The organism is Acinetobacter sp. ANC_7553 (assembly GCF_056779895.1).
This window is the reverse complement of record NZ_JBWYIV010000005.1, coordinates 1-57,671: the sequence shown is the minus strand read 5'-3', so window position 1 is coordinate 57,671 and position 57,671 is coordinate 1. Positions and strand designations below refer to the sequence as shown.

General features: G+C 38.3%; 54 protein-coding genes, 1 tRNA gene and 1 pseudogene (1 of these 56 running past the window's edge). 32 read left to right on the top strand and 24 right to left on the bottom strand.

Going from position 1 to position 57,671, the window contains the following annotated elements:
- Positions 1 to 451, top strand: the 3' portion of a protein-coding gene (carO, locus tag AC1M9I_RS05435; protein ID WP_035267210.1) for an ornithine uptake porin CarO. It extends 296 nt beyond the left edge of the window; 451 of the gene's 747 nt are visible here — the last part of the coding sequence; its start codon lies off the left edge, out of view; its stop codon occupies positions 449 to 451.
- 94 nt (positions 452 to 545) lie between these two features.
- On the opposite strand, the gene AC1M9I_RS05430 is transcribed toward carO, so the two are convergent.
- The 7 genes from AC1M9I_RS05430 to AC1M9I_RS05400 form a co-directional block, all read right to left on the bottom strand.
- Complete coding sequence (locus tag AC1M9I_RS05430; RefSeq protein ID WP_092767071.1) at positions 546 to 1,475, bottom strand: CysB family HTH-type transcriptional regulator; 930 nt, start codon at positions 1,473 to 1,475, stop codon at positions 546 to 548.
- A gap of 55 nt (positions 1,476 to 1,530) precedes the next feature.
- Positions 1,531 to 2,592, bottom strand: a complete 1,062-nt coding sequence (locus tag AC1M9I_RS05425) for a sulfate/molybdate ABC transporter ATP-binding protein (RefSeq protein WP_035267206.1) — start codon at positions 2,590 to 2,592, stop codon at positions 1,531 to 1,533.
- Between the two features lie 12 nt (positions 2,593 to 2,604).
- Complete coding sequence (gene cysW / locus AC1M9I_RS05420; protein WP_481610786.1) at positions 2,605 to 3,495, bottom strand: sulfate ABC transporter permease subunit CysW; 891 nt, start codon at positions 3,493 to 3,495, stop codon at positions 2,605 to 2,607.
- Positions 3,492 to 4,325 (bottom strand): sulfate ABC transporter permease subunit CysT, encoded by an 834-nt coding sequence (gene cysT / locus AC1M9I_RS05415; protein WP_035267202.1) that lies wholly within the window; start codon positions 4,323 to 4,325, stop codon positions 3,492 to 3,494. The genes cysW and cysT overlap by 4 nt, the downstream gene beginning before the upstream one ends.
- An 84-nt stretch (positions 4,326 to 4,409) precedes the next feature.
- Positions 4,410 to 5,015 (bottom strand): alpha/beta hydrolase, encoded by a 606-nt coding sequence (locus AC1M9I_RS05410; protein WP_481593452.1) that lies wholly within the window; start codon positions 5,013 to 5,015, stop codon positions 4,410 to 4,412.
- Positions 5,016 to 5,030: 15 nt separating this feature from the next.
- Positions 5,031 to 6,047 (bottom strand): sulfate ABC transporter substrate-binding protein, encoded by a 1,017-nt coding sequence (locus AC1M9I_RS05405; protein WP_481594686.1) that lies wholly within the window; start codon positions 6,045 to 6,047, stop codon positions 5,031 to 5,033.
- A 175-nt stretch (positions 6,048 to 6,222) separates the two neighbouring features.
- The gene (locus AC1M9I_RS05400) at positions 6,223 to 7,230 is read right to left on the bottom strand and encodes a sulfate ABC transporter substrate-binding protein (protein ID WP_481593450.1); all 1,008 of its coding nucleotides are present in this window, start codon (positions 7,228 to 7,230) and stop codon (positions 6,223 to 6,225) included.
- Between the two features lie 153 nt (positions 7,231 to 7,383).
- On the opposite strand from AC1M9I_RS05400, the gene pabC reads away from it, so the two are divergent.
- The 4 genes from pabC to AC1M9I_RS05380 all read left to right on the top strand — a co-directional run bounded on the left by pabC (position 7,384) and on the right by AC1M9I_RS05380 (position 10,367).
- Positions 7,384 to 8,193 (top strand): aminodeoxychorismate lyase, encoded by an 810-nt coding sequence (gene pabC / locus AC1M9I_RS05395; RefSeq protein ID WP_481594745.1) that lies wholly within the window; start codon positions 7,384 to 7,386, stop codon positions 8,191 to 8,193.
- Between the two features lie 5 nt (positions 8,194 to 8,198).
- Positions 8,199 to 9,248, top strand: coding sequence for an endolytic transglycosylase MltG (gene mltG / locus AC1M9I_RS05390; protein ID WP_481593449.1), 1,050 nt, complete (start codon positions 8,199 to 8,201; stop codon positions 9,246 to 9,248).
- Positions 9,249 to 9,262: 14 nt separating this feature from the next.
- Positions 9,263 to 9,886 (top strand): dTMP kinase, encoded by a 624-nt coding sequence (gene tmk, locus AC1M9I_RS05385; protein ID WP_035267194.1) that lies wholly within the window; start codon positions 9,263 to 9,265, stop codon positions 9,884 to 9,886.
- A gap of 61 nt (positions 9,887 to 9,947) precedes the next feature.
- On the top strand, positions 9,948 to 10,367 hold the full coding sequence (locus AC1M9I_RS05380; RefSeq protein ID WP_481593448.1) for a PaaI family thioesterase: 420 nt from the start codon (positions 9,948 to 9,950) through the stop codon (positions 10,365 to 10,367).
- 35 nt (positions 10,368 to 10,402) lie between these two features.
- On the opposite strand, the gene nadB is transcribed toward AC1M9I_RS05380, so the two are convergent.
- A complete protein-coding gene (nadB, locus tag AC1M9I_RS05375) occupies positions 10,403 to 12,034 on the bottom strand; it encodes an L-aspartate oxidase (protein WP_416224321.1) in 1,632 nt (543 codons plus the stop codon).
- Between the two features lie 233 nt (positions 12,035 to 12,267).
- Between nadB and AC1M9I_RS05370 the strand changes: the two genes are divergently transcribed.
- The 11 genes from AC1M9I_RS05370 to AC1M9I_RS05320 all read left to right on the top strand — a co-directional run bounded on the left by AC1M9I_RS05370 (position 12,268) and on the right by AC1M9I_RS05320 (position 21,524).
- Positions 12,268 to 13,653 (top strand): Do family serine endopeptidase, encoded by a 1,386-nt coding sequence (locus AC1M9I_RS05370; protein WP_481594685.1) that lies wholly within the window; start codon positions 12,268 to 12,270, stop codon positions 13,651 to 13,653.
- 112 nt (positions 13,654 to 13,765) lie between these two features.
- A complete protein-coding gene (locus AC1M9I_RS05365; RefSeq protein ID WP_481593447.1) occupies positions 13,766 to 14,227 on the top strand; it encodes an acyl-CoA thioesterase in 462 nt (153 codons plus the stop codon).
- Between the two features lie 163 nt (positions 14,228 to 14,390).
- Positions 14,391 to 16,208, top strand: coding sequence for a translation elongation factor 4 (gene lepA / locus AC1M9I_RS05360; RefSeq protein ID WP_481593446.1), 1,818 nt, complete (start codon positions 14,391 to 14,393; stop codon positions 16,206 to 16,208).
- A 16-nt stretch (positions 16,209 to 16,224) separates the two neighbouring features.
- Positions 16,225 to 17,079: a signal peptidase I gene (gene lepB / locus AC1M9I_RS05355; protein ID WP_035267182.1), complete on the top strand. Its 855-nt coding sequence runs from the start codon at positions 16,225 to 16,227 to the stop codon at positions 17,077 to 17,079.
- A gap of 25 nt (positions 17,080 to 17,104) precedes the next feature.
- Positions 17,105 to 17,479: a DUF4845 domain-containing protein gene (locus tag AC1M9I_RS05350; RefSeq protein ID WP_481594684.1), complete on the top strand. Its 375-nt coding sequence runs from the start codon at positions 17,105 to 17,107 to the stop codon at positions 17,477 to 17,479.
- On the top strand, positions 17,451 to 18,152 hold the full coding sequence (rnc, locus tag AC1M9I_RS05345) for a ribonuclease III (protein WP_035267179.1): 702 nt from the start codon (positions 17,451 to 17,453) through the stop codon (positions 18,150 to 18,152). The genes AC1M9I_RS05350 and rnc overlap by 29 nt, the downstream gene beginning before the upstream one ends.
- Positions 18,149 to 19,177 carry a GTPase Era gene (gene era / locus AC1M9I_RS05340; protein ID WP_481594683.1) on the top strand — a complete coding sequence of 343 codons (1,029 nt, stop codon included), beginning with the start codon at positions 18,149 to 18,151 and terminating at the stop codon, positions 19,175 to 19,177. The genes rnc and era overlap by 4 nt, the downstream gene beginning before the upstream one ends.
- Positions 19,178 to 19,203: 26 nt before the next feature.
- The gene (locus tag AC1M9I_RS05335; RefSeq protein ID WP_180028433.1) at positions 19,204 to 19,395 is read left to right on the top strand and encodes an NF038104 family lipoprotein; all 192 of its coding nucleotides are present in this window, start codon (positions 19,204 to 19,206) and stop codon (positions 19,393 to 19,395) included.
- Between the two features lie 12 nt (positions 19,396 to 19,407).
- The gene (recO, locus tag AC1M9I_RS05330) at positions 19,408 to 20,121 is read left to right on the top strand and encodes a DNA repair protein RecO (RefSeq protein WP_481594682.1); all 714 of its coding nucleotides are present in this window, start codon (positions 19,408 to 19,410) and stop codon (positions 20,119 to 20,121) included.
- 9 nt (positions 20,122 to 20,130) lie between these two features.
- Entirely contained in the window at positions 20,131 to 20,856 is a 726-nt protein-coding gene (gene pdxJ, locus AC1M9I_RS05325) for a pyridoxine 5'-phosphate synthase (RefSeq protein ID WP_035267175.1), read from the top strand.
- Positions 20,857 to 20,870: 14 nt separating this feature from the next.
- Positions 20,871 to 21,524 (top strand): MiaE family protein, encoded by a 654-nt coding sequence (locus AC1M9I_RS05320; RefSeq protein WP_035267174.1) that lies wholly within the window; start codon positions 20,871 to 20,873, stop codon positions 21,522 to 21,524.
- Positions 21,525 to 21,610: 86 nt separating this feature from the next.
- Here AC1M9I_RS05320 and AC1M9I_RS05315 read toward each other — a convergent pair.
- Positions 21,611 to 21,686: transfer RNA gene (locus AC1M9I_RS05315), tRNA-Asn, on the bottom strand.
- 239 nt (positions 21,687 to 21,925) lie between these two features.
- Between AC1M9I_RS05315 and AC1M9I_RS05310 the strand changes: the two genes are divergently transcribed.
- Complete coding sequence (locus AC1M9I_RS05310; protein ID WP_481594681.1) at positions 21,926 to 22,369, top strand: hypothetical protein; 444 nt, start codon at positions 21,926 to 21,928, stop codon at positions 22,367 to 22,369.
- A 505-nt stretch (positions 22,370 to 22,874) separates the two neighbouring features.
- On the opposite strand, the gene AC1M9I_RS05305 is transcribed toward AC1M9I_RS05310, so the two are convergent.
- On the bottom strand, positions 22,875 to 24,101 hold the full coding sequence (locus AC1M9I_RS05305) for a pyridoxal phosphate-dependent aminotransferase (protein ID WP_035265512.1): 1,227 nt from the start codon (positions 24,099 to 24,101) through the stop codon (positions 22,875 to 22,877).
- A gap of 215 nt (positions 24,102 to 24,316) precedes the next feature.
- Here AC1M9I_RS05305 and AC1M9I_RS05300 point away from each other — a divergent pair, with 215 nt between their 5' ends.
- Positions 24,317 to 24,499: a hypothetical protein gene (locus AC1M9I_RS05300; protein WP_179997905.1), complete on the top strand. Its 183-nt coding sequence runs from the start codon at positions 24,317 to 24,319 to the stop codon at positions 24,497 to 24,499.
- A gap of 42 nt (positions 24,500 to 24,541) precedes the next feature.
- Here AC1M9I_RS05300 and AC1M9I_RS05295 read toward each other — a convergent pair whose 3' ends face one another.
- From AC1M9I_RS05295 to AC1M9I_RS05280, 4 genes are all read right to left on the bottom strand, one after another.
- Complete coding sequence (locus tag AC1M9I_RS05295) at positions 24,542 to 27,436, bottom strand: calcium-binding protein (protein WP_481594680.1); 2,895 nt, start codon at positions 27,434 to 27,436, stop codon at positions 24,542 to 24,544.
- Between the two features lie 261 nt (positions 27,437 to 27,697).
- Positions 27,698 to 29,140, bottom strand: coding sequence for a sensor domain-containing diguanylate cyclase (locus AC1M9I_RS05290; RefSeq protein ID WP_481594679.1), 1,443 nt, complete (start codon positions 29,138 to 29,140; stop codon positions 27,698 to 27,700).
- Between the two features lie 145 nt (positions 29,141 to 29,285).
- Positions 29,286 to 30,701 carry a diguanylate cyclase gene (locus tag AC1M9I_RS05285; protein WP_481610785.1) on the bottom strand — a complete coding sequence of 472 codons (1,416 nt, stop codon included), beginning with the start codon at positions 30,699 to 30,701 and terminating at the stop codon, positions 29,286 to 29,288.
- Between the two features lie 76 nt (positions 30,702 to 30,777).
- A complete protein-coding gene (locus tag AC1M9I_RS05280) occupies positions 30,778 to 31,563 on the bottom strand; it encodes an A1S_2505 family phage non-structural protein (protein ID WP_481590310.1) in 786 nt (261 codons plus the stop codon).
- Positions 31,564 to 31,753: 190 nt separating this feature from the next.
- On the opposite strand from AC1M9I_RS05280, the gene uvrB reads away from it, so the two are divergent.
- From uvrB to AC1M9I_RS05245, 7 genes are all read left to right on the top strand, one after another.
- Positions 31,754 to 33,775: an excinuclease ABC subunit UvrB gene (uvrB, locus tag AC1M9I_RS05275; RefSeq protein WP_179997909.1), complete on the top strand. Its 2,022-nt coding sequence runs from the start codon at positions 31,754 to 31,756 to the stop codon at positions 33,773 to 33,775.
- A 122-nt stretch (positions 33,776 to 33,897) separates the two neighbouring features.
- The gene (locus AC1M9I_RS05270) at positions 33,898 to 34,500 is read left to right on the top strand and encodes a lipocalin family protein (RefSeq protein ID WP_035265500.1); all 603 of its coding nucleotides are present in this window, start codon (positions 33,898 to 33,900) and stop codon (positions 34,498 to 34,500) included.
- Between the two features lie 106 nt (positions 34,501 to 34,606).
- The gene (gene rarD, locus AC1M9I_RS05265; protein ID WP_481610784.1) at positions 34,607 to 35,551 is read left to right on the top strand and encodes an EamA family transporter RarD; all 945 of its coding nucleotides are present in this window, start codon (positions 34,607 to 34,609) and stop codon (positions 35,549 to 35,551) included.
- Between the two features lie 157 nt (positions 35,552 to 35,708).
- Positions 35,709 to 37,421 carry a hypothetical protein gene (locus tag AC1M9I_RS05260; RefSeq protein WP_481594676.1) on the top strand — a complete coding sequence of 571 codons (1,713 nt, stop codon included), beginning with the start codon at positions 35,709 to 35,711 and terminating at the stop codon, positions 37,419 to 37,421.
- A 245-nt stretch (positions 37,422 to 37,666) separates the two neighbouring features.
- A complete protein-coding gene (locus AC1M9I_RS05255) occupies positions 37,667 to 39,124 on the top strand; it encodes a glyceraldehyde-3-phosphate dehydrogenase (protein WP_180028420.1) in 1,458 nt (485 codons plus the stop codon).
- Between the two features lie 190 nt (positions 39,125 to 39,314).
- On the top strand, positions 39,315 to 40,073 hold the full coding sequence (locus AC1M9I_RS05250; protein ID WP_481593436.1) for an MFS transporter: 759 nt from the start codon (positions 39,315 to 39,317) through the stop codon (positions 40,071 to 40,073).
- A gap of 11 nt (positions 40,074 to 40,084) precedes the next feature.
- Positions 40,085 to 40,765, top strand: a complete 681-nt coding sequence (locus AC1M9I_RS05245) for a hypothetical protein (RefSeq protein WP_481593435.1) — start codon at positions 40,085 to 40,087, stop codon at positions 40,763 to 40,765.
- Positions 40,766 to 40,793: 28 nt separating this feature from the next.
- Here the strand turns inward: AC1M9I_RS05245 and AC1M9I_RS05240 are convergent, their stop codons facing one another.
- The gene (locus AC1M9I_RS05240) at positions 40,794 to 41,657 is read right to left on the bottom strand and encodes an SDR family oxidoreductase (protein ID WP_481593434.1); all 864 of its coding nucleotides are present in this window, start codon (positions 41,655 to 41,657) and stop codon (positions 40,794 to 40,796) included.
- Positions 41,658 to 41,774: 117 nt separating this feature from the next.
- On the opposite strand from AC1M9I_RS05240, the gene AC1M9I_RS05235 reads away from it, so the two are divergent.
- On the top strand, positions 41,775 to 42,149 hold the full coding sequence (locus AC1M9I_RS05235; RefSeq protein WP_481593495.1) for a winged helix-turn-helix transcriptional regulator: 375 nt from the start codon (positions 41,775 to 41,777) through the stop codon (positions 42,147 to 42,149).
- 55 nt (positions 42,150 to 42,204) lie between these two features.
- On the opposite strand, the gene AC1M9I_RS05230 is transcribed toward AC1M9I_RS05235, so the two are convergent.
- Complete coding sequence (locus tag AC1M9I_RS05230; protein ID WP_481610783.1) at positions 42,205 to 43,386, bottom strand: MFS transporter; 1,182 nt, start codon at positions 43,384 to 43,386, stop codon at positions 42,205 to 42,207.
- 257 nt (positions 43,387 to 43,643) lie between these two features.
- Here AC1M9I_RS05230 and cgtA point away from each other — a divergent pair, with 257 nt between their 5' ends.
- Together cgtA and proB are read left to right on the top strand one after the other, a co-directional pair.
- Positions 43,644 to 44,855, top strand: a complete 1,212-nt coding sequence (gene cgtA, locus AC1M9I_RS05225) for an Obg family GTPase CgtA (protein ID WP_092767039.1) — start codon at positions 43,644 to 43,646, stop codon at positions 44,853 to 44,855.
- A 28-nt stretch (positions 44,856 to 44,883) separates the two neighbouring features.
- Complete coding sequence (proB, locus tag AC1M9I_RS05220; RefSeq protein ID WP_035265485.1) at positions 44,884 to 46,017, top strand: glutamate 5-kinase; 1,134 nt, start codon at positions 44,884 to 44,886, stop codon at positions 46,015 to 46,017.
- 23 nt (positions 46,018 to 46,040) lie between these two features.
- Here the strand turns inward: proB and AC1M9I_RS05215 are convergent, their stop codons facing one another.
- Together AC1M9I_RS05215 and AC1M9I_RS05210 are read right to left on the bottom strand one after the other, a co-directional pair.
- A complete protein-coding gene (locus AC1M9I_RS05215) occupies positions 46,041 to 46,688 on the bottom strand; it encodes an HAD-IB family hydrolase (RefSeq protein ID WP_481610782.1) in 648 nt (215 codons plus the stop codon).
- A complete protein-coding gene (locus AC1M9I_RS05210) occupies positions 46,655 to 47,860 on the bottom strand; it encodes a DUF1615 domain-containing protein (RefSeq protein WP_481594672.1) in 1,206 nt (401 codons plus the stop codon). The genes AC1M9I_RS05215 and AC1M9I_RS05210 overlap by 34 nt, the downstream gene beginning before the upstream one ends.
- A 282-nt stretch (positions 47,861 to 48,142) precedes the next feature.
- Here AC1M9I_RS05210 and dusB point away from each other — a divergent pair, with 282 nt between their 5' ends.
- Positions 48,143 to 49,189: a tRNA dihydrouridine synthase DusB gene (gene dusB, locus AC1M9I_RS05205; RefSeq protein ID WP_481594671.1), complete on the top strand. Its 1,047-nt coding sequence runs from the start codon at positions 48,143 to 48,145 to the stop codon at positions 49,187 to 49,189.
- Between the two features lie 45 nt (positions 49,190 to 49,234).
- On the opposite strand, the gene AC1M9I_RS05200 is transcribed toward dusB, so the two are convergent.
- Both AC1M9I_RS05200 and AC1M9I_RS05195 read right to left on the bottom strand, forming a co-directional pair.
- Positions 49,235 to 49,435 carry a hypothetical protein gene (locus AC1M9I_RS05200; RefSeq protein ID WP_481594670.1) on the bottom strand — a complete coding sequence of 67 codons (201 nt, stop codon included), beginning with the start codon at positions 49,433 to 49,435 and terminating at the stop codon, positions 49,235 to 49,237.
- A gap of 73 nt (positions 49,436 to 49,508) precedes the next feature.
- A complete protein-coding gene (locus tag AC1M9I_RS05195; RefSeq protein ID WP_481610781.1) occupies positions 49,509 to 50,558 on the bottom strand; it encodes an NAD(P)H-dependent flavin oxidoreductase in 1,050 nt (349 codons plus the stop codon).
- Positions 50,559 to 50,736: 178 nt separating this feature from the next.
- Here AC1M9I_RS05195 and AC1M9I_RS05190 point away from each other — a divergent pair, with 178 nt between their 5' ends.
- From AC1M9I_RS05190 to AC1M9I_RS05180, 3 genes are all read left to right on the top strand, one after another.
- The gene (locus AC1M9I_RS05190) at positions 50,737 to 51,996 is read left to right on the top strand and encodes a putative DNA modification/repair radical SAM protein (protein WP_481610780.1); all 1,260 of its coding nucleotides are present in this window, start codon (positions 50,737 to 50,739) and stop codon (positions 51,994 to 51,996) included.
- The gene (locus AC1M9I_RS05185; RefSeq protein ID WP_481593427.1) at positions 51,997 to 52,776 is read left to right on the top strand and encodes a TIGR03915 family putative DNA repair protein; all 780 of its coding nucleotides are present in this window, start codon (positions 51,997 to 51,999) and stop codon (positions 52,774 to 52,776) included.
- A gap of 534 nt (positions 52,777 to 53,310) precedes the next feature.
- The gene (locus tag AC1M9I_RS05180) at positions 53,311 to 54,609 is read left to right on the top strand and encodes a dicarboxylate/amino acid:cation symporter (protein WP_481593426.1); all 1,299 of its coding nucleotides are present in this window, start codon (positions 53,311 to 53,313) and stop codon (positions 54,607 to 54,609) included.
- Between the two features lie 257 nt (positions 54,610 to 54,866).
- Here AC1M9I_RS05180 and AC1M9I_RS05175 read toward each other — a convergent pair whose 3' ends face one another.
- From AC1M9I_RS05175 to AC1M9I_RS05160, 4 genes and pseudogenes are all read right to left on the bottom strand, one after another.
- A complete protein-coding gene (locus AC1M9I_RS05175; RefSeq protein ID WP_481593425.1) occupies positions 54,867 to 56,078 on the bottom strand; it encodes a YeeE/YedE family protein in 1,212 nt (403 codons plus the stop codon).
- 131 nt (positions 56,079 to 56,209) lie between these two features.
- The gene (locus AC1M9I_RS05170; protein ID WP_035265394.1) at positions 56,210 to 56,911 is read right to left on the bottom strand and encodes a VIT1/CCC1 transporter family protein; all 702 of its coding nucleotides are present in this window, start codon (positions 56,909 to 56,911) and stop codon (positions 56,210 to 56,212) included.
- 149 nt (positions 56,912 to 57,060) lie between these two features.
- Positions 57,061 to 57,405, bottom strand: coding sequence for a hypothetical protein (locus AC1M9I_RS05165; RefSeq protein WP_035265393.1), 345 nt, complete (start codon positions 57,403 to 57,405; stop codon positions 57,061 to 57,063).
- A gap of 174 nt (positions 57,406 to 57,579) precedes the next feature.
- Positions 57,580 to 57,671, bottom strand: a pseudogene (locus tag AC1M9I_RS05160) (FAD-dependent oxidoreductase); the annotation flags it as partial.

The following is a 57,671-nucleotide window of genomic DNA, read 5'->3' as shown; positions in this document are numbered from 1 at the left end:
TGCTGAAATTCGTCCTTGGGGTGCGAGTGAAAATCCATGGGCTCAAGGTCTTTATATGGCTGCAGGTGTTGCATATATTGATAATGAGTATGAACTTGACCGTCGTGTTAAACCAGGAGAAGGCTTCAGCGTAAATAATACAGACTTTGTTGCTGGAACGAATGGCGCTCATATTCGTGGTAAACAAGAATACAAAAATGACTTTGCTCCATATGTAGGTTTTGGTTTTGCCCCTAAAATCAATAAAAACATTGGTGTATTTGGTGAAGTAGGTGCTTATTATTCTGGTAACCCAAAAGCTAATTTAGAATTAGTAAGTGGCGGTGCAGCAAACAATCCAACAGGTGGTTCACTAGTGGATAATATTGCTCGCGAAGAAGATAAAATTCGTAACGATGACAAATACGAATGGCTTCCAGTTGGTAAAGTGGGTGTGAGCTTCCACTGGTAAGATTCAATTAAAAAAACGAGCTTCGGCTCGTTTTTTTATGCAAGTTAATACAAATAATAAAGGCGCTATAGGCACCTTTATTATTTGTAGCTTATTAATCTTCAGGATAAGCCACACGTTTTAATGCTTTGATATCAGCACTAGGTGCACATAGCGAAATAAACTCGTAACCGTATCCACGTAACAAATGACCTTTACGTACAGCAATCCAAGTGGTATTCACCCCGAATAAATCAGTATCAATTTGTTTTAAGCGATGATCTCGTTCTGTATCGTAGGCTACATCGTTGACAATCCCGACACCCATACCTAATTCCACATAAGTTTTGATTACATCAGCATCAAGCGCAGACATCACTAAATCAACATCAAGTCCTGAGTCTTCAAAGGCTTTATCAATCTTTGAACGTCCCGTAAAACCACCGTGATAGGTAATAATCGGATACTCTGCCAAATGTTCTAAGCTAATCTCTCGCGCTGCTATTTGAGTAAGTGGATGACCTTGAGGCGTAATAATACTGTGTTTCCAGTTATAAAAAGGAACACTTGCTAAGTTTTCTTCAGTAGTCAGATTCTCAGTAGCAATACCAATATCTGCATCGCCTAAAAGTAACATTTCAGTGATTTCAGTTGGGCTTGCTTGTTGCAAAATCAAATGAACTTTCGGAAATAATTTTTTGAATGAATTTACAATTGGTGGTAATACATATCGCGCTTGAGTATGAGTGGTTGCGATGGTTAATGTACCTTCATCTACACGATTAAAATCATCGGCTAATCTTTTAATATTGTCTGCATCGACCAGCATTCGCTCCACAATACCGAGCAAAGCTTGACCTGGTTCAGTTAATCCTAATAAGCGTTTACCTTTTCGAATAAATAGTTGAACACCTAATTCATCTTCTAAATCTTTAATATGCTTACTTACGCCTGATTGAGACGTGTAAAGGGCAGCGGAAGCTTCCGTTAAATTAAAATTTTGTCTGACGGTTTCTCGAATAATTCTTAATTGTTGAAAGTTCATAGTCTTTGTTACCTTTAAAATGATGGGGCTAAATAAAAGCCCCATCTACACATTTTTATGCGTTTTCTTGTGCAAATAAGTGCAATGTATTAGTCGTTAACCAAACCGATTGATTTGGGCGGAATTGATGCAGTTTAGCTTCATCTGGAGTGAGTAAAATTTCGATAAGATTGCCATCTTGACCTTGAAGTTCGGCAACCACTTTTCCTGCAATCCAAACTTCACGTAAGAACGTTGCTTGAATTGCATTGTCTGTAGGTTGAGCATGAATTTGGAACTCATCTGGTCGAATGAAGGCAATCACTTTACCTTCAGGTGCATCTTTAGCTAAAGGCAGTTGAATGCGATCATTTCCGATCTGTACGATTCCCGCTTGATTATGACCTTCGAACTTATTGGCTTGACCTAAGAAGTCAAATACAAAAGGCGTTGCTGGTTTTTCATAAACTTCACGAGGCGAGCCAATTTGTTCAACATTACCTTTATTCATTACGATGATTTGATCTGCAACTTCAAGCGCTTCTTCTTGATCGTGGGTTACAAAAATCGAGGTGATGTGAAGTTCATCGTGTAAAGTTCTCAGCCAGCGACGTAACTCTTTACGAACTTTTGCATCAAGTGCACCAAATGGCTCATCCAGAAGTAGTACACGAGGTTCAACTGCAAGCGCACGTGCAAGCGCAATACGTTGACGCTGTCCACCTGACAATTGTGCTGGATAACGATCTGCTAAGAATCCTAATTGAACTAAATCAAGTAGTCGTGTAACTCGTTTTTTGATTTCAGATTCTGAAGGGCGTGTAGAACGTGGACGAACACGTAAACCAAAAGCAATATTGTCAAATACTGTCATATGACGGAATAAAGCATAATGTTGGAATACGAAGCCAACTTGACGTTCACGGACATGAACATTCGTTGAATCTTGACCTTCGAGGATCACTTGACCGCTGTCGGCAGATTCAAGACCAGCAATAATGCGAAGTAGAGTTGTTTTACCGCAGCCTGAAGGTCCTAATAATGCTACGAGTTGGCCATCAGGAAAATCTAGGGAGATATTGTTTAGTGCATGGAAAGCACCAAAGTGTTTTTCAATATTTTTAACTTGAATACTCATCGGATACTTCCTTTAAACTGTAGAATCTTCATTACGTTTGCTTAATTTCTCTTGGCGAATTTCGACCCATGTTTTAAGAATCAATGTCACAATCGCCAATAAAGCCAAGAGGGATGAAACAGCAAATGCTGCACTAAAGGTATATTCGTTGTAGAGAATCTCTACATGCAGTGGCAATGTATTGGTCTCTCCACGAATATGACCCGATACTACAGAGACTGCCCCGAATTCACCCATTGCACGTGCGTTACAAAGAATAACCCCGTATATCAAGCCCCATTTAATATTTGGAATCGTGATTTCCCAAAAAGTTTGCCAGCCTGAAGCTCCTAAAACGATTGCCGCTTCCTCTTCTTCTGTACCTTGAGCTTCCATCAGTGGAATGAGCTCACGCGCCACAAAAGGAACTGTAATAAAGATGGTTGCGAGAACAATTGCTGGAACGGCATATAGAATCTTAATGTCGTTATCCATCAGCCATCCGCCGAACCAACCTTGAGTACCAAACATCAATACCAACATCAAACCTGCGATTACAGGTGATACTGAGAAAGGCATATCAATAATCGTGGTTAATATGGATTTACCACGGAAATTAAATTTCGCAACAGACCAAGCCGCCGCCACACCAAATACTACGTTGAGCGGTACAGCAATTGCAGCTGTTAGTAAGGTGAGCTTTACAGCCGACAACGTGTCTGGATGAACTAAAGCTTGCGCATAAACGCCGATACCCTGTTTGAATGCTTCAACAAAAACTAAAATCAAAGGCAGGATTAAGCAACTGAGGAAGAAAATCATGGCAATGACAATGAGTGTATAACGAACCCAAGTCGGTTCTCGCGTCGCATCACGAGATTGCAATTTTTCAGCTAAAGCATTGCTATTTGTATTCAAACTCATTGTGCAGTTCTCCCTGTACGACGACTCGCCCATGCTTGTAACAAGTTAATCAAGAACAAGATAGCGAATGAAATAAGGAGCATGACAACGGCGATCGTCGTTGCACCTGCATAGTCATATTCTTCCAATCGAGAAATAATCATTAATGGCGCAATTTCAGTTTCGAAGGGTTGGTTACCTGCAATAAAGATAACTGAACCATATTCACCCACGCCACGGGCAAATGCGAGAGCAAATCCTGTGATTAAAGCAGGGAAAAGAATTGGTAAAATCACTTTGGTTACAATTTGCAGTCGATTTGCACCCAATGCTGAAGCTGCTTCTTCAAGTTCAGTCTCTAAGTCACTTAGTACAGGTTGTACTGTACGTACCACAAAAGGTAAGCCGATAAATATCAGCGCTAATGTAATCCCAATAGGGCTATAAGCGACTTTTATTCCTAAGGGTTCAAGATATTGACCAATCCAGCCTGTAGGTGCATATAAAGACGTTAATGCAATCCCAGCAACAGCAGTTGGTAACGCAAAGGGTAAATCAACCAATGCATCAACAATTCGTTTACCAGGAAAACTATAGCGCACGAGACACCAAGCGAGTAATAAGCCAAATACAACATTAATGAAGGCAGCAATGAGTGCAGCACTGAAACTTAGTTGTAATGATTTTAAGATACGCTCAGAACTTAAAATCTCCCATAAACCTTCCCAGCCAATACCTAAAGACTTAATAAATACAGCCGACAAGGGTATGAGCACAATTAAAGATAAATACGCTAGGGTAAAGCCTAGAGATAGACCAAATCCTGGCAGCACTCGGGATCGCTGCGACATGACTACTCCTCAAATGAGAGAAACAGCTTACCGAAATCAGTAAGCAATTGAATTGGAAAATTTATCAAGAATAAGTGGCGAACTTTAAATTGCAAATTTGTAATACAACTTGCCATTATCAATACTATTGATATAGTTCGACAGCTTTTCATGAATCAAAAAATCGAAGATCTCTGGAAATGGTCCAAATCCTGAATCAACATTAATATGACCGACTTGACCTAAGTTAATCGGTTTTACACCCCATGATTTTGCTAATTTTTTTGCATCCTCAAAACCTAACCACGGATCATTTTCACTGATGATCATTTTTGTGGGAACGCTAATCTTAATTTGATGAAAGTAAAAACTATAATCAGTCAAACTCAAACGAGCAAAACCATTCTCACCAAAACGACCTGGATTGGCTGGAGCAACTAAAACCAGTTGTTTAACCTTCTGTGCTATTTCTGGGTATTGATGCAAAGCAGCGACTGACGTTAAACAACCAAAACTATGTGCAACAATCTGGATGGGTGCATCAATCTGCGAAATTTTTTCTACAAAACGATTGATCCAATCTGAAAGTAAGGGAAAGTTCCAATCATCTTGTTGAACACGTGAGCATGGCATGACTTGACGTTGCAACCATGATTGCCAATGATTTTCATCACTTCCGCCGACGCCGGGTACAATGAGTGTATGTATCATGTCATGCTCCACTGATTATTTTTTTGTGTTATTGGCTTTGGTAATTTGGTCAAAAATACCATTATTCTCAAAATGAGCTTTTTGTACTTTCGCCCAGCCACCAAACTCTTGATCAATTGTGACCAATTTAAGTGGCTTAAATGTTGATGAATATTGTTTTAATACAGCTTGATTACGCGGACGATAGAAATTTTTCGCGGCAATATGTTGTCCCTTAGGTGAGTAAAGGAAATTCAAATAACCTTGCGCCAAATATTTATTGCCTGATTTTTCTGCATTTTTTTCAACGATCGCCACAGGTGGTTCAGCAAGTATAGAAAGTGTTGGCGTCACAATTTCAAATTTACCGGGTTGTTCACGCAGTGCTAAATGAGCTTCATTTTCCCAAGCAAGCAAAACATCGCCAATACCGCGTTCAGCAAAAGTTGTAGTTGAGCCACGAGCACCCGAATCTAAGACCTTGGTTTGTTTATAAATTTGTTGAACAAATTGTTGTGCTTTGGCGTCATTTCCACCTGGTTGGTGTTTAGCCCATGCCCAAGCCGCTAAATAATTCCAACGTGCACCACCTGAGGTCTTAGGGTTTGGCGTAATAATGTCCACACCCGGTTTTACTAAATCACCCCAGTCTTTAATATTTTTTGGATTTCCTTTTTTGACGAGGAAAACAATTGTGGAAGTGTAGGGTGTAGAATTATGTGGGAATTTCTTCTGCCAATCCTTTGGTAATAAATTGGTTTTTTCAGCAATCGCATCAATGTCAGCTGCAAGTGCTAGAGTCACAACATCTGCATTTAAACCATCAATGACTGCACGCGCTTGTTTACCTGAACCGCCATGTGACTGACGAAAGTTGACGTTTTGTCCAGTCCGAGATTTCCAATACGTACCAAATTCTTTATTTACTTCTACGTAGAGTTCACGAGTAGGATCGTAAGAGACGTTTAATAAATCTTTAGCGGAAGCGCTAAGCGAAGCAGCTGAAACAAAAGCTGCGATAACCCCAAGTTTTAATTTAGCTGAAAAGCGCATGGCAACCTCAAAAGAAAATATTCTGTTACATGGCGCTAGAATAAATCTAATCTTTATGCATAAAAAATAATTAAAAATGAATTTTATATGAAAAAAAAAGATTTAGGTGTGTCGTTAAAAAAATGCCGATCATGAATATGATCGGCAAGCCATAAGTTAAAGCTTAAATCTTAATTTATTTATTACTGTTTGCTTTGACAATTTGATCGAATATCCCGCCATTATCAAAATGTTGTTTTTGGACTTTTGTCCAACCTCCAAACTCTTTATCAATCGTGACCAATTTTAAAGGTTTAAATACGGATTGGTATTTTGAAAGTACCGTCGTATTTCGTGGTCGATAAAAGTTTTTGGCAGCAATGGTTTGACCAGCTGGAGAATACAGATAATTCAAATAGGCTTTTGCTACATTGAGGTTGCCATCTTTTTGCGCATTTTTCTCAACAATTGCTACAGGGGGCTCAGCAAGAATGGAAAGTGTTGGTGTAATGATTTCAAATTTTCCAGGTTGTTCACGAAGTGCTAAATGCGCTTCATTCTCCCAAGCCAGGAGTACATCTCCAATGCCACGCTCTGCAAAAGTTGTTGTGGCACCACGTGCACCAGAGTCTAGCACTTTAGTATTTTTATAAATTTGTCGTACAAATTCTTGTGCTTTAGCATCGTTACCGCCGGGTTGGTGTTTTGCCCAAGCCCATGCTGCTAAGTAATTCCAACGCGCACCACCTGACGTCTTAGGGTTTGGCGTAATAATTCCAACATCATTTTTAATCAAGTCTCCCCAGTCTTTGATCCCTTTGGGATTGCCTTTTTTGACTAAAAACACGATGGTTGAGGTATAGGGTGTAGAGTTCTGTGGGAATTTTTTCTGCCAGTCTTTTGGTAATAAATTGGTTTTTTCAGCAATCGCATCAATATCTGCTGCGAGTGCGAGAGTCACGACATCTGCATCTAGGCCATCAATGACCGCACGGGCTTGTTTACCAGATCCACCATGAGATTGTTTAAAATTCAATTCTTGACCAGTCTGCTTTTTCCAATATGCTCCAAACTCTTTATTAAAGTTGTCATAAAGTTCGCGAGTTGGATCATATGAAACATTTAAAAAATCTTTTGCGAGTGTGGAAACAGAAGTGACTGAAAGTAAAGCTGCAATGACCCCAATTTTAAAAGTACGCATCATTATTCCTATGTGTTTGTCATTTTTTGATGATTTGAGCATAGGGAAATTTTTTAAAATAAAAAAATAAGAAGAAATGAAAAAGTTATGATCAAAACAGCTATTCATTTTGTGAGTGACTTTTTACACTATGAGAAAGGAATGAGGTTGCTTGAAATGATCTGTTTAAAAAATGCCAAGCCAATGGATGCAATATCTATTTTGGATCGTGGCTTCCATTATGGGGATGGCTGTTTTACCACGGCAAGAATTCGAAATAATAAAATTGAATTATTTGAACGTCATTTAACAAGATTGAATACGGCCATTGAGCGATTGTCACTTCAAGCTAATCTTGACTATATTTCTGAGTCTATCCAGTATTTACAGCAAGAATATGAGCAATTAAACGGGACGATTAAAATTGTACTGAGTCGAGGCGAGGGGCAACGAGGATACAGTTTACCTCATCATTCAGCAGATCTTTGGTTGTATTATTATCCGCAAAACGTGACTGATCATCACTATGAAGTCATTGAGAGTGGTTTACTTGAGCGAGTAATGGGTTTAACTATGCCACAATTGGTGGGAATTAAATCACTGAATCGGTTAGAACAAGTGTTACTAAAGCAGGAAGCTGATGAGAAGGGTTTTCAAGAAGCCTTAGTTACAGATGTTCAAGGCTATATTGTTGAAGGAATCAGCAGTAACTGCTTTATACGATTGAATGATACGTGGATTTGTCCTGAACTTCGTTATAATGGCGTTCATGGGGTGATGCGTGCTGAAATTTTGGAGCGTATGAATCATTATGGTATAACGTTCCAAAAAAGAGTAATTGATTTGAATGAACTTCTTCACATTCAAAGTGTATTTTATTGTAATGCGCTCCACCCAATGAAAATCGCCTCTTGCCTTGATGATCGTCGATTAGATACACAAGCGTGTATTGATCTTTTTCACCACCTTCAACTTAATCAGATTTAAAGCTTATGTCCTCTCCTCAGAAATCAACAAAGAAAAAGAACAGCAAGACATCCTTTAAACCTAAAGCGCTTTTATTCATTATTGCAGGTCTAATGTTGCTTGCAACCATGATTCTATCTGCAAGTCTATGGAAGGATTATCCTGTAGAGGGTAAAAAGCAAATGCTCGCGATTAATCATGGTGATACTTACTCACAATTTATTGATCGTTTAGCTAAAAATAAGCAAGTTTCATTTCCCATTATTTTAAAGATTTATCAACGATTCATGATTCATGACAGCATGAAAGCTGGAGTCTATGAGGTCAAAGAGGGAATGAGTGTCCGTCAAGTTCTAGACATGATTTCAAATTCTGAAAATGCACAATTGAATCGAATTTTGGTCATTGAGGGTACAACATTTAAGCAGTTAAAAAATGCGCTTAAGAATGATGAATTGGTGACGAAAGAGCTGGTTCATTTGAGCGATGCAGAAATATTAAAGGAATTGAATATTCCATTTTCACATCCAGAAGGATTGTTTGCGCCAAATACTTATTTTTTTGCAAAGGGTGAAACAGATCGTAAAATTTTAACTGATTTGTATCAACATCAGATGAAGGCACTAGATAAAGCCTGGGAAAATCGAGCTTCTGATTTGCCGTATAAAAATAAATATGAAGCGCTCATCATGGCATCAATTATTGAGAAAGAAACCAATGTTGATCATGAGTTAGATAAAGTCTCGGGCGTATTCGTTCGTCGATTAAAAATTGGTATGCGTTTACAAACTGATCCAACCGTCATTTATGGTATGGGCGATCAATATACGGGCAACATTACCCGTAAAGATTTAAGAACGCCAACACCATATAACACGTATACGATTTACGGATTGCCACCAACACCGATCGCATTACCAAGTGATAAAGCGATCGAAGCGGCAATGCATCCAGATCATTCTGACTATATTTATTTTGTGGCGACTGGAAATGGAGGTCACAAATTCAGTACCAATCTAGATGACCATAATCGCGCTGTTCAAGAATATCTTGCTGTGATTCGATCTAAAAAATAAGGGGTAAAATAGACGTGTTTATTAGCTTTGAAGGCACAGAAGGTGTTGGTAAAACGACATTGATTCATAAAATTCGTGACTACTTCCTTGAGCAATCAAAGCAAGTTGTTCTAACTCGTGAACCAGGTGGTACTCCGCTCGCTGAGCAAATTCGTTCCGTACTTCTGACAGTGAATCATGAAGAAAGAATGAGTAATGATACTGAACTATTATTAATGTACGCAGCTCGAGCGCAACATTTGCAACAAGTCATAATGCCTGCACTTGAAAATAGTTCGATCGTGTTATGCGACCGTTTTTGTGATAGCAGTTTCGCGTATCAGTGTGCAGGTCGTGGGTTAAGCCGTGAAAAATTAGCGCTTTTAAACCAAAACTTTGTTCTAAAAATGCCTGACCTGACATTTTGGTTGGATGCTCCGACTGAACTCGGAATGCAACGAGCGCGTGCGCGTGGAGCATTGGATCGGTTTGAACAAGAAAAAGCAGCTTTTTTTGAAAAAGTACGCGCAGGATTTGCTGAATTACATCAGTTAGAGCCGAATCGTGTTAAGCGTATTGATGCAACACAAAGTCCTGAGCAAGTATTTAATGATGCAATTGAACGAATTAGTTCATGGAAAGCTGAGCATAAGTGCTAATTAAAAAAGCAAATATGATTTATATTGAGTCATTGTTTATGGAAAAACGATTAGACTCAATATGATCAGTAATAAAGAAGAAATACTCAAATTCCTAAAAACCGAATTTCCACAAAGTCTCCAAAAATGTGAAATAGTATCGGTAGAGCCACGTGGTGCTACAGTCATTTATCATGTTGATGAAAATGATTTAAGACCTGGAGGGACAGTTTCAGGTCCGACCATGATGACAGCTGCCGATTATGGGTTGTATATCGCAATACTGGGAGAAATTGGTATTGTAGGTCTTACAGTGACAACCAATATGAATATTAACTTTCTTAGAAAACCCAAAGGTGGTTGTGACATCAAGGGTGTTTGTAAATTAATGAAAGTTGGCAAAACTCTAGTTGTCGGAGAGGTTTACTTATACTCTGTTGGGGATGATGAGCCGATAGCTCACGTTACTGGGACTTACTCAATTCCGCCCAAAAGGGCATAAAAAAGCGAGTATGAACTCGCTTTTTTATGTTGAACTTAAACCTCAACTAAAGGTGTTTCCACTTCAAAATTTGGTGGGGTGAGTACAGTTTTTCGTAATTCTTGCGAAGGCTCAGGATAGTCCAAAGTGTAATGTAATCCGCGTGATTCTTTTCTTTGCATCGCACAACGAATAATCATCTCAGAAACGAGTACAAGGTTACGAAGCTCAATTAGATTTTTACTGACATGATAATCTTGATAATATTCGGTGATTTCATGTTTCAGCATTTCAACGCGATGTAATGCACGTTCTAAACGTTTGGTCGTTCGTACAATACCTACATAGTTCCACATGGTCTGACGTAACTCATCCCAGTTTTGCAAAATGACAACGTCTTCATCAGGATTCATGACTTGAGAAGCATCCCATTCAGGGACTTCATAGTGATCTATAATATTTTGATGTTGATCTTGAATATGCTTTGCTGCACTCATGCCATAAACAAAACATTCTAAAAGTGAGTTACTTGCCATACGGTTGGCGCCGTGTAAACCTGTATAAGACGTCTCACCAATCGCATATAGACCTTGAATGTCCGTTTGACTATGTTCATCGACTACGACACCACCACAGGTGTAGTGCGCTGCTGGCACAACTGGGATCATATCTTTGGTAATATCAATACCCAGCTCGAGTAGGCGAGCATACAAAGTGGGGAAGTGCTCTTTAATGAACTCAGGGGTTTTGTGGGTAATATCTAGCCATACATGTCGTATACCCAATCTTTTAATTTCGTAGTCGATAGCTCGAGCTACAATATCACGTGGTGCTAACTCTGCACGTTCATCGAAACGAAGCATGAAGCGTTCGCCGTCAGGTAAACGAAGATAAGCGCCTTCACCACGCATTGCTTCAGTAATTAAGAAGGAACGTGCTTGAGGGTGATATAAACAGGTTGGGTGGAATTGATTAAATTCCATATTGGCGACGCGGCATCCAGCACGATATGCCATTGCAATACCATCGCCTGTAGCGATATCAGGGTTAGAGGTATATAAATATGCTTTCATGGCACCGCCACATGCCAGTGCAGTAAATGGTGCTAAGAAAGTATGCACTTGCTCGGTTTGCTCATCTAAAGCATATAAGCCTAAAGCACGATTTTCCTGATTCAAATGCCCCAGCTTATGCGCTGTAATGAGGTCAATCGCAATGTAATTTTCAAAGATGTGAATATTGTTTTTTTCTTGTGCCCGTTCAACTAAAGTGGTTGAAATTGCTTTCCCTGTTGCATCTGCGGAATGAATAATGCGGCGCTGAGAATGCCCACCTTCACGTGTGAGATGCAAGTTATCTTCATCATCTAGTGTGAATTTAACACCTTGTTTCAGTAAAAAATCAACAGAGGGTTTTCCTCCTTCAACCGTGTGTTGAACAGCTTGTTTTTCACAGAGATAAGCACCTGCAATGAGCGTGTCATCAATATGTTGTTGAATAGAATCAGCCTCATCAAGAACAGCTGCAACGCCGCCTTGTGCATAATACGTGCTGGCATCTTTCAAATGAGATTTTGCTAACACTGCGATATTAAAATGATCAGGTAATGAGAGTGCTAGACTTAAACCCGCACCGCCACTGCCCACAATAATCACATCAAATTGATGCGCACTTGTATTTTTCGGCATTTCCATTCGCAAACTGAATTTTAAAAGTGCGTTAATATGGCTCTTTTTTAAAGCAAAATTCAAGAGTTTGATTGATCAAATTTTTTTTTATGCACTTGAACTATTAGTTTTTAATCATATTTTAAGTAAAGTATTGTTTTCTATTAATATAGAAACATTTATTTACGCACAGAGAATTTTGATTGTGCTAAAAATTATTTTATCCAAGAATCATAAATGAGAGTTCACTTAACATGAAAAATCGCGTTATAGCATCAGGACTTTTTGCTGCAGTATTTACTGCGGCAGTGCAAACTCAAGCGGCGGCTACTGTTGACTTTTCAAATCTTGTAGAGCGAGTAAGTCCGGGTGTCGTCAGCGTGAATGTTGTTAAGAAAATGACACAAGAAGAAATTCTTCAACAACAAGTACCTGAACTGCTGAAACGATTCTTCGGCAATCAAATTATTATTCCGCAGCGCCAAGCTCCTCAAGAGAAAACGGGTTTTGGGAGTGCATTTTTTATTAGCCGTGATGGTTACCTGATTACCAACCATCATGTTGTAGAAAATGCTTCACAAATCACCATCATGTTAAATGATCGTCGCGAGATTGATGCCAAAGTTATTGGTAGTGATGAACGTACTGATGTGGCATTACTGAAAGTTGAAGGTGCGAACTACCCAGCACTTTCGACTGGGAATATCGACCAATTAAGAGTTGGAGAACCTGTTCTTGCCATTGGCTCACCGTTTGGTTTTGAGTACTCGGCATCTGCGGGGATTGTCAGTGCCAAATCAAGAAATATGTTGGGTGAAACATCAGTTCCGTTTATTCAAACTGATGTCGCATTAAACCCTGGTAACTCTGGGGGACCATTGTTTAATCAACAAGGTCAAGTGATTGGTGTGAACTCTCGTATTTTCAGTGGTACTGGCGGATATATGGGATTGTCATTCTCCATTCCAATCGATGTGGCGATGGATGTGGCAGATCAATTAAAGAAAAATGGTAAAGTCAGTCGCTCATATCTTGGAGTTCATTTACAAGAGATTGATCGTAACCTTGCAGAAGCTTATAAGTTACCGAAACCTGAAGGTGCTTTAATCACAGAAATTGCGCCAAATTCCCCAGCAGAGCGCGCTGGCTTAAAGCAAAATGATATTATTTTGAAATACAACGGAACTGCAATTTCAAGAACGAGTGAGCTATTAAATTACTTAAATAGAACACAGCCAAATCAAAAAATTCAGTTAGAAATATTGCGTGATGAACGTGTACGTACGATTACAGCAACACTTGCATCAGCACCAGATGAAACACCAGCACAAGCGCAAAATGTAAGTGAAGCCAAAAAACGCGGACCTACACTAGGTGTTGCGATTCGCGAACTTGCACCTGTTGAAAAAACACGTCTTGGTGTTAAAGGTGGTGTCTACATTCAAGAGGTTGTACGCGGAGGTTTGGCGGCACAATCTCGAATTATGGCTGGTGATGTGATCACCTCGATTAATGGTAAGAATGTAAGTACAACACAAGATTTTGTGGAGGCGGTGGCTAATCTTAAAACCAATACCGTTGCACGAGTGGGTATCATCCGTGAAGGGCGAAATGCCATGATCGGATTAAGAATCAAGTAAACATGAATTGAATAAAGGGCCTTGCGATAGCAAGGTCTTTTTTATTTAACTCTAAAATTATATTAAACTCTTTTCGAATGTTGATGATGAATACGCAATACAAGGGAATATAGTGAGTACAATCTTTGACCTTAAAATAAAAGCAATAGCACAAGACATTGATATTTTAGGTCATGTGAATAATGTGGTGTATGTAAAATGGATGCAAGATGTTGCAACAGCACATATTGAACAACTGGGTTTAGGGGTTGAGCAATATCTAGAACTCAAACATGCCATGGTTGCAGTTGAGCATCACATGAATTACAGAAAGGCGTGTTTTGAAAATGATGAAATTATTTTAAGAACTTGGCTTAATGATTTGAATGCGATGTATTCATTTCGTCAGTACGCTTTTTTTAGACCTTCAGACCAATCATTATTATTTGTGGGAAATACCAAATGGGCCTGTGTAGAGATTGCAACAGGCAGACCCAAACGATTATCTCCAACATTTACTCAAGCTTATCAGCCTATTTCTGAGGTATTAAATCCTTTGGATTTCACTCAAGATTATTCTTTATCCGCTAACTAAAGAATTGCTTGAGTCGGTCGAATTAAATATTTCACCACATGGTGTTCATTATTATGAATACTTTGAAAAATCCATCTGCTATAATCGTCCGCAATTTGTTAAACAGCTTTTGCTATGTAGTTTTTATTTCATGCATAGCGCAATTTATTGTTCAAGGTAACCCATGGCGCAAGCTAAAAAATCCGTAAATATCAAAAATATACGTAACTTTTCGATTATTGCTCACATCGATCACGGGAAGTCGACATTAGCTGACCGTTTTATTCAGACCTGTGGTGGTTTGCAAGATCGCGAAATGCAAGCGCAAGTTCTAGACTCAATGGAGCTTGAGCGTGAGCGCGGGATTACCATTAAAGCGACGTCTGTGACGCTTTATTATACGCATCCAAATGGTGAAGAGTATCAACTCAACTTTATTGATACACCAGGGCACGTGGATTTCTCATATGAAGTATCACGTTCGCTTGCTGCTTGTGAAGGTGCGCTTTTAGTTGTCGATGCAGCTCAAGGTGTTGAAGCTCAATCAGTTGCAAACTGCTATACAGCAATTGAGCAAGGGCTTGAGGTTCTACCTGTACTCAATAAAATCGATTTGCCTCAAGCAGAACCTGAGCGTGTCATTCAAGAAATTGAAGACATTATCGGAATTGAAGCAACTGAAGCACCTACGTGTTCAGCTAAAACTGGATTAGGAATCGAAGGTGTTTTAGAAACACTTGTGAATACCATTCCTGCTCCGACGGGTGACCGTGAAGCGCCGCTTCAAGCTTTAATTATTGACTCATGGTTTGACAACTATTTAGGTGTTGTATCCTTAGTCCGTATCAAGCAAGGTCGCGTGCGTAAAGGCGATAAAATGTTGATGAAATCAACGGGTCAAACGCACATTATTACCTCTGTCGGTATTTTCAATCCTAAACATACAGAAACTGATATTTTAGAAGCAGGTGAAGTCGGCTTTGTGATTGCTGGTATCAAAGATATTTTTGGTGCGCCAGTCGGTGATACGATCACACTTGCAACTACGCCAGAAGTAGAAACTCTACCTGGATTCAAAAAAGTTAAACCGCAGGTATATGCAGGTTTATTCCCGATTGATGCAAGTGAATTTGAACCTTTCCGTGAAGCATTACAAAAACTGCAAATTAACGATTCAGCATTATTCTTTGAACCTGAAAGTTCTGATGCATTAGGATTTGGTTTCCGTTGCGGTTTCTTGGGTATGCTGCACATGGAGATTGTACAAGAGCGCTTAGAGCGTGAGTATGATCTAGACCTGATTTCATCAGCACCGACTGTGATTTACGAAGCTGTCATGAAGAGTGGCGAGACAGTTTATATCGACAGTCCATCAAAAATGCCAGATGGTTCGACGGTAGAAGACCTTCGTGAGCCGATCGCAGAATGTAATATCCTTGTGCCACAAGAATATCTTGGTAATGTAATGACGTTATGCGTTGAACGCCGTGGTGTTCAAAAAGACATGAAGTTTATGGCAAACCAAGTAGCCATTACATTTGAAATACCAATGGCTGAAGTCGTGATGGATTTCTTCGATAAATTAAAATCATGTTCACGTGGTTTTGCATCGTTAGATTATAACTTCGTCCGTTTTGAGTCTTCTTCTCTTGTAAAAGTAGATGTCTTGATCAATGGTGAAAAAGTCGATGCATTGGCAATGATTTGTCATCGTCAAGATGCGCGTCATCGTGGTATTGCACTTGTTGAAAAAATGAAAGATTTGATTCCACGTCAAATGTTTGATGTGGCGATTCAAGCTGCAATTGGTGCTCAAATTATCGCGCGTTCAACAGTAAAAGCAATGCGTAAGAACGTATTGGCGAAATGTTATGGTGGTGACGTTTCACGTAAGAAGAAACTTCTTGCGAAACAGAAAGAAGGTAAGAAACGTATGAAGCAGGTGGGTAGTGTAGAAATCCCACAAGAAGCTTTCTTAGCAGTGTTAAAAGTAGAGCGATAACAACAAGGAATATCCCATGGATTTTGATTTTAATCTCATTCTCGTACCTGCAACCCTGATCTTTTTTGGATTATGGTTGCTGGATAAATTGGTACTCAAACAAAGAGCAACCAAAGGAAAAGGGAATGAAAATTTCATTATCACATGGGCATATGATTTTTGGCCTGTACTTGCAGTTGTGTTAGTGCTGCGATCATTCTTCTTTGAACCTTATAATATCCCATCTGAATCCATGGTTCCGGCATTGGAAACGGGTGATTATATCTTGGTAAACAAATATCAATATGGTGTTCGTTTACCGATTAGCAACACCAAAGTGTTGAATGTCAATGAGCCTGAACGTGGTGATGTGGCGGTATTTAGATATCCACCAAACCCATCAATTAGCTATATTAAGCGTATTATTGGTTTACCTGGTGATCATATCGTTTTTGAGAATAATCAATTAACCATCAATGGTGAAAAAGTTGTAACGGAATCGGCTGAATTTAATCGTGAAAAAGATGTTTCAGACACGCCAAATTCAATTTATCATTATGAAACTTTAGGTGATCATAAGTATTTGGTTCGTAATTTGGAAGGTCAAAACCCGATTATTGCGCATTTCAATTATGCACAAACCAAACAAGATCTTCCTTATGTTGCCACTGCGAATGATCGCTTTGTGAGAACAAATGGTCAAAGCTGGGAAGTAACTGTTCCGAAAGGATATTACTTTGCCATGGGTGACAACCGTGATCAGAGTGCTGATAGTCGAATCTGGGGATTCGTACCTGAGGCAAATTTAACAGGACAAGCAATTTATGTATGGATGCATAAAGAAGCTGGTTTGAAATTGCCATCATTCAGTCGTAATGGTCAAATTCAGTAATCTTCAAATATATGGATAATAAAAAATGCGTAACACTCAACGTGGTGCATCGTATACAGCGATTTTATTAGGGGTAATTGTTGCGGCATTTGGACTTAAAGTGCTCGTAGCATTGTGGCAGCCTTATTGGGATGACCGACTAATCAATCAATTGATTGAAGAACAAGTTGCAATCAGCTCAAAGGCGACAACACCACAACAGTTTACTTCAACAATGGGGCAGAAGTTTAGCATGAACAATATCCGTGACATTGAGTTCAAAGATATTGCGACTGTCAAATCTAAACAAGGTTTACAAGTGACAAAGAAATATGAAGTAAGAAAGCCATTCTTATTTAATATTGATTTAGTCCTCACATTCGAGAAAAGTTTTGATCAAAGGTCAGTTCAAAGTAAGTGATTCTCGCTTACTGAGTCGCATCGGTTATCAGTTTAAGAAAATTGAATTACTTCAACTTGCGTTGACACACCGATCGGTTAGCCATAAACATAACTATGAACGCCTAGAGTTTCTAGGCGATTCATTGTTAGGTATGATTATTGCCAATTACCTTTATCATGCTTATCCACATGAAAACGAAGGTCGTCTGACGCGTATGCGAGCTACTTTGGTTCGACAAGAAGCGTTAGGCAAAATTGCAACAGATTTGAAACTTAGTCAGAGTTTAATACTCAGTACTGGTGAATTAAAATCTGGTGGTCATCATAGAGAGTCGATACTCGCTGACACAGTCGAAGCGATTATTGGTGCAATCTATACTGATAGCCAAGATTTAAAGTTGTTAGAATCAATTGTGTTGAAATGGTATGAACCTTATTTAGATCATATTGAACCAACAGATCAATTGAAAGATCCTAAGTCCCGTTTACAAGAGTATCTTCAAGCTCGTAAAAAACCTCTCCCAGTGTATGAGGTTGTTGATATTCAGGGTGATGCACCAAACCAACATTTTAAAGTGGAATGTATGGTTGAAGGCTTGCCAAAATGTATGGGTGAGGGTTCAAGTCGTCGTTTTGCTGAGCAAGCAGTAGCGGCGGAAATTTTAAAATTTTTGGAGCAAAAGTCTTCATGACTACTCATTCCGATCACATCGATGCTGATCACGAGTCGCAAGACAGCGGCAATGATTTAATCAATCAATTTTTTAGTTCTCAAGGTACTACAATTCCCTCAGACTACAAAAGTGGCTTTGTAGCAATTGTAGGTCGTCCGAATGTAGGTAAATCTACATTAATGAACCATATTTTGGGTCAGAAGCTTTCGATTACGTCTCGTAAGCCTCAAACAACTCGACACAAGATTGTGGGTATTGATACGCGTGAGAAATCTCAGGCAGTATTTGTTGACACCCCTGGAATGCATAAGAAAGAAGTCCGTGCTATCAATAAAATGATGAATCGTGCAGCTCATTCAGCCTTGCGTGATGTAAATCTTGTACTGTTTGTTGTAGACACTGACAAATGGACTCAAAATGATGAATTAGTCCTTGAGAAGCTCAAAAATGCCGAAATGCCTGTCATCTTGGTCATTAATAAATTGGACACATTTGAGAATAAAAATCAGGCATTACCTCTAATTCAAGAACGTACTAAATTAATGAATTTTGCTGAGATCGTTCCGGTATCGGCATTGCGTGGCGCTAACCTTGATCATCTTAGAGATACGATCGAAAAATACTTACCGTTTCAACCACCATTGTATGCACTAGATCAACTCACAGATCGTTCTGAACGCTTCTTAGCTTCTGAAATTATTCGTGAAAAAATCATGCGTCAACTGGGTGAAGAGCTTCCATATGATTTAACGGTTCAAATTGAATCGTTTAAAACAGAAGAAGCGACTTTAAATGAGAAAACTGGTCGTATGAAGTCTGCTTGTACCTATATTGATGCTACGATTTTTGTTGATCGCCCTGGGCAAAAAGCCATTGTCATCGGTGAAAAAGGATCAAAGTTGAAAAAAATTGGTATGGATGCACGTGCTGATATGGAAAAAATGTTCGAAGAAAAGATCATGCTCACCCTTTGGGTTAAAGTCAAAGGCGGTTGGTCTGATGATGAGCGTGCATTAAAAAGCCTAGGATATAGTGATATCTAAGGATTAAACGGTTATAGGAGCTGATGATGATGAAGATGGTTGCGATAATTGTATGTGCTTTGGTTTTACAAGGTTGCATTCATAAAGTTGTCACAGTTCCTGTAAAAGTTGCGTATAAAACCACCAAAGGAGTCGTCAAAGGTACTGCAGCAGTAGTTGGGGCTGTTATTCCCGATGGTGATGACGATGATGAAAAAGAACTAAAGAAAGATAAATAATAAGATTAGTCGATGCGAAATGAATTTTTGCATGGATACTTAATCCATCATCGAAAGTATCGAGAGCGGAGTCATATTGTCCATTTATTCACTGAAGAGTATGGACGAGTTGATGGCATACTAAGACAACCTCCACCACCGCAATATCAGCCTATCGCACTTCAAGCGACAGGAAAGTCTGAATTAAAAAATTTCACAAAATTAGAAATTGTTAATCATCCCATTTTTTTTCATGGTGATGCATTCTTTTCAGGATTTTATTTAAATGAAATCTTATTGAGATTATGCCCATTAGAAGAGGCAATGCCAGATACTTTTGCACAGTACCACAAGACATTAGAAAGTTTACAAAAATTAGCTCAACATTCAAATCCTAACGAATTCTTGAAGCAAATTCTTCGTCAATTTGAATACGTACTTCTAGAAGAGCTTGGTTATGCGATTGATTACTCGATAGATGCACACCAAAATGAAATTTTAACTTCACAAAAATATCAATTTCAATTAAATGAAGGATTCGTACCAGTTCATTATTTAAGCGCTGCTACACTGACAGGTGAGCAAATTCGCAGCATGATAAATTATGAAAATGGTACAGATTTCAACGCTGAACAGTTACAATTACTGAATAAATTATATCGTCAAATGATTACTTCATTATTGGGTGATCGCCCACTAAAAAGTCGTCAATTGTGGATTCAAAACGCTCAATCAAAATCAAATTAGGAAAATGTTATGGCTGCATTGCTTGGTGTGAACATTGATCATGTTGCAACTCTAAGACAGGCTCGAGGCACACGCTACCCGGATCCAGTACAGGCAGCACTAATTTGTGAAGAGGCAGGGGCCGAAGGCATTACATTACATTTACGTGAGGATCGTCGTCATATTCATGATGATGATGTCCGTCGCATGCGCCCTGTACTTAAAACACGCATGAACCTTGAAATGGCAGTGACAGATGAGATGGTGGCATTTGCTAAAGAAATAAAGCCGCATCACGTGTGTTTTGTGCCTGAAAAGCGTCAAGAAGTCACGACCGAAGGTGGCTTAGATGTTGTTGGTAATTTTGAGGCTGTTAAGTCTGCTACACAGGAATTAGCAGCGATTGGATGTGATGTATCGTTATTTATCGATGCTGATATTGAACAAATTGATGCTGCAATTGCCTGTGGTGCGCCAACTATTGAGATTCATACAGGTGCTTATGCAGATGCTGAAACAGAAGAAGCACAGCAGGTAGAGTTACAACGTATTATCCGTGGAACAGAGTACGCTGCTGCTAAAGGTTTGGTTGTAAATGCTGGGCATGGACTTAATCTTGACAATGTTGCTCCTATTGCAGCAATTCCTCAAATACATGAATTGAATATTGGACATTCTCTGATTGCCGATGCTGTTTTTAAAGGACTTACGCAAGCAGTTCAAGATATGAAAGCAGCAATCAAAGCTGCACGATAAGATTGATGAGTACTATGTCAAATATTGATTATGATGAATTAATGAAGCCTGTCATAGGCTTCCTTGGTTGCGAAACTCCACAAGCTTGGTTAGATGAGGCTGTAAATAATCTTGATATTTTGATGCAAGATCATGCGAACTGTGAAAAGAAAGCAGCCAGTACAGCCATGAATCTCATGTTTAGATACAGCTTTTTTGTAGATTTACAAGTTAAGCTCGCTCAATTAGTGCGTGAGGAAATGCTGCATTATGAGCAGGTTTTAGAGTTTATGAATAAGCGCGGGCAGCAATGGGTCGGTTTAAGTGCTGGGCGTTATGCGGGTGGCTTACGCAAAGAAATTCGGACGTATGAACCAGAAGCGCTAATTGATGTTTTAATTATTGGTGCGTTTGTGGAAGCACGCTCATGTGAACGTTTTTATGCATTAGCGCCCAGAGTCGATGAGGAATTAGGGCGCTATTATCGCTACTTACTAAAATCTGAATCACGCCATTACGAGGATTATTTGGCTCTAGCTCTGGATGTGGCTAAAACTGCGAAATTGAAAGATCCTGAGGAGGATATTCAAAGTCGTATAGAGCACATTCGTGAAGTTGAAAAGCAACTCATCTTAACACCTGATGAAACCTTCCGTTTTCACAGTGGAGTTCCAGCAAAAGCAGCTTAAAATATGGTTGAGAAAATCCTCCCAAGTGGGGGATTTTTTTTTCATAAAAAAAGCCCAAGTCTTAAATGCTTGGGCTTTTTAGTATTTGGCTCTCCAACCTGGGCTCGAACCAGGGACCTGCGGATTAACAGTCCGTCGCTCTACCGACTGAGCTATTGGAGAATCTGAATGCGATTATAAGGGGATTTAAGATTGGGTCAAGTGTAAATTGCCATACAATTGTCACTTTTGAGCCGCATGTTGTTTATTTGCTCAAATAAAATGTTTTTTTTAAATTTACTTGCCAATTTAGAATGAGCTTGTTAGATTTATTTAACAACAGAGCGCTTGAAACAGAGTTTTAAGCAGTGTGGATTTATACCAACTTGCCAGCACTAAATGGCTAAAATAGGAGAAAGCGAATGAATACGCTTACCATTTCTCAGATCTTTTCCAATCTTGAATTCTATAAACAAAATTACCTGTCTATCTTGAATTCGCCTAGTGCTTATTTTATTGAAGTAGAGGGCGCGGTAATTGATGTATTTCCTTTTAAAAAACATCATCTGGTTTTGGGTGAGCTATTACAGCTGTGGTTTTCTGAAAAATGGTCTGTTGATCACGATCAATCATGCACGCTTGAACAATATTTGGCAGCAAATGACTTAAAAGCTAACTTAAATAAAGTCTATATCTACTCCATAAAAGGGAATGCTATTCTTGGCACGAATAAATCGCTTGCTTGGTTAAATGAGTCGAATGCGGTGAGCGAGATTTTATTAAAGTCACCACTTAAATATTATGTTGAATGCCTAAGTTGTTCTCGTCCTTCAAAGCATTTGTTTAATAAACAGCTTACAGTTTAGGCAAAGTTTCACAAGTTAAATCTGAAATTGTTGAATGAATTGATTTTTTTTAAAATATAGTCCAAGTTAGCCTGTGTCATTTTATCTTCTTTAGTAGGGTGAATTGGTGTTTCTAGAACTTATTTTTCATTAATTAAATCCCATATTATGGTTACTTAGATCAGTTCCAACTTCTATATGATGGTGCAAAGCATATCTATAAATGGGATTTTTCAGTGATAAATATGATGTTTCAGATTGGGCTATCGATACTATGAATAGTGTATAAACCTTAATTTATCAGCGGGCTACTTAGACAACTGTTGGATCATGTTTGAGTTGCTTTTTAAAAAATTTCTGACTTTTATCCAATCCTAAAAGCACACTTTTTTCGCTTCAGTGAGCGAGCGTACTAAACAAAAGGTTTTATCTTGCGTATTGGGTTATGTAGGTGCATGAAGGGGTTTAGATTTAATCAAAAAAACCCGCGAAAATCGCGGGTTTTTGATCTGATTAATTTATCAGATTATTTTTCAGCTGCGATAGAAGCAATTGCTGCATCTACGCCTTCGATTGAGTCAGCTGCTTTTTTGATACGTGCAAGCGCATCAACCAATACTTCATCTGCTGTTGCATATGAAATACGCATATAACCGCCTAAACCGAATGCATCACCAGGAACAACCGCAACACCAGTTTCTTCCAATAACCATGCAGAGAATTCTGTGCAAGATTTTAAACCTTTTGCACGGATCAATGGACGAATGTTTGCATAAGCATAGAATGCACCGTCAGCAGGTAAGCATGTAATGCCTTTGATATCATTCAAGCCATTAACAACTAAATCATGACGGCGTTTGAAAGCTTCAATCATTGGTTTAAGTACATCTTGAGGACCATTCAATGCAGCTTCTGCCGCAACTTGCGAAATTGAAGTTGGGTTAGAAGTAGATTGTGATTGAATTTTCTTCATTGCGCCGATTAATTTAGCAGGACCTGCTGCATAGCCGATACGCCAACCTGTCATTGCATATGCTTTAGATACACCGTTGAGAACGATTACGCGATCGTAAAGATCTGGTGCAACTGTAGCAATGTTATAAAACTCGTCGTCCCAACGAATTGGTTCGTACATATCATCAGAAGCAACATATACTTCAGGATATTTACGAAGAACTTCAGCTAATGCTTCTAATTCTTCTTTGGTATAAATCATACCTGTTGGGTTAGAAGGGCTGTTTAAAACAACTAGGCGAGTTTTATCAGTAATTGCAGCTTCTAATTGAGCTGGTGTGATTTTGAAACGTTGTTCTTCACCACATTTAACAATAACTGGCACACCTTCTGCGATGATCACCATATCTGGATAGCTTACCCAGAATGGAGCAGGGATGATTACTTCATCGCCTTTATTTAACAATGCAAGCGCAAGGTTAAAGAATGATTGCTTACCGCCACAAGAAACGAGAATCTGGTTAGCAGCATAATCAAGGTTATTATCACGTTTTAATTTAGCGATAATTGCTTTTTTAAGACCTGGCGTACCGTCAACTGCGGTGTATTTAGTGAAACCGTTGTTAATCGCTGCAATTGCTGCATCTTTGATGTGTTGTGGTGTATCGAAATCCGGTTCACCTGCACCTAAACCAATAACGTTTTTACCAGCAGCTTTAAGTTCTGCAGCTTTATTGGTCACAGCAAGCGTTGGGGACGGTTTGATGGCATTGACACGATCAGAGAGACGTACGTCCACGGCAGTATTCCTTCTTATAGGGATTAAAAAATAAAAAGCACACTATCTTAGCTTAAATTGAATGTTTTAGTCGTCCAATATCTAGGCAAATTAGCAAAAAATCACGAAATTCACCGAATTTTAATGAAATGATACATATCCACATTAAACAACGTGGGTCGCATAAAAAAACAAATTTCCGTACAATAGCGTTAGATTGAAATGAGTAGTCTCAAATGAGTTCGGAAAATTCTCCCAAAAAGAAGCCTGTAGTGAATCTTCCATTTCCTATCAAGCAAGTGAATGACGCAAAGCAAGCTGATGAAGAAATCGAAGATTTACGTCCAAAGCCTCAGCGCTATGCTGATCGCACATGGATGCCGCCACGTGGTACACGTCGCTCAATGGGTAAAAGATAAAAAAATAGGTGCTTTAAGCACCTATTTTTTTGCGGTTAAGAATTACACGTAACTTAAGTTTTGATCTAGAGTCAGTAAGTTGAATGTAGAACCGTCTTTAAATACGATTGATTCAACTTGATGTGCTTCACCTTTTGCCCAATCTTTAATAGTGATTTGATCAGCAGAATCTTTAAGTTTGATGATACGATCATTCCCAGAGTCTTGAACGAGTAAATCATCAATTGAGATACCAGCACCAAATTGAATGGTATCTTGACCACCTTTTTCATAGATTGTATCTACTCCAAAGCCTTGATCAAAATAGTATGTCTCGTTACCAAGATCGCCATACAATTTGTCGTTACCAATACCACCATTTAAGATGTTAATTAGACCCCCGTTTGCGATTAAGGTGTCATCTCCAGCGAGGCCTTTTAATTCGTTATTTACGAATTTGCTACCTGTGATAATGTTGTCAGATTGGTTACCCGTACCACTTTGTTGAATTTCTGATCCAGCAATCAAAAGTTCTTTGATTGGATTGATCAGCGTAAGGTTTTCAACATTTTCGGTTAATTGATACTGATCTGCAGAACTAATGACAGTGTCTGTACCTTCATAGTTGTGTTCAAGTACGAAGTCATATTTTGATTGAACATAATAGGTATCGTCACCACGACCACCTACGAGGACATTGATGCCTTCACCACCTTTTAGAATGTCATTGCCCCAACCACCAAAGAGCAGATCATCACCTTTACCACCTACAAGCGTATCGTTGCCGACACCGCCTTTAATGATGTCATTACCATCTTTACCGTTTAAGGTACGTCCGAAAACAGAGTAAGTGCTGATAATGTTGGTATTAGGGTTAAATAAGTTTGTCGCTACTGCTACAGAGCCAGCCAAATCACCTGCATATGCATAAGCAAGTTGAGTCAATGTATTCACAAGTTGATCACGTGAAGAGAAGCCATCGTCAAGTACTTCACCTTTGATGAATTGTCCAACGAAGTTTAAGCCCTCAGTCACGATTTGATTCACAACATCAAAGATACTCGCACCAGCTTTTAAGTTCGCTTTAACCACATCACCTAATAGCTCTAAATACCAAGTAAACGGACGGCTATCACCACCATTCAATTGTGAAGTATCAACACCTAAATAGTGATCAAGAATACTTAATGGTGTGATGCCTGTCCAATCACCTAGCTCGCCACCCAAGTTTTCAAGAGCTTGCGATGCATCCATAAGTACCAATCCAAACTTACCATCAGAGCTTGGTAAATATCCTGCTGGAACAATAGTCTCGCCATCAGCATTTTTAACGCCATTCAAGAAATTGTCAGCTAAAGTTTTGATCAATACATTTGATGCTTGCCAGAATTGTTCATCCGTAATATAGATGCCTTTATCTGCAAGTGATTTACCTGTTCCTAAACGAACATATTGATAAAGGAAGTTCTGAGGATCAGCTGTTGCAACAGCTTCAGCAACTTTTAACCAGTTTTTAGTACCTTGATCCACTGCATCGTTTGATGCTAAATCTTCTTTGATCACGGTATAAATAGGGCGCCAGAAGTTTTTACCTTGTAAAGAACCAGTTGACATAAACTTGTTATATAGTTCTTGAACTTGTTTAAATGCAGATTCACTTACGCGGTAACTAAATTGATTGTCAATTTTGTAGAATTTAGGACGACCGTCATCTGATGGATTAGATTGATCTGGTTGTTTTGGTTGACCCCATTCTCGATCAAAATGTGAGTCTGAAGGTGGAAGAGTGGCACCAATATCCTTACCAATATTTACGATAATGTCTGAAATTTGATCGATAATCGCATCGCCGGCTTTATGAATTTCTTCAAAACCAGGAATGAATTTATCACCAACTTTAACCAATGGCGCAACGCTATCTAATAAATCATTCACGATGCCATCTTTGCCGATAATCAAATTTCCAACCAGCTCACTTGGAATTTTTAAAATTGAATCAAGGCTAAGTTCGCCATCTTTCCATTCATTTTTGTGGTGTGTATCTTTTGCTTCCACATTTGAGCCGAGGGCTTCACCAGCACCACTGAGTAAATTCGATGCTGCATCGATAATGCGGTCACCTAACTCATGAACAACTTCAAATGGTTTACCAAGTAGAGCATTACCTGCTAGGCCAATAGGTGAAGCCACATCTAAAACTGTATTGACTAAATTTGCTGTCGTGACTAAACCATTACCTAGTAACTGAGCTGGAATAGAAAGTACTGAGCTAAATTTGAAATCAGGAACATAATCGAAAATAGGTTCAAGTGTATTTTCAACTTGATTTGCAACTGTATTCACAATTGATTTTAGATTTTCAGTGGCTGATGGAAGCTCTTGAGACCATTCATTATCATAATGCGTATCTTTAGGTTCAATTGTCCCGCCAATCGCTGAGCCAATGTCATGAGCCACATCAGAGACAGCATCAATAATCGTATCACCTGCTTTATGAACAACATCAAAACCAGGGATAAGCGCATTTCCTGCAATAGCAATCGGTGCAGCAGCATCAAGAATATCATTGGCAATATTGGTTGCACCAATAATGGTGTTTCCAATTAAATCCTCAGGAAGGCTTAAAATATTATCTAAGCTGAGTTCTTTGTCTTCCCACTCATTTTTATGATGAGTGTCATTCGGTTCGATGGTTGCACCAAGTGCTTTACCCACTGAATTCACTGCATCTGAAGCTGCATCAATAATTTTATCACCAAGTTCGTGCACTGCTTCGAAAGGTTTGCCAAGTAAAGCATTACCTGCTAAACCAATAGGAGAAACTACATCAAGAACAGTATTCACAGCATTGGTAGCAGCGATTAGACCATTACCAACGAGTTGAGCTGGAATTGAGAGAACTGAACTTAATTTAAAGTTAGGTAAGTAATCGAATGATTTATAATTGAACAAAGCCATTGTTATAGTCTCTTATAAAAATAAAGTGTTTTTAATCATTGTTAGTGATTAAAGTGTGATTAAAATCACATTTTATTAGTTTAAAATCAATTGCTTTTGTTAGACAAGATCATAAATTTTTTGTCATAATTTAATGAAAAATATAGTAAAGGTTATATGAGAACTGAATAAGATTGATTTTTTTCAAAAAAAACACCAGTGCAATGACTAGTGTTTCAAGAGCAAATAAAATGTATGATCTAAAAATATAAATATTATAAACTATTGATTTTTATTGGATAAATATTTGTAGTATTGTCTCTTATGATCATACATGGATTGATCTGCACGCTTTAACATATCCTCAATTGTTTCATTCTCAAGGCTTGTAGCAAATCCCATTGATGCACTGATGATATGGTTAGAATAATATTGATTATCGATATTCAATAATTCTTGAATGGTCAAAATCGTCGACTGAACGGTAGTTTCATTTGCACCTTGCATCAGGATAACAAATTCATCACCTCCAATTCGAGAGGCTGTATAACTAGTATTGTGAATCGTTCTACTTAAGATGTTACCCATTCTGCGTAAAATCTCATCACCTGCATCATGACCAAATTGATCATTAATCGGTTTAAGGCCATTCATATCTAGAAAAATTGCAGAAACTGGGCGAATAAGTGCGCGTTCCAATCGATGGATTTCTTCAGTGTAGAACGAGCGATTTTTGAGTTTTGTTAAAACGTCGTGTTTACCTAAATATTCTAAATAGCTCTCAGCTTTTTTTCGCGCTGTAATGTCCGTTAGGGCAAGTTGTACAAGCCCCCAATCTTCTTCATAACCTGGAAACACAGTGAATTGAAGTAGAACATAGCGAATTGAACCATCCAAAGCATAGTTAATCGCTTCACGACTATGATGAATTTTCCCATTCCATAGTTCGATCAATTGTTCCTTAAAAGTTTGATGCATTTCTTTTGAGAAAACCTTTTTTAGATTTTGAAATAAATCAGATTTCGTCGATGCCTTGAATAAATCCAATGTTGCTTGGTTGACGTCTAGTAATACAATGTCTTCAATGCATTGTTGTACGAAATCTTGATGCACATCTAAAAAAGTTCTGAAATCATCAATACCAATTGATTTAAGATGATCGAGTCTTAATTTAATGCGACTAAAGTCTTCAACCCATAATGATGTGGGTGAATAACTAAATCTTGCTTCAGCTAATCGACGATTTTTCTCTTCTAAACGCCGAGCTTGCATATAACCACTAATATCTTCTGTAGTAAGCAAAATACGGTCTAAACTTTGTTCTGAACCAGGTAAAACGACAGCTCGCAGTTTTATGTCTAAGGGTTGACCACTCAAGGTGAAATTAGTGGTTGTACTTGTAAACTCTAATTCACCCTTCCAAAGTGCAACTAATTCCGCTACATGTGCATCAAACATTTGATGTTGGAAAATGGTGCTTAAATTTTGGGTGAGATGTTTAAGGCTTTGTGCTTCAAAAAGATCGAGTGTTTTTTGATTTACTTTAACAATCTTAATTTGATGTGCGCATAAAGTCACAAGATCTGGATTTTGCTGAAGATGTAAAGCTAAATCAGTAACCCCATCACTACGCCATTGGTTAAAGATGGTTTGAATGGCACTAAAATCTTCCAACCACATTGGGATAGGAGATAAATCAAAAATTGATGAATCAAGTATCTCCATAACTATCCTTGAACTTTTCTTTTAAAACAATAAATTGTGGATAATATAGCACTAAATTATTTTGATATAAAATTCAAATTTTTTATTATTTACGTGATTTAAGACACTTTTTTAAGCTAAGCTAACGTTGAGCTAAATCCTATGCTCAATTCGTTAGATTTTTATTTTGATAAAAATGATGCTTGTTAATGTACATGCATTTATCTGCACGGCGTAACATATCTTCCAAGGTTTCGCCTTTAAGTCTTGTGGCATGTCCGAGTGAAACGCTGATAGAAAGATGAGGGTGATCTAGATTATGTTGATGTATTTGAGTTTCAAGATCATGAACAAGGATTTTAACTTGCTCAACATCGGCATGAGGCATCAATAATACAAATTCATCGCCACCTATTCTAGAAATTGAAAAATCTTTTTTGTGAGTGACAAATTGAAGAATTTCGGCAAAGTTTTTTAGATACTGATCACCGACATCATGTCCGAACTGATCATTGATGATTTTTAAACCGTTCATGTCAATGTAAATACAAGACACCGGATAGAGATCAAGTTGCTCAATCCGTTCAATTTCTTCATTAAAATAAGTTCTGTTATGTAAATCAGTTAAAATGTCATGTTGACCCAAATAATGTAAGTGATTTTCTAATTTTTTTCGCTCAGTGATATCTGTAAGGGCGACTTGTATCACCGCCCAATCATCTAAATTATGTGGAAAAATATTTAACTGTTCTAAAACGAAGATTTGTTCTCCATTCGCGTTGTAGAAACTACTTTCTCGCTGTTGATATTCTTCATGATTCCACAATTGTAGTAACTGGCTTTTAAAATTTTCCAAACGTTTAATATCAAATAAATCATGAGAATGATGTAAAAATTGAGATTTATCTTTCACAGCAAAAAGTTTGAGCGCCGCTTCATTGACATCAATGAAATTTATTTGCTCAAAGCATTCCACAACAAATTCTGGATGTTGATGAATGTGTTGGTCTAAATTCTCAATGTTTTGCAAACGGAGCAGCTCAAATCTTTTTTTAATTTGGCTAAAATCCATGATCCATAGTGCTGTTGGATTATAAGTAAATAAAGATTCGGCAAAATGACGTGCTTTTTGATATTGGGAAATATCTTCGGTGGTCATGAGTAGGCATTTCCAATTATGCTCATAACCTTTTAATTTCATACCGCGTAATTGAACGTCTAAACGCTTTCCATTGGTCGTATAATTGATCACTGGAATATGATGTTCAGTATTCTTCCAAAGTGATACAAAAAATTGGATTTGGAAAGTGCTGACTTCAGGATGAAGGAACTTCTGAAAACTTTCTAAAATTTCTTCTAAGTTTTTTGCTTCATACAGTTTAAGCGTACTTTGGTTAACACGTAAGCTATGAATCGTACTCAAGCAAAGGTGGAGACGACTGTGATCCTCCATCAAATATGCTTCAATATCTTCAATACCTTCAGCAGTCCATTGTTCAAAAATTTGTTTAACACCGCTGAAGTCTTGTAGCCACATCGCAATTGGAGATAAATCAAAGATGGTCAGATCTAAATGATCCATAGATGCGAGCCTTGGTGTTTAAAATTCATTCATTTATACAATATAAGTGAATGAATCTTATAAAATCAACATCTTATTAAACTGATTTTTTTGCTCGATGCTCAGGTTTTGGCGCAGAAATTGACTTAAGCCCTTGCCAAACATCAACAAAATCTTGTTCATTCATTTGGTAGAGTTCAAGTAAAGCCAATACCACACCACCCATCATGAATGCACGATCGGACTTCGGTTCATATTGGAAGGTTTGATCTTTTAGATGATAGAGGATATCTTCGATTTCAAATATGCGTTCACGTCCATTACTGTCCACGGGGAACATCGGCGTTTCGATCAAAATATTGGCTAGTTTCTTTTCAGATTCATTTAAATTAAGTTGCTCAAATGCCGTTTCTAAAGAATCCGCGAACAGCAGTTCAGAAGAAAAAATGGCATGTAATAAAGGTTGGTTTAATTTAGGAAAGGTGCGTTCAACGAAAGGTTTAAACGAAATCGGGAAAATTACATTTTTTGATATACCTTTGAACATGGGGGCTATTTCAGCAACTTTGTAACCTGCTACACCACAACCAACGGCTGTAATAAAATACTTAATCTTGGGGTGGTTTTTTGTATAGATTTTAAAATCATTGATGTAGTGTTCAATCTGAGATAGAGGCATTTGTTGCAAATGCTCATTCATGGTGGGTATTGCATAGCTCTGTCCAGCCCAGCCGCGGCCAGCACCTTTAATCGCACCGAAATGTTGAAGTGCAATTTTTGCAGCACCACCTGCATGCGTGCCTGCTAAATTACTACCAAATACAAATACTGTATCTTCATTTAAACTGTTGATAATCGTTTCATCGTGATATTGGTAAGTCATAGTTTTTTACATCAACATGCAATTTAAGTTCATGGTGCAATTGATTGCTGTAAGGGTCAAGTAAAATTGATTGAATTTATGGTTTTCACCCTCATCATCAGATGAGTAAATCATAAAGATTTGAGCAAGCAAGCCATGCATTACCAGTGTTATTGCATATTTTCATCATCTGTATAGCGAGAATTATCGAGTGAGTGACAGTCGTCCATTTGAATTAGTAACTAATTACGAGCCTGCAGGAGATCAACCTCAAGCGATTGAGAAACTTGTTAAAGGAGTACAACAAGGTTTTAAGGATCAATTGCTACTAGGGGTAACAGGCTCTGGTAAGACCTATACGATGGCGAATGTGATTATGCAATTACAACGTCCTACTATTGTAATGGCACATAACAAAACCCTTGCGGCTCAACTCTATGGAGAATTTAAAGCATTTTTTCCACATAATGCTGTTGAGTATTTTGTAAGTTATTACGATTACTATCAGCCAGAAGCATACGTACCGTCATCTGATACTTTTATTGAAAAGGATTCTGCTATTAATGATCACATCGATCAGATGCGGTTGTCTGCAACGCGTGCTTTGCTTGAGCGTAAGGATGCTATTATCGTTGCTTCGGTATCCGCCATTTATGGTTTAGGTGATCCTAATGCATATATGAATATGCTCCTACATATTGTGACAGGTGATCGAGTCAGCCGTGATGAGTTGATTCGTCGATTGGTAGAAATGCAATATACGCGTAATGAACTCGAATTTTTACGAGGTACTTATCGAATTCGTGGAGAAATTCTTGATATTTTCCCCGCAGAGTCAGAACAAAATGCAGTGCGGATTGAGCTATTTGATGATGAAGTGGATTCGATCCGCTGGTTTGATCCCTTGACTGGAAAAATGATTCGTAAAGTCCCACGAATTACGATTTATCCAAAAAGTCACTATGTGACGCCTAAAGATAACTTGCAGCGTGCCATCGAAACGATTCGTGAAGAACTCAAAGAGCGCTTGGCATATTTCAGAGCTGAAGATAAATTGCTTGAAGCTCAACGTATTGAACAGCGTACTCGATATGACCTTGAGATGATGCAACAGCTTGGTTATACCAATGGTATTGAGAATTACTCGAGACATTTATCAGGTCGACCAGCTGGAGAGGCCCCGCCAACGCTTTTCGACTACCTGCCTGAGGATGCATTACTTATTATTGATGAATCGCATGTTACGGTTCCTCAAATTGGTGCGATGTATAAAGGCGATCGTTCACGTAAAGAAAATCTAGTGAATTATGGTTTCCGCTTGCCAAGTGCATTGGATAATCGACCAATGAAGTTTGAAGAGTGGGAACGTATTATTCCTACTACAATTTATGTCAGTGCGACGCCTGCCAATTATGAATTAGAAAAATCAGAACAAATTGCTGAGCAGGTGGTGCGTCCAACAGGGTTGATTGACCCCGTCATTGAAATTCGTCCAGTATTGACTCAGGTGGACGATGTCCTTTCGGAGATTAATCAACGTAAAGACAAAAATGAACGTGTCTTGGTCACAACGTTAACCAAACGCATGGCTGAAGATTTGACGTCATATTTAAAAGAGTACGGGATCAAAGTGGCTTATCTGCACTCTGATATCGATACTGTTGAACGTGTGAAGATCATTCATGAATTACGAACAGGTGTCTACGATGCATTGATTGGAATTAACTTACTCCGTGAAGGTTTAGACATGCCTGAGGTATCTTTAGTTGCAATATTAGATGCCGATAAAGAAGGCTTTTTACGCTCAGAACGTTCACTTATCCAAACCATTGGTCGTGCTGCTCGAAATGTTGAAGGAAAGGCTATTTTATATGCGGATCGGATTACGGATTCAATGCAAAAAGCGATTGATGAAACGGAGCGTCGCCGTACCAAACAAATTAATTTTAACTTAGAACATGGCATCACTCCGCGTTCAGCAGTCCGCCAAGTCATCAAAGAGATTGATACTGGTGAAGTGTATGATGATGAGTCAATTGATGAGAGTGTATCGGGACAAGCACGTGCATTAAGTGCGGATGAGCGCCATATAGTTTCCGATCCAAAACTATTGGCAAAACATTTGGCTAAATTAGAGAAAGAAATGCTCAAAGCTTCGAAAGAGCTTCAGTTTGAGCAAGCAGCGCGTTTCCGTGATGAGATCGTGCGTTTAAAAGCACAGTTAATTCAGTGATTTAATTTACAGAAAACACTGTAAAATCATCACATAACGTAACATTAAGCCGAAAAATAACCATTATTGTAGAAGAGTAAATGAATACTCACAAACAAATTCAATAAATAGGGGTTATTTAGATGATCAAGAGTCTCCCATCTGCTGGTTTCAATGTTAGCAAGATTGTATTGGGTGGTGCCTTATTGGTTGGTTTAGGGGCAGCAACGATGGTTTATGCTCAGGACAAGCCACTCAATACTGTTGAAAAAGTTGAACTCGATAAATACTTAGGTGTTTGGTATGAAGTAGCACGTAAGCCACTTTATTTCCAAAACAAGTGTGATCGTGATGTAACTGCGACATATACATTAAATGAAAATGGTAATGTGACTGTTGATAACCGTTGTTTTACCGCTGACGGTAAAGTTACCCAGTCAGTGGGTGAGGCATTTGTACAAAATCAGCCATTTAATACAAAATTGAAAGTCAGTTTTTTGCCGAGTGCTATTCGATGGTTACCAGTTGGTCGTGGCGACTACTGGGTGCTGAAACTGGATGAGGATTATCAAACTGTACTCGTGGGTGAGCCTAAACGTAAGTATATGTGGGTACTTTCTCGCACGCATAATCCTGATCAAGCAGTCGTGAATGAGTATCTTGATTATGCTAAATCTGTTGGTTATGACTTAAGTGATGTGATACGTACAAAGCAAACGGGTCAACAACCTGGTTCAACAAAATAATGTTGAAAATGATGAGAACCACGCTAAAGCGTGGTTTTTTTATGCATCGACATCTATTGATATGAATTATAGCTATAATATCGTTTGGTAAAAATTAGGTTCAGATATGTTAAAAGGTATAGCATTGTCAGTTATGGCATCAGTGACATTTGGGGTGCTATATTTTTATACGTATTTTCTTAGACCACTAGACAGTGAGCAGACCTTTGCTTGGCGAATGTTAGCAACATTACCTTTTTTAACGCTGTTTATGTGGTGGTCGGGTGATCTAAAATATGTTAGAGAAATTTATAATAAAATTTACAAACAACCATCTATTTTAATTTGGCTCTTGATCAGTTCGTTTTTGTGTACAACTCAACTCTGGTTATTTTTGTGGGGACCAATCAATGGTCGGGGGCTTGAGGTTTCTTTAGGATATTTTTTGTTGCCTCTGGTGATGGTTCTCTTTGGTTGCGTTCTTTACAAAGAAAAGCTCTCAAAGTGGCAAATTGCAGCAGTGTTTTTTGCAATTCTTGGTGTCAGCCATGAAATCTGGCGCATCGGTACTGTGGCATGGGAGACCATGTATGTTGCTGTGGCTTATCCGATCTACTTTTTTTTAAGAAGAAAATTTGGAACAGATCATTTAGGTGGATTCTGGTGGGATTTATTGCTGGTGATTCCAGTTGCTATTTTTCTAGCATTTTTTTATTCAAACACATTGCCCCTGATTATTGAGTTTAAATATCTCATTTTAGCCGTACTAGGTCTAGGTTGCTTAAGTGCCTTAGGGCTTGGAAGTTACATCTTGGCGAGCAGATATCTTCCATTTGTGATTTTTGGGTTATTGAGTTATTTAGAGCCAATTTTGTTGGCAGGAGCATCAATAGCAATGGGTGAACGCGTGGAAGCAGGAGAATGGTTGACTTATATTCCAATTTGGTTTGCTGTATTGCTCCTTATTTTGGAAGGTACAATTTATCTCTATCGTCAAAGAAGAACTGAAAAGTTACTTCAATATCAACATAAGAAACTACAATCGCGTCTAGCCCAAAAAGATGAGCACTAAGTTTCATATCATTACATAAGGATGAGTTATACATAAGAGTTTTTGACTGAATGATAAGAATAATTACTTATTCTTTAAAAATATTTGTGACACAATTAACTAAAACATAAAAATGTGATAAATTTGTTAAATCAATAATAATTCTAATTTAACAATCATGATTCAGTACCAAACAAGAGCAGCATTATTACAGCTGGAGCCTAGTCTGGATTTAAACTGGCAAAGACTCTTAGAGCGTATATTTCAACATTCTGATAGTGATGTTCGCGAAGAAATTGATCGTCAAATTCTCAAACCTAAAGATATATTTTGGAATCGTGTGAATAACACGTTCGAATATAAAGTCACGACGTCGCTGGGAATTTTAAAGCACAGTTTTTCTAGTGAAAGAATGCGCTCCATTGCAGCAAAGTTATGTCAATCTATCCAATGGTTGAAGGAGATGACGGATTGCGTACAAGTGGCGGACTATTTGGAAAATGCGCTGTATCAAATTGACCAGATTGCTGTTGAGGACAATTTAAAATTACAACGCGAAAAAATGTTAATGCGTCGGGTTTTTTTGCAAGATGTTGCTAAGTTAATTCGTGAATTAAATCTTGAAACACCAGTTGGAACTCGTCAGTTAACTTCAGCTCAGATTAAGAGCTTTATGATAGAAGTATTTATTAAGCAACAATTACTGGGGTATTGGTTTAAACCGCTTCTACCTAGAAGCTCATCGATCCTGGAGCATCCTTTTTTTGCACAATGGTTGCTGAAAGAACAGTCCATTCGACACTTTGATATTGTTAAAACCTCTGAATTTCTATTCGTCATCGCACCAACCAGTCAGTTTGAACAAAATCCATTTTCGATCCGTCGTTTTTTATTTGAAGATCGAATGGAATACAACCAGCAAATTTATCTCAATGGGTTGGTTTTGGATATGCGCCGTTACAATGAAGAGGGGTATATCAAACAGTTTATGGAACACGTGCAGATGATGGTTACTATTCAGCATCAAGTGCATAAAGATGTTATTCAAATTGTGCAAGAATTTGAAGATGTTGCTGAACAAAAGATATTACCGCTTTTGACACAAAATTTAGGGATGGCTGGAAGTAATAGTGATTTTGTAGCCAAACAGCATTTACGTAAGATAGAGCAAGCATTGACTGTCGAATTGCTACAACCTCTTGTGGTGGCTTTAGAACAGCATTTATCACATATTGAAGAATATGAGCATCTGTTTAAAAGTGTGCATCGCATATTTTCAGATATTCTGGCGAATTATAAAGATTTTAAACAACAGCCTTCATTATTTTTTAATTCATCAGTCCAATTGTTTGAATACAAGTTGTTAGCCTATTTAAAACTACTTGAAAAGCGTAAAGATGAAATATTTGTACCATTGAATATGTATGAGCGTGGAGTCATGCATGAGCGCTCCAAGAAACCGTTAAATGCATTACAAGAAGATTTAAGCCAACATATTCAAGATTACCGAGAAATGCTGTCTCATACGATGCGTTTGAAACGAGATTATGCTGAAGTTCAAGGCTCATTTTTAAAAAGAATGGTGGCTGGAGAAAAGTTAGAAAAAGAACTTCAACAAACTTCATTGGCCATGGTGAAAATCAAGAAGCAGGCTTATCTAGATATTTTAAGTGTGCCTAAAAACTATCGAAAATATAGTGTATTTATTGAATTTGAAAGTTTTTCAGCTACAAGTGATTTTGAACGACATTATGCATTCCCTTCGGGGCAAAATGGTTTAACTAAGCTTCCAGTATTGGTCAAACTCCCAGAAAACTTAGAAGATTTTAATTTAGAAGATTTAAATATGATGTTGAGTCAGGATATTTCAGCTTCCCCAGTATTGAGTTGAACTGACTGCAACTCAGTGACGAAATTGGATTTGTAGGCTTAATGATCAGTATTTGATATCTAAATGAAATCATTTACCCAGAAAATTATATTGTAATTCAATGGCTAAAATATATTTTTTATAAAGAGAATATTGCTTTAGTAAAAAATAAACCGAGTTTTCATTTCAACTCTGAGCTAATTCCTTTACAATTATGGGGTTTTGAAATTTATGCTTAGATTTACAATTAATTAGAGGACGTATCTGTGAGCAAAGACACTATCGTTGCCCTACATGCAGAGCACCAAGGTCGCTGGAAAAACCGTGAAGAACTCGCGGAACGTATGATTGCCCTTGTTGGTCAGTTATACCGTGAAAAAAACATCGTAGCTACAGTATACGGTCGCTCTTTAATTAACCGCTCGGTTATCCAAATTCTTAAAGCTCACCGTCGTACACGTGTTTTAGACGTTGAACTTTCTGCTGTAGATACTTTCCCAATCCTTGAAGCATTGGTTAAAGTACAAAATATCGGCACAGCTGAAATCGATTTAGGCAAACTTGCTGTAGAATTTAAAGCAAAAGGTGGCGATGTAGATGCATTCGTTGCTGACGCTGTTAAATCACTACAAGGAAATGCTGCATCTGTTGAGCATAAAGATGTTGTGCTTTATGGTTTTGGGCGTATTGGTCGTATCCTTGCACGTCTTATGATTGGTCAGTCTGGTCTTGGTCGTGGTCTAAACCTTAAAGCGATTGTTGTTCGTAAATCATCTGATGGTGATTTAGAGAAACGCGCTTCTTTACTTCGTCGTGACTCTATTCATGGTCCATTTGCCGGTACGATTTCTGTAGATGAAGAGAACGAAGCAATTATTGCGAATGGTCAATTCATCAAAGTGATTTATGCATCGAACCCATCAGAAGTGGATTACACTGCATATGGTATCGAAAATGCATTGGTGATTGATAACACTGGTAAATGGCGTGATGCTGAAGGTCTTGCTCAGCACCTTAAATGCCCAGGCGCTGCACGTGTAATCTTAACTGCACCTGGTAAAGGTGACATGAAGAACGTTGTGTTTGGTGTAAACCAAGCTGACATTCTTGATGAAGACACAATCATCTCTGCTGCAAGCTGTACTACTAACGCGATCACACCGACGTTGAAAGTACTTCATGACAAATATACAGTGATTAATGGTCACGTCGAAACAGTTCACTCGTTCACGAACGACCAAAACTTGATCGACAACTATCATAAAGCTGACCGTCGTGGCCGTGCTGCAACGTTGAACATGGTGATCACTGAAACGGGTGCTGCTAAAGCAGTTGCTAAAGCACTTCCAGCGCTTAAAGGCAAATTAACTGGTAACTCTGTACGTGTTCCAACACCTAACGTGTCTTTAGCAATCCTTAACCTGACTCTAGATAAAGAAGTTGATCGTGATGAAGTGAACGAATATATTCGTCAAATTTCTATCAACTCTAATCTTCAAGGTCAAATTGGTTATACAAATTCTACTGAAGTTGTATCATCTGACTTTATCGGTTCACGCACTGCAGGTGTTTTTGATGCGCAAGCAACAATTACGTCTGGTAACCGTTTAACAGCATATGTATGGTACGACAACGAAGTAGGTTATAGCTGCCAAGTTCTGCGTATCGCTGAACAAATGGGTGGCGTAAGCTATCCAAAAGTACCTGCTGAAACAAATGCATAATTTGTAAAGCATAAAAAGAGCCTCTTTCGAGGCTCTTTTTTATTTGCCTAAATTTACGTAATTAAGACTTTAGAGCAATATGGTTTCTTCAAAATAAGTGGTTTAATATTGAAAAAATTGCGTATTTGTTCACATAAAATATGGATTGTGAGCAGGTGATTAAAAAAATAAATGTTAAAGGATTATATTTTTGCGCATCAAATATCTTGTCATTGGCTTCGTGCTGATTGCTTTGGCTGCCGCGAGTGGTATAGCAATTGCCTTATGGGTTTTTCAACATTTTAAAATTTACATTCCACTAGAAGATCAAGCCGTGAATATTGATCTTCAGGAGCCATTGCAAGCGAAAGTTCAAATCCATGATGCTTTGGATGTAAATGTGACAGGTCGTGTGAAAACGACCATTCCTATACATGAAAATCTTTCTATTCCTGTACAACAAACATTGAATCCTATGGTTCATTTCGACAATCAAGTACCAATTAAAACGGTCATTCCAGTCCGTGAAAATTTGATTGTGGATCAAAATTTAGCAGTGGATACTAAAGTTAAGGTTCGCATTTTAGGCAAAGATATTACATTGCCATTGAAAGGGATGATTCCAATTAAACTTGATGTACCTGTTGAAATGGATGTTCCCTTAGATCAAATGGTTCACTTGAAATTTCAAGCACCTGTTCAAGCGGATTTAAAAGAGAATTTACGCATCCCATTAAAAACGGATTTAGATGTGGATATACCAGTAGAAGGTCATTTGAATGCACCAATTAAAACTGCGTTAGAGGCTTCAGTCAACGTACAAAATACTTTGCCAATTAAAATACAAAAAGGTGAGTTGGTTATCCCACTCAATACCTTAACATTACAAAAAAATCAAAAAGTGGAAGCAGCATCACCCATTAAAGTTCAGAAGGATGATCAATCTGCTGAATCGGTGAAAGCCCAGTGAGCTCGAGAAGCATGAGTGCTAAAAAAATCGTGGGATATGGTTCGCTCTTATTTATTGTCGTGGCAAGCATTGTCGCCGTAGGTTTTTGGCTATATCTCAATATTCAAGCATCTGTTCATGTCAGTGCGAAGAATGCAAGTGTACAGTTGTCAGAATCATTGCCGACCAAAATTGATGTTGGGAATTATCTTGAGGTACAAGCGATTGGCGCATTAAATACAGAAATTAAAGTGCAGGAAAATATTGATTTAGATTTGCAGGGTAAATACAAAACCAATCTCAAGTTTAAAGTCGAAGTCCCTGTTTCTGTGAGTGCGGATTATCAAACCAAAGTAATAATTGATCAAACGATTCCAATTAGTGCAACAACAGATTTGGTGTATAAAGCACGATTTTTACCTAAATTTCCGTTAAATTTAGATTTGCCTATTCAGCTTGAAGTTCCATTTCATTTAAAGCGTACTTATCAGGTTCCGATTACGATTGATTTTGATGGTCCTGTGTATTTAGATTTGCATGAGCAGCTTGATGTGGATATTGATCATGTTTTCAAACCTGTATTACATTTAAATGATCCAATTTTGATGAAGGATGTATCTAGTTTTAGAGCAACAATGTACAACTTGGAGCGTGAAACAAAAGCAAATTTAGATATGAACTTGGATTTACCTCTGCGCAATATTAAAAAGTAAAAACTCCCCTTTAAGGGGAGTCTATTCTCTAAGCATTCAGGGCTTGCTGAATGCTTTCACGAATCGATGTGGTTTTTCGACCAATTAAATGTTCAAGATCTTTGCGTACACTGTACATCGCACCATGGGCGGTGTGAAGATCTGCATCTACAATGACGTCAATGAGACCTAGTGGTAAACCAGCTTGAATTAATCCTTGACGATAATCTTCTAGAGATAAGTTTTGATATTTCACAGGCTGTTGTGAAAACTCAGAAAGAAGGGTCGCAAAATCATTTAAGCTAAAGCTTTCGCTACCAGCAAGCTCGTAAATTTTGTTCAAATGTTGAGCTGATTCATCATTTAATATTTGAGCTGCAGCAGTGGCATAATCCAAACGAGAAGCTGAACTAATTAAACCATCTTGAGCAGCTCCGTATACTATGCCTGTTTCGATTTGATGGGTGAGGGCAGATAAATAGTTTTCGCTATACCAATTATTTCTTAAAAAGGTGTAGGTAATGGAACTTTCTCGTATTAGTTTTTCTGTTTCTCGATGTTCATTGGCTAAGCCAAGCGGAGAGTGATCTGCATTCAGTAAGCTGGTATATGTTAGGTGAGGAACTCTAGCTTGAATCGCAGCATCAATAACAGCCTTGTGTTGTGGAGTGCGACGACCAATCTCATTGGCAGAAATGAGCAGGAGTTTATTAACGTCCTGAAGGGAATTTGCGAGATTATCTGGCTGATCATAATCAAATTTGCGTACTTGAATATCTTCAGAAAATAAAATTTTAGCTTTTTCTGGGTTGCGAACCAAAGCAATAATTTCATGCTCGCTATGAAGTTTTTTAAGTTCTTGAACAACTAAACGACCTAATTCACCAGTTGCACCTGTAATCGCAATTTTCATTTTAATTTCCTCTTAATGTGGCTAAAAAATAAACTTGATGCAGGCATATTAATCTGTTAACTTACTTAATGAAAGTACATACCTAAAAGTAAGTTGTTAACTGTTAAGAGAAAAATGATGAATACATATGCGCATAGTGATTTATTAGGTCAAGTTTTATCCAGTGAATGTCCTTCTCGTGAAATTTTGGAGCATCTCACCAGTAAATGGTCAGTTCTCGTCCTACGTTGCTTGAGTGATGGTGTGCATCGTTTTAGTGAGCTAAAACAAAGAATTGAGGGGGTGAGCGAAAAAATGTTGGCTCAGACACTAAAAACCTTAGAAAAAGATGGTTTTATTTTGCGCACTGTTTATCCAGTAGTTCCTCCAAAGGTGGAGTATCAACTCACTGTATTGGGTTCAAATGCAGCGATGAAATTAAATGAGTTGATCCATTGGATTGAGCGAAATTTACCCGAAATTTTGGAAAGTAAGGCACTTATTACGCGATAGTTATACTTCATCATTTTGTTATCGCTCAGTTTAAAGTGTGTACTGAGCGAGATGTTTATATAGATTTCATGATCTTAAAATCATAACGATCAATACATAAAATTAAAATTGAGAAAAACAGTCCCAAAGCAACGCAACCAATCCATGCATAATGTTCCCAAGCATAGACAGCACCTAAAGAACCTAGTGCAGCGCCTGAAAAGTAAATGGTCATATACACAGCATTAATTCGTGAGCGTGCTTGACCATCAATACGATAGACTAGATTTTGATTCAAAACATGAAATGCGGTGAGACCAAAATAGCTCATCAATACGCCAAGTGCATAAATGAAGATGTTCTGTTGCGCGAAATATAATGGAATACAAGAGAACAGCATCAAGGTGATACATAATTGAGCGACAAATTCTTCTTTCCCTTTGCCAACTGTTTTACCAGACCAACTCGAGGAATAAATTCCGATAATACCTAACAGACCAAATAGACCAATTTGAAAATCAGTAAATTGATATGGGGCACTCCCTAAAACAAAAGTCATCGATGTAAACACCATTGAGAGAATGCCAAATCCTAGGGCACCCGCGCAGGCACGGCGTATGAGATGCGGATTATGCTTTGCGATGCTCCAAAGTGATTTGTAAATATCGGTGACTTGTAAATGCGAAGCAGGTTGAGTGTTGGGGAGTTTTTTCCACATTAAACATGCTAAACATAAAGTCAAAATACCACTACTGAAATAAACGCCTTCCCAAGACCAATAAGTTGAAACAAAGCCGGCAAATGTCCTAGATAAAATAATCCCCATGACCAATCCGCTCATGAGTTTACCTACAACTGCCGAGCTTAATTCCGGTGGGCTAATGGAAGAAGCAAATGGAATTAATACTTGTGCTGATATGGCTCCAAATGTTGCACAAAGGGTAAAGATATATAAAGTGCTAATATCTGAGCTGAAAGACAAAAGGATCTGCGAAATTGCCGCAAATATCATTAAACTCACAATGAGTTTTCGTTTATTAAAAAAATCTCCAAGGGGTACCAAAAGCATGAGTCCGAGCATATAACCCACTTGAGCGATAACCACGGTAAATCCAGCTTGGCTGGTCGAAATTTCTAAACTTCTTTCGATTGAATAAATCAGTGGTTGATTGAAATAGGCTGAACCTGCACAGACACCACAGGCCAAAGCCATAATAAGCACGAATTGTGAGGATAAAGGGGTAGCAGAGCGATCCATGTCAAAATCTTAGAGTGCAATTTAATGCACTATAGGCATTATTTTGTGGTTTCAGAAATAAATAAAACCAATGATGTCATTTGATAAAACAATGAGTAATGAATAAATCAAATTTAATGCAGTGATACACCAAAATATTAAAGACTCAATTTATGAAAAAAGTCGCTAACTTATTCTCAACCTGCATAAATATAGTCGAGAAATACTTTAAAATATGGCAGAATAGGCGGTTTTAAAGTTTTTAGAGGATTGGCATTATGCGCTTTGTTGATGAAGCAGTCATTACCGTAGAGGCTGGCGACGGTGGCAATGGCGTAGCCAGTTTTCGCCGTGAAAAATTCGTACCATTTGGTGGTCCAGATGGTGGTGATGGTGGTCGTGGTGGCAGCGTATATATTCAAGCTGATGACAACACCAGTACGCTTGTAGATTATCGTTATACCCGTAGATTTCGTGCTGAACGTGGTAAAAATGGTGCTGGCGCAAACTGTGCAGGTCGCGGTGGTGAATCCGTAACACTATATGTTCCAGTAGGAACAACAATTGTAGATACTGAGTCTGGCGACATCATTGGTGATTTAATTGAAAATGGTCAACGTGTTCTTGTTGCTCAAGGTGGTGACGGTGGTTTAGGTAACACTCACTTTAAGTCATCAACGAACCGTGCTCCACGTAAATGTACACATGGTAACAAAGGTGAGTTCCGCGAAATTCGCCTAGAGCTGAAAGTTTTGGCAGATGTTGGCTTATTAGGTATGCCAAATGCGGGCAAATCAACATTTATTCGTGCTGTCTCTGCAGCAAAACCAAAAGTAGCAGATTACCCATTTACAACTATGGTACCTAATCTTGGTGTTGTAGATGCAGATCGTCACCGTTCATTTGTAATGGCTGATATTCCAGGTTTGATCGAAGGTGCTGCAGAAGGTGCAGGTCTTGGTATTCGCTTCTTAAAACATTTGGCGCGTACTCGTATTCTTCTACATATCGTGGATGTACAGCCAATTGATGGATCAGATCCAGCTTATAATGCTAAGGCAATTTTAAATGAACTTTTAAAGTTCTCTCCAACATTGTCAAAACTCCCAGTGGTGTTGGTTTTAAATAAAGTAGATCAGTTGCCTGAAGACTCAAGAGATGAGTGGTGCAATCACATCCTTGAAGAGTTGAAATGGGAGGGTCCAGTATTTAAGACTTCAGGCTTGATGTCTGAGGGAACCAAAGAAGTCGTTTATTATTTAATGGATCAAATTGAACAACAGCGCGAACGCGAAGTTGAAGATCCAGAGTATGCAGCAGAAATGCAAGCATTCCGTGATCAGCTTGAAGCTGAAACACGTGAACAAACCATTGCCGCTAAAGAGGCTTATCGTGAAATGCGTCGTAAACAACGTCTTGCCAGTCAAGAGGATGACGATTTTGACGATGATGAAGATGATGGCGAAATGGAAGTGTACTACGTACGTTAATCTCTTTATATAAGAGACAGAGGACAAGATGATAGAAGTGGTAGATGGGCAACGTCAGCTCAAGGGTTGCAAAAGAATCGTTGTTAAAATCGGATCATCTTTACTCACAGCAAACGGAAAAGGTTTAGATATAGATGCAATCTCGCATTGGGCGGGGCAAATTGCAGATCTACACAATGCAGGGCATGAGATTATTCTCGTGTCTTCCGGTGCTGTGGCTGAAGGTATGGTTCGAATGAAACTTGAGAATCGACCCACGGATCTACCCAGTCTTCAAGCTTGTGCTGCCATTGGTCAAATGGGGCTGATACAAACTTGGTCAAGTGTATTGTTGAATCACAATATTCAATCTGCTCAAGTTTTATTGACTCATGATGACTTGGCTGACCGTCGCCGTTATTTGAATTCTTGTGATGCTTTACAACATTTAATTGATTGGAAAGTGATTCCAGTGATTAATGAAAATGACACTGTATCTACTGATGAGATTCGATTCGGAGACAATGATACTTTAGCTGCAATGGTTGCAGGCCAAGTTCATGCTGATTTATTGATTATTTTGACAGACCAAGAGGGGATGTTTGATTCAGATCCTCGCTCAAATCCTAATGCGAAGTTGTTTCATACAGTTCGCGCATTAGATGAAAGTTTGTTTGATATGGCAGGTGGTGGTGGTAAGTTTGGTCGAGGTGGAATGCTGACCAAAGTACGTGCTGCTCGTTTAGCTGCGAAATCAGGATGTCCTACACTGATTGCCAGTGGAGACAGTAATCATGTGTTAACTCGATTAATGTCGGGTGAGATGCTAGGTACGTTGTTTATCACTGATAATGATCGAATCACTGCTCACCAACAATGGTTAGCTGCGCATTTGCAAACTGCAGGGCGATTGGTGATTGATGATGGTGCTGTGAAAGCGATCAAAGAAAATCATCGGAGTTTATTGCCTGTAGGTGTTAAAGCAGTTGAAGGGCATTTCGAGCGTGGTGATGTGGTAGAGTGTGTGGATCAGCAACGGCATCGCGTTGCAGTTGGTCGTGTCAACTTTAGTTCACGTAGCGCTGAAATTGTCAAAGGCTTACCCTCAGATAAGGTACACCAAGTTCTAGGTGAAGCACGTTCATTAGAAATGATCCATCGCAATCATATGGCGATCTATTAATTTCTTATTTAATAAAAGCTCGCTTAGGCGAGCTTTTTTTGTGGATCAATATCGGGTAATTGATGAGATGATCCGACCATATAAGGATAATCAGCCATATCCAACATCGCTTGATCCTCATAAGAATTTCCATAAGCATAAATTGATTGAAATTGGTTTACATCATATTGCTTGAGTATGCGCTGTCTTTTTTCTTCACCACTACAATCAGGAGAAGAATAATGACCCGTATAAAATTGATTGAGCACTTCAGTTTCAGTACAAATCAAATCTACATTTAAAATCTGCGAAATAGGTTTTAAATAAATATCAATGGATGCAGAGACAATCGCAATGCGGTCACCACGGAGTTGATGCTTTATCAGTTGTTCATAAATGGGTGAGTTTAAATGTTGTTGTAATGAATAGGCATATTCAAGTGCAATCGAGTCAGCATCAGATTTAGAGAATCCAGCAAACATTGCCTTGAATAGCTTAGGGCGCATTGCATGCGCGGGGTAAATATTTAAAAAATAGGCTTGAATCCAAGGCAGGGTTTTTAGTCCTTGCTTAACAATATGGCGTTTTGATAAAGCATAAAAGATAAAACTAGTAAAACTATCTTTATCACACAGTGTTCCATCAAAATCGAATAAGGCTAGGTTTTGATTCTTTTTGCTTTCTGCATACATGTTTGATATCGACCGTTAACGCGCGTAGCAAACCAATTGGTGTTGTAGTCGCGACTTAGCTTAGGACCTGAAATAACCACTTCAGGCATAATGGCATAAAATTTTTCTTTTCCGATTTTCTTTTCGTAAAGCTCAGTCACAGCTTTATAGGTTTGCGTATCTTCAAACTTTTTCTCTTTTTCTTTCTTTAAATCAGCTCGAATTTGACGAGGTGTAATAAATACATTATTTGCGGCAAATACATTGATAAGTTCTTGTTCAGATTGACTCTTTTCCGCTTTTGGATTGCCATTTTTATTGTACAGTAATAAGTCGCCATCAAGCGTTAACTCCGCTGCTGTTAATTCATTGAGCATGCTTTGGAAAGCGGCGTTACGACTTGAATACATACCTGAATTGTAGTCTGCAAAGCGATAGATGGGTTGATCATAATCTGCTGGATACATCATCAGGCGGTGAATACCATAATAGAGTCCACCATATTGACTATAAAGGTCTGATCTTAGATCTGCGATACTTCCACCTTGGCGCTTATGATCTTTTGCATAGCTAATATGAACTTGCATAGAGCCTAGAGTAGTAATGGGATTTAGTTTTTCACCAATATCTTGACCAACGAGTTTAGCTGCACCAGTGAGTGCACTGACATGGTAGTGTTTTGCCATGTGAGCAAAAATCTCACGATACAATTCATCTACTTCTCGTTCGGTAGACACTTTCCGCATTTGTTTCAGATAGTTGTCTTCAGGGGTTGGCTGATTTTTTAAGACCTCTTGGAAATAGCCCGCAACTGTGCCTCCGATACTATCCCCTAATTTATCTTTAAATTTTTCATCTAAACGATCTTCAATTTCTTTAACTGCTTTGGCACCTAGTCCGGGTACATGGGGATCTGCAACAAAATTAGATTCTTGATCGACTACAGCAATAATGGTACACACATTTTCTTTCGTTTGGGGTATACCGAGTTGCTCGGTTATTTTATAAATATCCTCGGCCCATGAACCACGATTATTGACGCGGCCAGGAATGAGTTTTGAGATTTGTTCTGCATCAATCGTTTTATCTTGTGTATTCCACCATGATGAGTCACCACAAGCACTCATGAATAAACTTAATGTAGCAACACTACAGGCTTTAAAAATTACATTAGAGCGAAAGCTATTTTTCATAAATGCAAAGTATCAGGGATAAAGATTCTAGCGAAGTATACTATTTCATTCACGATTTGTGAGAACTTATATGTATACAAGATGATGGCAGCATGCTTCAAATCAAAATCTAAGTTTTGAGCTTAAGTTCATCCATTAACATTCAAGCAAAATGAGATAAAACATATTTTTAGTTTCAAACGTTATATAATTTAATGCTTGTATCCAATTTCAATCTCTCAATGAGTGCAGATTTAAAAAGTTAAGCATTCTGAAACTGTTTCATCATCATTGGTATTATTCATGTCTCAACATCCTGTGATCCGTGATTTATTTGATCGCGAAAAAACAACTCCTGTTTTTGTAGCACCCATGGCAGGTGTAACGGATCGACCATTTAGAACGTTGTGTAAATATTTTGGTGCAGGACATGCAGTTAGTGAAATGATGACTTCTGACAAAACGCTGCGTATGAGTAAGAAAAGTCTTTACCGTGCCAACTTTGATGGGGAAATTGCTCCAATTTCAGCACAAATAGCAGGATCAGACCCACGGGATTTAGCTGAAGCTGCACGATATCAAGTGTCAAACGGTGCTCAAATCGTTGACATCAATATGGGTTGTCCAGCGAAAAAGGTGTGCAATAAATTAGCAGGTTCTGCACTACTACAGGATGAAGACTTGGTAGCTAGAATTTTAGATGCGGTGGTCGAGGCAGTAGATGTCCCTGTAACACTTAAAACGCGCTTAGGATTTTTAAACGGACATGAAAATATTATGCGTGTGTCGAAGCGCGCAGAACAAGCGGGTATCGCAGCTTTAGCATTGCATGGTCGTACACGGGAAGATATGTATTTAAATACTGCACGTTATGATCTAATTAAAGAAGTGAAGCAAAATATCTCTATTCCAGTCATTGCAAATGGAGATATTGATAGTCCAGAGAAAGCCAAGTATGTATTAGATCATACTGGTGCTGATGCCGTGATGATTGGCCGAGCAGCACAAGGTCGTCCATGGATTTTTAGAGAAATTGCTCATTATTTAAAAACGGGACAGCCACTTGCAGCGCCATCGATTGCTGAAGTAAAAGAAGTTCTATTGGGTCATCTGAATGAGCTATATGAATTTTACGGTGAGTATTCAGGCTGTCGCATTGCACGTAAACATATCGCGTGGTACACCAAAGGTCTCCACTCAAGTAATGAATTTCGTCAGAATATGTACAAAGTAGAAAGTACAGCGGAACAAGCCAAGGTCGTAGCCAATTATTTCGATTTACTTTTGTCAGAAGGGCAAATTATGAGTGATGTTCAAGTGGAATCTGTGGATTCATTAAAATCAGGTTGAGTTTCTATATGTCAGCACTCAACTGAGATAAGTTATTCATACATTCTACTGTTGAGATTCAAGAGGTTGTAAATTTACTTGAGAATCTGATTTTTTCTCTTCAGAAGAAGGTGATTGATCTTGATTTAAATTTTGAGCATCTAGCTGCTCAACATTATGTTGAGTGGACTGATCTTTATCTTGAGCATGTGAATAGGTGTCTATTCCGAATCCAATCGCCACAAGTGCTAATAATACAAAACCCATACTTTTTGCTACATAATTTAACAATCCATTGTAAATTAAAAAACTATAGCTCGGTATGGGTTTTATCGATTATTTAAGCATCATATTGATCAATTTCTAATATGATTTGATTGATTAAATCAGGTGCTTCTAAAGCTCTGATTTGATTTACATTACTTCCTGCCCAGAATGCACCAAAACTTTCATCTTTGTTGGTTAATGCTGCTGCATTAAGTTGTTTACCTAAATCATATGCATAAGGGTAGGAAGCAACTAACTCACGCTGAGGTAAATCTACGAGAGTTGACCAACTGTTGATTATCCCTCTCGCTGGTCGTCCAGAGATGCTTGAAGTGATTTGAGTTAAAGGCTTGCTTAATAATGCATTACGATAAGCTGCATTAGCAGCTGAACTCTTGCATTGTACAAATGCAGTACCGAGTTGTACGGCTGAAGCTCCGAGATTCATTATATATTTAGCTTGAAATCCATTCATGATTCCACCAGCTGCTACGACAGGTATCTTGCAGGCAGGAACAAGTAACTTTACTAAATCAGCTGTTTTGATTGCACTGTCAAAATGCTCATTAAAAATACCACGGTGTCCTCCCGCTTCAATACCTTGTGCAATGATGATATCAATGCCAGCGTTTTCAATTGCTCTAGCTTCCGCTAAGTTCGTTGCTGATACCATCGTAATAATACCAGCCTCTTTGAGGGCAGAGATTTGATGTGCATGAGGTATCCCAAAGTGAAAGCTAACCGCCTTTGGTCGAGTTTCTAAGACTAAATCTAAAAAATCATCATTATCTAAAAAACTGGGGTAAATACATTTTAATTCTTTGGGTGGTTCAGTATTAAAGTTATCAAAGTGAGGTTTTAGATAATTTATCCAGTTTTGATTACGTTCAGAATCAAGTTTAGCTGGTTTGTGGCAAAAGAAATTCACCTGAAAGGGTAAATCTGTTAATTTTTGAGTTGCAACAATTTGTTGTCGAGCATTTTCGATACTGGCTGCACCTAAACCAAGAGACCCCAATCCACCTTGATTGGATACTTCAGCTGCCAGTTCTGGAGTGGATACTCCAGCCATTGGTGCTAAAAAAATGGGATGCTGAATGGATAATTGTTCGAATAAAGACATAATCAAGCTCCATGATTTAATTTCACTTTGCACAATCATGATCTGAGAATCAAATTATATTCATTATTTAGTGAGAAAATGCAAAGCGTCAAACTGTGTCGCATGAGTGATCACTGACATTTAGTAGAATAAATAAACAATTATAATATTCGAAATCTCATTGCTTCCCCTTACATATATGTCTGATCGTATCCGTGAAAAATTACAGATTTTAGCTGATGCTGCCAAATATGATGTGTCTTGTTCATCAAGTGGTAGTAACCGCAAGAACAAAGATAAAGGTCTTGGTAATACAGGTTCCGGAATTTGCCATAGTTATACCGAAGATGGTCGCTGTGTTTCATTATTAAAAATTTTATTCTCAAATGTCTGTATTTATGATTGTGCGTATTGTGTCTCTCGACGTTCAAATGACGTAAAGCGAGCGGCATTTACCGTCCAAGAAGTGGTAGATCTGACCATTAATTTTTATCGTCGAAACTATATAGAAGGGTTATTTTTAAGTTCAGGAATTTTTAAATCCGCGGATTACACCATGGAGAGAATGCTTCAAGTCGTAAAAAAATTAAGACTGGAAGAAAATTTTAATGGGTACATTCATCTCAAAACTATTCCGGGTGCTTCGCAAGAAATTATTCATGAGGCTGGACTGTATGTCGATCGGATGAGCATTAACTTAGAAATGCCGACAGAAGAAGGCTTGGTGAAATTTGCACCTGAAAAGTCGCATGCAGAAGTGCAGAAAGATTTAGGTATTGTGAGAGACCGTTTGATTGAATTGAAAGATGAGAGAAAACTAATCAAGTCGGTTCCTAAATTTATGCCTGCTGGTCAGACAACACAAATGGTGGTCGGTGCGCATCACGAAACAGATCGTGATGTAATCTTGATGGCTGACAAGCACTATAAAGATTTTAAATTAAAACGGGTGTATTACTCAGGATATATACCTATCAATCCAGAAGAGTCTGCTTTACCTGCTGTAGGTTCTGCACCGCCGTTATTGCGAGAAAATCGCTTATATCAATCAGATTGGTTAATGCGTTTTTATGGATTTGAAGCCAACGAAATTGTGGATGAAGCACATCCCAATTTAGATTTAGAGGTTGATCCTAAATTAGGTTGGGCTTTAAGACATCCAGAGCAGTTTCCGGTGGATATTAATACTGCTGAATATAAAATGATTTTGCGTGTTCCTGGCATTGGTGTGAGGTCTGCTAAGAAAATTGTACAGGCTCGTCGATTTGGAAAAATTCATATCGATCAGTTAAAGCGCTTAGGCGTTGCTTATAATCGTGCTCAACATTTTATTCGATGTGCTGACACACCCAAATTTAAAAGAGAACAACACGCTCATCAGATCCGCCAGCAAATTTTACAAAGCGGACAATCAAAATATGTGAAACAACTGTCACCTCAACTAGGATTTGGGTTTTAAATGGCTGTGTATGTTTTTGATGGTACCATGACTGGGTTGCTGTGCTGTGTTTTTAGAGCTTTTCAATTCAAAGAGTTCGACGTAAAAGTTCAAACTGAAGGAAACGCTCACCAGAATTTATTTGATGAGTCAGTCCGAGTTTACAGTGAAGAAAAGCAAGCTGAACGAGTCTGGCAAGGTTTAAAATCTAAAATTTCTGCTTCAAGTTTGCGTAATTGGTATTTTACTTTTTTGTCTGAGCAGGAAGTGGCATACCAACATCTATTTGATTATTCCATTTATATCTTTAAGCACCGATATGCCGTTGAAAAAAATTTCGGTCATCGTGATGTTTTAGCGCTTGCACAATGGGCTAAACAAGTTGGTCGTGAAAAGCACCGAATGGAGGCATTTGTTCGCTTTAAAAAGTGTAAGGATGGTTTATTTTTATCATTAGTAAGACCAGATTTTAATGTTCTGCCTTTAATCTCTAAGCATTTCAAAGCACGTTATCAAGACCAGCGTTGGTTAATTTATGATGAAAAGCGACGCTACGGAATTTACTATGATTTGAAGCAAGTCCATCAAGTTAATTTGAATGCAGTCGAAATCGATCAAAATATCTATATAGGTTCTAGTCAATCATTCATGATTGAACTCGATGATCAAGAAGAGCTATATGATCAACTTTGGAAGGATTATTTTAAGAGTGTAAATATAGTGGCACGTGATAATCCTAAGTTGCATGTTCAATACGTACCTAAAAGGTATTGGAGATATATGAATGAAAAACAGGTTTAGTATGATTTTTTAAAAATAAGTTGTTGAATTTATTTAATAAAATATAATAAAAACGATTATATATGAGTGTTTTAAATTTATACAGCTAAAATTTTTAATATTTTTTTGTTATATTTATTTAAGGGTTAATTGTGTAAGTTATTGAATTATATATTTATATATATAATTATTAGATTGCATAAAAATTTAATTATACTTTATAGATATATATTGGGTCATAAAATAAAATTTTTTGTATGTTTAATATTCAAAATTAACTTATAAATTTTTAATTTCAATTTTTTTTCTAAAAATATCAAAACTTAATTTTATACGAGTTAATTTTGATAACGATTCATATTTAGCCATCTCAGTTCAATTGGACTTTGTAAATTTTTTTTTCTTAGACTAATAGTTAAGCCCAATTTATTCATTCAAAAAGTGAATATCACTAGAATTTCGACCTTTGAAACTATTTAACGCGCAATTCGTTTTTGAGTGTGAAATTTATTGCATTTAACAATGGATTCACTTTTTGAATTAGAAGGGTCTTCCATGGATATTCACGTTGATGAGCAATCTCAACCACCTAAGAAGCAAAAGTTTTATCAAATTTTATATGTTCAAGTCATCTTTGCAATTATTGCGGGTGTCACACTTGGACATTTTATGCCTGAGTTGGGGGCAAGTTTAAAACCTCTTGGCGATGCTTTTATTAAAATCGTCAAAATGATCATTGCACCCGTTATTTTCTTGACTGTGGTCACGGGTATTGCTGGTATGACGAATATGGGCGCAGTGGGGCGAGTGACGGGTAAAGCAATGGCTTACTTTTTAACTTTCTCTACGCTTGCGCTGATTGTGGGCATGATTGTTGCCAATCTTATTCAGCCGGGTAAAGGTCTTAATATCGATCCTGCTGCTTTAGAAGGTGACAAAGTTTCAACTTATGTTGAAAAAGCTCAGGATGCCTCTATTGTTGACTTCTTCATGAATATCATACCAAAGACTTTAATCAGTCCTTTGGCGGGTGGGGATATTCTTCAGGTTTTATTTGTTGCTGTGCTATTTGGTTTAGCGCTTGCAGCGGTGGGTGAAAAAGGGAAACCAATTACAGATTTCTTAACGACACTGACCGCTCCGGTATTTTACCTTGTTGGTATGTTAATGAAACTAGCTCCAATTGGTGCATTTGGTGCAATGGCGTATACGATTGGTGCTTTCGGTATTTCAAGTATTGGAAATTTACTATTATTAATCGTAACATTCTATATTACTTCACTTTTATTTGTTCTGCTTATTCTGGGAGCAGTTGCACGTTACAATGGATTTTCAATCATTGATCTCATCCGCTATATCAAAGATGAATTATGGTTAGTATTAGGCACGAGTTCTTCTGAAGCTGCACTGCCAACGCTAATGAATAAAATGGAAAAAGCGGGTTGTGAAAAGTCGGTCGTTGGTTTGGTCATTCCAACTGGATATTCATTTAATTTAGATGGTACAAATATCTATATGACGATGGCTGCTCTTTTTATTGCTCAAGCCTGTAATATCGATTTGACCATTTGGGAACAGATCACAATTTTGTTGGTAGCGATGATTAGTTCAAAAGGGGCTGCAGGTGTAACGGGTGCGGGCTTTATTACTCTGGCAGCTACATTATCCGTTGTTCCTGCATTACCTGTTGCAGGGATGGCGCTTATTTTAGGTATCGACCGTTTTATGTCTGAATGCCGCGCATTAACTAACCTTGTTGGGAATGCTTGTGCAGCAATTGTTGTAGCACGTTGGGATAATGCATTAGATAAAGAACAATTAGATGCAACTTTGAAAAAGAAAGCAGAGGCTTGACTTCACTTTTAACATCTTAAGCCCATCTTCGGATGGGTTTTTTATATAGATGATGCAGCATTTAACAAACTCAGAGTAAGCGCATTCAGATTTATTATAAGAACAAACTTTGGTGGCGTAGCTGATTTCAATCGGCTAAAAATTTAATACTCCTTTCTTTTTCTTTCTTATCCTCTTGAATGGTTGTAATTGCACTATAGAAAGATAAAAAAACGCCCAATTGAAATTAGGCGTTCTTAAATATCGATATTTGCTGATTAGCAACCTGTAAGTTTTTCAGGCTGAGGCTTTTCATTCGGGAAAAATAGTGGACGAAGTTTCACACCTATACCATTACCAATAAAAGCGAAAATCAGCCATAACCACCCATGTAGACTGCCTGATGCAATGCCGCTGAAATAAGCACCGATGTTACAACCGTATGCTAATCGAGCGCCATAACCCAACATGATCCCCCCAATGACTGCTGCTAGAATTGAGCGTTTAGGGATATTGAGACTCGGTGCAAATTTTCCAGCGAGACCTGCTGCAAGTAAAGCGCCGAGCATGATGCCAAAATTCATCATAGAGGTGATATCAAACCACAACGAATTTGCTACAGCTTTAGCATTTCCAGGTTGTTGCCAATAGTCCCAAGCTGTTACATCAATTCCGACTAATGTTGCACCTTTCGCTGCCCATACTGCGAGTGCAGATGTGACACCCCATGGGCGACCAGCCAATGCAAGCGTGGCGAAATTAAGCAGGGTGAGAATAATACCACCCCAAATCAAAGGCCATGGTCCCTTTAGGAAACGTTTCCAGCCTTGATGAGCTGCAACAGGTTCTTGTTCAAGCTGACCGTGGCGTTTTTTCTCGAAGTAGACTGTTGCCAATGCGATCAAACCAAATAGCACGAAATTGAGTATTAGCGCTGGAATAACACCAAAGCTTTGTACTACTGAAATAGGGGCTAAATGTGGCAGTGCAAACCACCATTCAATATGTGAAGTAGCGATCAGTGAGCCTAAACAGAAAAAGAATAGAGTGATCAGCATACGTGAGCTACCACCACCGACTGTATAGAGTGTCCCAGATGCGCAACCACCACCCAGTTGCATGCCAATTCCGAAAATAAATGCACCAATCATCACGGACATCGATACGGGATTGACGTTGCCTTTAACGGGTTGACCAAATAACTCACCTGCACCTAAAGCTGGGAAGAAGAGCAGTACTGCCAGTGCGAGCATAATCATTTGTGCACGTAAACCACGACCTTTGCGTTCTTTAATAAAAACGCGCCAGCTCGATGTAAAACCAAATGATGCATGGTAGAGCGTCATACCAAGCGCACCACCAATAAGGAATAACAGGGCTTGATTAATTCCCACAATTTGATAAGCACCAAAGGTGCCTACAATCAATAAAACAATAGCGATCCAGACCGATGACTGTGATCGGTCAGATTGAGCTGCAATAATGGACATGAAGATAAGAAAAGCTGATAAAACACATCAGTATTTTAATTGATTGATTGTGGGTTGATAGTCCTACACTGCATTTATGCATTAAATGCTGCTGAGTAATATTGATTTTATATATTTGTAATTCTTATATGTTAGCCGACATGTACATTAAACAGTGAGCCAATCCAACTTGAAAATGCCATCGCTGCGATTCCCCAAAGCGTAATTCGCAATGCAGATTTTACTTTAGACGTTCCAGCAAAATATCCAGATAAAGCCCCTAGAATAAATAACGCTAAAATGCAAAAAAAGGCAACACTGTATTCTAAATATGCAGGAGGACTGATCAGTATAGCGATCATAGGGCAAGCTGCACCTATTGAAAAGGCGGTGGCAGAAGACCAAGCGGCTTGAAAAGGTTGAGCTGTTGTATTTTCATGGATACCAATTTCATCACGTGCATGTGCAGCTAACGCATCATGCTCGCTCAGTTGTATAGCAACTTGATGAGCAAGTTCGGGTGATAGTCCTCTTTGTATATAAATATGCGTTAATTCTTTCAGTTCTATTTGTGGATTGCGTGCTAACTCACTTGCTTCAAACTTTAGATCAGCTTCTTCAATATCAGACTGAGATTTTACTGAAATATATTCACCAGCTGCCATGGACGTTGCGCCTGCAATCAAACCAGCAATACAAGTGATTAAAAGGGTATGTTGATTCGCGCCACTTGCTGCCATCCCCATGATTAAACTAGTGACTGAAATTATACCGTCGTTGGCACCAAGAACAGCAGCTCTTAACCAACCTGTGCGATGTATATAATGTGGTTCTGTATGGTGCGAATAGCTCATAGGATTTTGTCTTATTATCTGAAAATGTTATTCAAAAATGAGTTGTTATTCATACAGTATAGGCTTGATTCGTATTTTGGGGCTGTATAATTGCTCTGTTAGAGAAAAAATTAAAGCCCCTAAAGAGGCTTTAATTGGTAAAAATCAAATTATTGTTGAGCTTTTTCTTTTACATTCGCTGCACCTTCTTCTACAGCTGCCGCAGCATTAGCAGTTGCTTCTTTAGCCGCTTCTGAAGCGTTGTGCGCAGCGTTTTCAGCATGTGCAGCAGCATTATCTGCAGCTTGTGCTGTCGCATCAGCAGCATTGTCGACTGCAGTTGCAGTTGATTGAGCTGCATCTTCAGTCGCATTTTGAATATCTGCACCTGCTTGTTCAGCAGCATTTTCTAAATGTTCACCAGTTGTCGCGCCAGTTTCAGGAGCTTTATCCTTATTACACCCAACCAAAGCAACTGTAGCAGCAAGACCTAAAGCAACAAGAATCTTATTCATTTTATCTTCCTTTTTTAATTCAATGAGTATCCAAGTAGCATGGATGAGAACAATATAAGCAGATTTCAAATAAAGTTTTATTCAAAAATTGTAAAGATAAGATTGGCTTATAAAAAAGCCCCGAGAAAGAGTTTTCTCAGGGCTACACTTTAATGCGGTATCTTAAGGCTGAAATTACTGTCCAGAACGAATGATGTAATCAAACGCTGACAGTGATGCTTTCGCGCCTTCACCAGTGGCAATGATGATTTGCTTATAAGGTACTG

Bases quoted from the DNA above. Each gene is read 5' to 3' on its own strand.
- AC1M9I_RS05200 (WP_481594670.1), bottom strand. From the start codon at position 49,435: ATGGGTTTTGTATTATTAGCACTTGTGGCGATTGGATTCGGAATAGAC.
- AC1M9I_RS05295 (WP_481594680.1), bottom strand. From the start codon at position 27,436: ATGGCTTTGTTCAATTATAAATCATTCGATTACTTACCTAACTTTAAA.
- AC1M9I_RS05270 (WP_035265500.1), top strand. From the start codon at position 33,898: ATGATCAAGAGTCTCCCATCTGCTGGTTTCAATGTTAGCAAGATTGTA.
- AC1M9I_RS05240 (WP_481593434.1), bottom strand. From the start codon at position 41,657: ATGAAAATTGCGATTACAGGTGCAACTGGTGAATTAGGTCGTTTAGTT.
- AC1M9I_RS05215 (WP_481610782.1), bottom strand. From the start codon at position 46,688: ATGTATGCAGAAAGCAAAAAGAATCAAAACCTAGCCTTATTCGATTTT.
- pdxJ (WP_035267175.1), top strand. From the start codon at position 20,131: ATGGCTGCATTGCTTGGTGTGAACATTGATCATGTTGCAACTCTAAGA.
- AC1M9I_RS05370 (WP_481594685.1), top strand. From the start codon at position 12,268: ATGAAAAATCGCGTTATAGCATCAGGACTTTTTGCTGCAGTATTTACT.
- AC1M9I_RS05410 (WP_481593452.1), bottom strand. From the start codon at position 5,015: ATGATACATACACTCATTGTACCCGGCGTCGGCGGAAGTGATGAAAAT.
- AC1M9I_RS05260 (WP_481594676.1), top strand. From the start codon at position 35,709: ATGATTCAGTACCAAACAAGAGCAGCATTATTACAGCTGGAGCCTAGT.
- cysT (WP_035267202.1), bottom strand. From the start codon at position 4,325: ATGTCGCAGCGATCCCGAGTGCTGCCAGGATTTGGTCTATCTCTAGGC.
- AC1M9I_RS05235 (WP_481593495.1), top strand. From the start codon at position 41,775: ATGAATACATATGCGCATAGTGATTTATTAGGTCAAGTTTTATCCAGT.
- AC1M9I_RS05195 (WP_481610781.1), bottom strand. From the start codon at position 50,558: ATGTCTTTATTCGAACAATTATCCATTCAGCATCCCATTTTTTTAGCA.
- recO (WP_481594682.1), top strand. From the start codon at position 19,408: ATGCGAAATGAATTTTTGCATGGATACTTAATCCATCATCGAAAGTAT.
- AC1M9I_RS05170 (WP_035265394.1), bottom strand. From the start codon at position 56,911: ATGAGCTATTCGCACCATACAGAACCACATTATATACATCGCACAGGT.
- rarD (WP_481610784.1), top strand. From the start codon at position 34,607: ATGTTAAAAGGTATAGCATTGTCAGTTATGGCATCAGTGACATTTGGG.
- lepB (WP_035267182.1), top strand. From the start codon at position 16,225: ATGGATTTTGATTTTAATCTCATTCTCGTACCTGCAACCCTGATCTTT.
- cysW (WP_481610786.1), bottom strand. From the start codon at position 3,495: ATGAGTTTGAATACAAATAGCAATGCTTTAGCTGAAAAATTGCAATCT.
- AC1M9I_RS05190 (WP_481610780.1), top strand. From the start codon at position 50,737: ATGTCTGATCGTATCCGTGAAAAATTACAGATTTTAGCTGATGCTGCC.
- AC1M9I_RS05380 (WP_481593448.1), top strand. From the start codon at position 9,948: ATGATCAGTAATAAAGAAGAAATACTCAAATTCCTAAAAACCGAATTT.
- pabC (WP_481594745.1), top strand. From the start codon at position 7,384: ATGATCTGTTTAAAAAATGCCAAGCCAATGGATGCAATATCTATTTTG.
- lepA (WP_481593446.1), top strand. From the start codon at position 14,391: ATGGCGCAAGCTAAAAAATCCGTAAATATCAAAAATATACGTAACTTT.
- AC1M9I_RS05335 (WP_180028433.1), top strand. From the start codon at position 19,204: ATGATGAAGATGGTTGCGATAATTGTATGTGCTTTGGTTTTACAAGGT.
- AC1M9I_RS05405 (WP_481594686.1), bottom strand. From the start codon at position 6,047: ATGCGCTTTTCAGCTAAATTAAAACTTGGGGTTATCGCAGCTTTTGTT.
- dusB (WP_481594671.1), top strand. From the start codon at position 48,143: ATGTCTCAACATCCTGTGATCCGTGATTTATTTGATCGCGAAAAAACA.
- era (WP_481594683.1), top strand. From the start codon at position 18,149: ATGACTACTCATTCCGATCACATCGATGCTGATCACGAGTCGCAAGAC.
- AC1M9I_RS05245 (WP_481593435.1), top strand. From the start codon at position 40,085: ATGAGTGCTAAAAAAATCGTGGGATATGGTTCGCTCTTATTTATTGTC.
- AC1M9I_RS05210 (WP_481594672.1), bottom strand. From the start codon at position 47,860: ATGAAAAATAGCTTTCGCTCTAATGTAATTTTTAAAGCCTGTAGTGTT.
- AC1M9I_RS05175 (WP_481593425.1), bottom strand. From the start codon at position 56,078: ATGTCCATTATTGCAGCTCAATCTGACCGATCACAGTCATCGGTCTGG.
- AC1M9I_RS05320 (WP_035267174.1), top strand. From the start codon at position 20,871: ATGTCAAATATTGATTATGATGAATTAATGAAGCCTGTCATAGGCTTC.
- nadB (WP_416224321.1), bottom strand. From the start codon at position 12,034: ATGCCGAAAAATACAAGTGCGCATCAATTTGATGTGATTATTGTGGGC.
- AC1M9I_RS05280 (WP_481590310.1), bottom strand. From the start codon at position 31,563: ATGACTTACCAATATCACGATGAAACGATTATCAACAGTTTAAATGAA.
- AC1M9I_RS05300 (WP_179997905.1), top strand. From the start codon at position 24,317: ATGAGTTCGGAAAATTCTCCCAAAAAGAAGCCTGTAGTGAATCTTCCA.
- mltG (WP_481593449.1), top strand. From the start codon at position 8,199: ATGTCCTCTCCTCAGAAATCAACAAAGAAAAAGAACAGCAAGACATCC.
- AC1M9I_RS05430 (WP_092767071.1), bottom strand. From the start codon at position 1,475: ATGAACTTTCAACAATTAAGAATTATTCGAGAAACCGTCAGACAAAAT.
- AC1M9I_RS05290 (WP_481594679.1), bottom strand. From the start codon at position 29,140: ATGGAGATACTTGATTCATCAATTTTTGATTTATCTCCTATCCCAATG.
- AC1M9I_RS05310 (WP_481594681.1), top strand. From the start codon at position 21,926: ATGAATACGCTTACCATTTCTCAGATCTTTTCCAATCTTGAATTCTAT.
- AC1M9I_RS05285 (WP_481610785.1), bottom strand. From the start codon at position 30,701: ATGGATCATTTAGATCTGACCATCTTTGATTTATCTCCAATTGCGATG.
- cgtA (WP_092767039.1), top strand. From the start codon at position 43,644: ATGCGCTTTGTTGATGAAGCAGTCATTACCGTAGAGGCTGGCGACGGT.
- AC1M9I_RS05425 (WP_035267206.1), bottom strand. From the start codon at position 2,592: ATGAGTATTCAAGTTAAAAATATTGAAAAACACTTTGGTGCTTTCCAT.
- AC1M9I_RS05185 (WP_481593427.1), top strand. From the start codon at position 51,997: ATGGCTGTGTATGTTTTTGATGGTACCATGACTGGGTTGCTGTGCTGT.
- AC1M9I_RS05350 (WP_481594684.1), top strand. From the start codon at position 17,105: ATGCGTAACACTCAACGTGGTGCATCGTATACAGCGATTTTATTAGGG.
- AC1M9I_RS05180 (WP_481593426.1), top strand. From the start codon at position 53,311: ATGGATATTCACGTTGATGAGCAATCTCAACCACCTAAGAAGCAAAAG.
- AC1M9I_RS05400 (WP_481593450.1), bottom strand. From the start codon at position 7,230: ATGATGCGTACTTTTAAAATTGGGGTCATTGCAGCTTTACTTTCAGTC.
- AC1M9I_RS05165 (WP_035265393.1), bottom strand. From the start codon at position 57,405: ATGAATAAGATTCTTGTTGCTTTAGGTCTTGCTGCTACAGTTGCTTTG.
- proB (WP_035265485.1), top strand. From the start codon at position 44,884: ATGATAGAAGTGGTAGATGGGCAACGTCAGCTCAAGGGTTGCAAAAGA.
- AC1M9I_RS05230 (WP_481610783.1), bottom strand. From the start codon at position 43,386: ATGGATCGCTCTGCTACCCCTTTATCCTCACAATTCGTGCTTATTATG.